This window comes from Pelagibius sp. (genome assembly GCF_028289705.1).
Lineage (GTDB): Bacteria > Pseudomonadota > Alphaproteobacteria > Kiloniellales > Kiloniellaceae > Pelagibius.
Genome location: NZ_JANQOI010000170.1, coordinates 1 through 56034 on the forward strand (window position 1 = coordinate 1; position 56034 = coordinate 56034).

53 protein-coding genes (1 of these 53 only partly in view) are annotated in these 56034 nt (G+C 66.9%); 11 read left to right on the forward strand and 42 right to left on the reverse strand.

Going from position 1 to position 56034, the window contains the following annotated elements:
* From Q0996_RS21080 to Q0996_RS21090, 3 genes are all read right to left on the reverse strand, one after another.
* Positions 1 to 569, reverse strand: a 569-nt coding sequence (locus tag Q0996_RS21080; RefSeq protein ID WP_299624493.1) for an SDR family NAD(P)-dependent oxidoreductase, incomplete at its 3' end; no start/stop codon positions are given.
* A gap of 260 nt (positions 570 to 829) precedes the next feature.
* Entirely contained in the window at positions 830 to 2005 is a 1176-nt protein-coding gene (locus Q0996_RS21085; RefSeq protein WP_299624496.1) for an acetyl-CoA C-acetyltransferase, read from the reverse strand.
* A gap of 162 nt (positions 2006 to 2167) precedes the next feature.
* On the reverse strand, positions 2168 to 3481 hold the full coding sequence (locus Q0996_RS21090; protein WP_299624499.1) for an alpha/beta fold hydrolase: 1314 nt from the start codon (positions 3479 to 3481) through the stop codon (positions 2168 to 2170).
* Between the two features lie 545 nt (positions 3482 to 4026).
* Between Q0996_RS21090 and phaR the strand changes: the two genes are divergently transcribed.
* On the forward strand, positions 4027 to 4659 hold the full coding sequence (phaR, locus tag Q0996_RS21095) for a polyhydroxyalkanoate synthesis repressor PhaR (protein ID WP_299624502.1): 633 nt from the start codon (positions 4027 to 4029) through the stop codon (positions 4657 to 4659).
* Positions 4660 to 5009: 350 nt separating this feature from the next.
* Here the strand turns inward: phaR and Q0996_RS21100 are convergent, their stop codons facing one another.
* Positions 5010 to 6737 (reverse strand): bifunctional diguanylate cyclase/phosphodiesterase, encoded by a 1728-nt coding sequence (locus Q0996_RS21100; protein WP_299624505.1) that lies wholly within the window; start codon positions 6735 to 6737, stop codon positions 5010 to 5012.
* A gap of 329 nt (positions 6738 to 7066) precedes the next feature.
* On the opposite strand from Q0996_RS21100, the gene Q0996_RS21105 reads away from it, so the two are divergent.
* Positions 7067 to 7531 (forward strand): hypothetical protein, encoded by a 465-nt coding sequence (locus tag Q0996_RS21105; protein ID WP_299624508.1) that lies wholly within the window; start codon positions 7067 to 7069, stop codon positions 7529 to 7531.
* Between the two features lie 68 nt (positions 7532 to 7599).
* Here Q0996_RS21105 and Q0996_RS21110 read toward each other — a convergent pair whose 3' ends face one another.
* The gene (locus Q0996_RS21110; protein ID WP_299624511.1) at positions 7600 to 8628 is read right to left on the reverse strand and encodes a GlxA family transcriptional regulator; all 1029 of its coding nucleotides are present in this window, start codon (positions 8626 to 8628) and stop codon (positions 7600 to 7602) included.
* Between the two features lie 635 nt (positions 8629 to 9263).
* Between Q0996_RS21110 and Q0996_RS21115 the strand changes: the two genes are divergently transcribed.
* Positions 9264 to 9635 (forward strand): helix-turn-helix domain-containing protein, encoded by a 372-nt coding sequence (locus Q0996_RS21115; protein WP_299624514.1) that lies wholly within the window; start codon positions 9264 to 9266, stop codon positions 9633 to 9635.
* A 236-nt stretch (positions 9636 to 9871) separates the two neighbouring features.
* On the forward strand, positions 9872 to 10090 hold the full coding sequence (locus tag Q0996_RS21120) for a hypothetical protein (RefSeq protein WP_299624517.1): 219 nt from the start codon (positions 9872 to 9874) through the stop codon (positions 10088 to 10090).
* A 93-nt stretch (positions 10091 to 10183) separates the two neighbouring features.
* On the opposite strand, the gene Q0996_RS21125 is transcribed toward Q0996_RS21120, so the two are convergent.
* On the reverse strand, positions 10184 to 10399 hold the full coding sequence (locus Q0996_RS21125; protein WP_299624520.1) for a hypothetical protein: 216 nt from the start codon (positions 10397 to 10399) through the stop codon (positions 10184 to 10186).
* Positions 10400 to 10451: 52 nt separating this feature from the next.
* Between Q0996_RS21125 and Q0996_RS21130 the strand changes: the two genes are divergently transcribed.
* Positions 10452 to 11405: a GNAT family N-acetyltransferase gene (locus tag Q0996_RS21130; RefSeq protein WP_299624523.1), complete on the forward strand. Its 954-nt coding sequence runs from the start codon at positions 10452 to 10454 to the stop codon at positions 11403 to 11405.
* A gap of 40 nt (positions 11406 to 11445) precedes the next feature.
* Here Q0996_RS21130 and Q0996_RS21135 read toward each other — a convergent pair whose 3' ends face one another.
* The 12 genes from Q0996_RS21135 to Q0996_RS21190 form a co-directional block, all read right to left on the reverse strand.
* Positions 11446 to 12231: a 2OG-Fe(II) oxygenase gene (locus tag Q0996_RS21135; RefSeq protein ID WP_299624526.1), complete on the reverse strand. Its 786-nt coding sequence runs from the start codon at positions 12229 to 12231 to the stop codon at positions 11446 to 11448.
* Between the two features lie 277 nt (positions 12232 to 12508).
* Positions 12509 to 13408, reverse strand: a complete 900-nt coding sequence (locus tag Q0996_RS21140) for an SDR family NAD(P)-dependent oxidoreductase (RefSeq protein ID WP_299624529.1) — start codon at positions 13406 to 13408, stop codon at positions 12509 to 12511.
* 47 nt (positions 13409 to 13455) lie between these two features.
* Complete coding sequence (locus Q0996_RS21145) at positions 13456 to 14022, reverse strand: nuclear transport factor 2 family protein (RefSeq protein ID WP_299624532.1); 567 nt, start codon at positions 14020 to 14022, stop codon at positions 13456 to 13458.
* A 100-nt stretch (positions 14023 to 14122) separates the two neighbouring features.
* Positions 14123 to 15004, reverse strand: a complete 882-nt coding sequence (locus Q0996_RS21150; RefSeq protein WP_299624535.1) for a LysR family transcriptional regulator — start codon at positions 15002 to 15004, stop codon at positions 14123 to 14125.
* A gap of 65 nt (positions 15005 to 15069) precedes the next feature.
* A complete protein-coding gene (locus Q0996_RS21155) occupies positions 15070 to 16251 on the reverse strand; it encodes a phytanoyl-CoA dioxygenase family protein (RefSeq protein WP_299624538.1) in 1182 nt (393 codons plus the stop codon).
* Between the two features lie 92 nt (positions 16252 to 16343).
* Entirely contained in the window at positions 16344 to 17840 is a 1497-nt protein-coding gene (locus tag Q0996_RS21160) for a pyridoxal-dependent decarboxylase (RefSeq protein ID WP_299624541.1), read from the reverse strand.
* 166 nt (positions 17841 to 18006) lie between these two features.
* The gene (locus tag Q0996_RS21165; RefSeq protein ID WP_299624544.1) at positions 18007 to 18633 is read right to left on the reverse strand and encodes a hypothetical protein; all 627 of its coding nucleotides are present in this window, start codon (positions 18631 to 18633) and stop codon (positions 18007 to 18009) included.
* Between the two features lie 271 nt (positions 18634 to 18904).
* Complete coding sequence (locus Q0996_RS21170; protein WP_299624547.1) at positions 18905 to 20476, reverse strand: GMC family oxidoreductase; 1572 nt, start codon at positions 20474 to 20476, stop codon at positions 18905 to 18907.
* 15 nt (positions 20477 to 20491) lie between these two features.
* Positions 20492 to 21043 (reverse strand): hypothetical protein, encoded by a 552-nt coding sequence (locus Q0996_RS21175; RefSeq protein ID WP_299624550.1) that lies wholly within the window; start codon positions 21041 to 21043, stop codon positions 20492 to 20494.
* A 70-nt stretch (positions 21044 to 21113) separates the two neighbouring features.
* The gene (locus Q0996_RS21180) at positions 21114 to 21509 is read right to left on the reverse strand and encodes a VOC family protein (RefSeq protein ID WP_299624553.1); all 396 of its coding nucleotides are present in this window, start codon (positions 21507 to 21509) and stop codon (positions 21114 to 21116) included.
* Positions 21510 to 21526: 17 nt separating this feature from the next.
* Positions 21527 to 21916: a cytochrome c family protein gene (locus Q0996_RS21185; protein ID WP_299624556.1), complete on the reverse strand. Its 390-nt coding sequence runs from the start codon at positions 21914 to 21916 to the stop codon at positions 21527 to 21529.
* A 250-nt stretch (positions 21917 to 22166) separates the two neighbouring features.
* Positions 22167 to 22487: a ribbon-helix-helix domain-containing protein gene (locus tag Q0996_RS21190; protein ID WP_299624559.1), complete on the reverse strand. Its 321-nt coding sequence runs from the start codon at positions 22485 to 22487 to the stop codon at positions 22167 to 22169.
* Positions 22488 to 22743: 256 nt separating this feature from the next.
* On the opposite strand from Q0996_RS21190, the gene Q0996_RS21195 reads away from it, so the two are divergent.
* Positions 22744 to 23622, forward strand: a complete 879-nt coding sequence (locus Q0996_RS21195) for a phytanoyl-CoA dioxygenase family protein (protein WP_299624562.1) — start codon at positions 22744 to 22746, stop codon at positions 23620 to 23622.
* Positions 23623 to 23640: 18 nt separating this feature from the next.
* On the opposite strand, the gene Q0996_RS21200 is transcribed toward Q0996_RS21195, so the two are convergent.
* Positions 23641 to 24981, reverse strand: a complete 1341-nt coding sequence (locus tag Q0996_RS21200; RefSeq protein ID WP_299624564.1) for an FAD-binding oxidoreductase — start codon at positions 24979 to 24981, stop codon at positions 23641 to 23643.
* A 134-nt stretch (positions 24982 to 25115) separates the two neighbouring features.
* Here Q0996_RS21200 and Q0996_RS21205 point away from each other — a divergent pair, with 134 nt between their 5' ends.
* Positions 25116 to 25406: an HlyU family transcriptional regulator gene (locus Q0996_RS21205; protein ID WP_299624567.1), complete on the forward strand. Its 291-nt coding sequence runs from the start codon at positions 25116 to 25118 to the stop codon at positions 25404 to 25406.
* 10 nt (positions 25407 to 25416) lie between these two features.
* Entirely contained in the window at positions 25417 to 25701 is a 285-nt protein-coding gene (locus Q0996_RS21210; protein WP_299624570.1) for a hypothetical protein, read from the forward strand.
* On the opposite strand, the gene Q0996_RS21215 is transcribed toward Q0996_RS21210, so the two are convergent.
* The 21 genes from Q0996_RS21215 to Q0996_RS21315 form a co-directional block, all read right to left on the reverse strand.
* Positions 25685 to 26524: an ATP-binding cassette domain-containing protein gene (locus tag Q0996_RS21215; protein WP_322096774.1), complete on the reverse strand. Its 840-nt coding sequence runs from the start codon at positions 26522 to 26524 to the stop codon at positions 25685 to 25687. The two genes, Q0996_RS21210 and Q0996_RS21215, sit on opposite strands and share 17 nt — an antisense overlap.
* On the reverse strand, positions 26521 to 27507 hold the full coding sequence (locus Q0996_RS21220; RefSeq protein WP_299624573.1) for an ABC transporter ATP-binding protein: 987 nt from the start codon (positions 27505 to 27507) through the stop codon (positions 26521 to 26523). Before Q0996_RS21220 ends, Q0996_RS21215 begins: the two co-directional genes overlap by 4 nt.
* A 12-nt stretch (positions 27508 to 27519) precedes the next feature.
* Positions 27520 to 28383, reverse strand: coding sequence for an ABC transporter permease (locus tag Q0996_RS21225; protein WP_322096775.1), 864 nt, complete (start codon positions 28381 to 28383; stop codon positions 27520 to 27522).
* Entirely contained in the window at positions 28373 to 29329 is a 957-nt protein-coding gene (locus Q0996_RS21230; protein ID WP_299624576.1) for an ABC transporter permease, read from the reverse strand. Before Q0996_RS21230 ends, Q0996_RS21225 begins: the two co-directional genes overlap by 11 nt.
* 170 nt (positions 29330 to 29499) lie before the next feature.
* Positions 29500 to 30990, reverse strand: coding sequence for an ABC transporter substrate-binding protein (locus Q0996_RS21235; protein ID WP_299624578.1), 1491 nt, complete (start codon positions 30988 to 30990; stop codon positions 29500 to 29502).
* 87 nt (positions 30991 to 31077) lie between these two features.
* On the reverse strand, positions 31078 to 32355 hold the full coding sequence (locus Q0996_RS21240; RefSeq protein WP_299624581.1) for an acetylornithine deacetylase/succinyl-diaminopimelate desuccinylase family protein: 1278 nt from the start codon (positions 32353 to 32355) through the stop codon (positions 31078 to 31080).
* Positions 32356 to 32611: 256 nt separating this feature from the next.
* Positions 32612 to 34195 (reverse strand): MBL fold metallo-hydrolase, encoded by a 1584-nt coding sequence (locus tag Q0996_RS21245; RefSeq protein WP_299624584.1) that lies wholly within the window; start codon positions 34193 to 34195, stop codon positions 32612 to 32614.
* A 111-nt stretch (positions 34196 to 34306) separates the two neighbouring features.
* Entirely contained in the window at positions 34307 to 35299 is a 993-nt protein-coding gene (locus tag Q0996_RS21250; RefSeq protein ID WP_299624587.1) for a hypothetical protein, read from the reverse strand.
* A gap of 126 nt (positions 35300 to 35425) precedes the next feature.
* Complete coding sequence (locus Q0996_RS21255; protein WP_299624589.1) at positions 35426 to 35695, reverse strand: hypothetical protein; 270 nt, start codon at positions 35693 to 35695, stop codon at positions 35426 to 35428.
* A 3-nt stretch (positions 35696 to 35698) separates the two neighbouring features.
* A complete protein-coding gene (locus Q0996_RS21260; protein WP_299624592.1) occupies positions 35699 to 36412 on the reverse strand; it encodes a DUF2589 domain-containing protein in 714 nt (237 codons plus the stop codon).
* Between the two features lie 33 nt (positions 36413 to 36445).
* On the reverse strand, positions 36446 to 37264 hold the full coding sequence (locus Q0996_RS21265) for a hypothetical protein (protein ID WP_299624595.1): 819 nt from the start codon (positions 37262 to 37264) through the stop codon (positions 36446 to 36448).
* A gap of 207 nt (positions 37265 to 37471) precedes the next feature.
* Complete coding sequence (locus Q0996_RS21270; protein WP_299624597.1) at positions 37472 to 38077, reverse strand: DUF2589 domain-containing protein; 606 nt, start codon at positions 38075 to 38077, stop codon at positions 37472 to 37474.
* A 288-nt stretch (positions 38078 to 38365) separates the two neighbouring features.
* Complete coding sequence (locus Q0996_RS21275; RefSeq protein WP_299624600.1) at positions 38366 to 39037, reverse strand: isoprenylcysteine carboxylmethyltransferase family protein; 672 nt, start codon at positions 39035 to 39037, stop codon at positions 38366 to 38368.
* Between the two features lie 112 nt (positions 39038 to 39149).
* Positions 39150 to 41603, reverse strand: a complete 2454-nt coding sequence (locus Q0996_RS21280) for an FAD-dependent oxidoreductase (RefSeq protein ID WP_299624603.1) — start codon at positions 41601 to 41603, stop codon at positions 39150 to 39152.
* Positions 41604 to 41612: 9 nt separating this feature from the next.
* Positions 41613 to 42515 (reverse strand): phosphotransferase, encoded by a 903-nt coding sequence (locus Q0996_RS21285; RefSeq protein WP_299624605.1) that lies wholly within the window; start codon positions 42513 to 42515, stop codon positions 41613 to 41615.
* A gap of 93 nt (positions 42516 to 42608) precedes the next feature.
* On the reverse strand, positions 42609 to 43331 hold the full coding sequence (locus tag Q0996_RS21290; protein WP_299624608.1) for a hypothetical protein: 723 nt from the start codon (positions 43329 to 43331) through the stop codon (positions 42609 to 42611).
* 249 nt (positions 43332 to 43580) lie between these two features.
* On the reverse strand, positions 43581 to 46181 hold the full coding sequence (locus Q0996_RS21295; RefSeq protein WP_299624611.1) for a polynucleotide kinase-phosphatase: 2601 nt from the start codon (positions 46179 to 46181) through the stop codon (positions 43581 to 43583).
* Positions 46178 to 47578, reverse strand: a complete 1401-nt coding sequence (locus Q0996_RS21300) for a 3' terminal RNA ribose 2'-O-methyltransferase Hen1 (RefSeq protein WP_299624614.1) — start codon at positions 47576 to 47578, stop codon at positions 46178 to 46180. Before Q0996_RS21300 ends, Q0996_RS21295 begins: the two co-directional genes overlap by 4 nt.
* Positions 47578 to 48381 (reverse strand): nucleotidyltransferase domain-containing protein, encoded by an 804-nt coding sequence (locus tag Q0996_RS21305; protein ID WP_299624617.1) that lies wholly within the window; start codon positions 48379 to 48381, stop codon positions 47578 to 47580. The genes Q0996_RS21300 and Q0996_RS21305 overlap by 1 nt, the downstream gene beginning before the upstream one ends.
* The gene (locus Q0996_RS21310) at positions 48378 to 48695 is read right to left on the reverse strand and encodes a hypothetical protein (RefSeq protein ID WP_299624620.1); all 318 of its coding nucleotides are present in this window, start codon (positions 48693 to 48695) and stop codon (positions 48378 to 48380) included. Before Q0996_RS21310 ends, Q0996_RS21305 begins: the two co-directional genes overlap by 4 nt.
* Positions 48696 to 48794: 99 nt before the next feature.
* Positions 48795 to 50009 carry an RtcB family protein gene (locus Q0996_RS21315; protein ID WP_299624623.1) on the reverse strand — a complete coding sequence of 405 codons (1215 nt, stop codon included), beginning with the start codon at positions 50007 to 50009 and terminating at the stop codon, positions 48795 to 48797.
* Between the two features lie 506 nt (positions 50010 to 50515).
* Between Q0996_RS21315 and Q0996_RS21320 the strand changes: the two genes are divergently transcribed.
* A complete protein-coding gene (locus Q0996_RS21320; protein WP_299624626.1) occupies positions 50516 to 51136 on the forward strand; it encodes a TetR/AcrR family transcriptional regulator in 621 nt (206 codons plus the stop codon).
* A gap of 31 nt (positions 51137 to 51167) precedes the next feature.
* Here the strand turns inward: Q0996_RS21320 and Q0996_RS21325 are convergent, their stop codons facing one another.
* Positions 51168 to 51980, reverse strand: a complete 813-nt coding sequence (locus Q0996_RS21325; protein ID WP_299624629.1) for a lysophospholipid acyltransferase family protein — start codon at positions 51978 to 51980, stop codon at positions 51168 to 51170.
* A 352-nt stretch (positions 51981 to 52332) separates the two neighbouring features.
* On the opposite strand from Q0996_RS21325, the gene Q0996_RS21330 reads away from it, so the two are divergent.
* A complete protein-coding gene (locus Q0996_RS21330) occupies positions 52333 to 53931 on the forward strand; it encodes a PAS domain-containing sensor histidine kinase (protein ID WP_299624632.1) in 1599 nt (532 codons plus the stop codon).
* 19 nt (positions 53932 to 53950) lie between these two features.
* On the opposite strand, the gene Q0996_RS21335 is transcribed toward Q0996_RS21330, so the two are convergent.
* Positions 53951 to 54535 carry a hypothetical protein gene (locus tag Q0996_RS21335; protein ID WP_299624635.1) on the reverse strand — a complete coding sequence of 195 codons (585 nt, stop codon included), beginning with the start codon at positions 54533 to 54535 and terminating at the stop codon, positions 53951 to 53953.
* Positions 54536 to 54739: 204 nt separating this feature from the next.
* Here Q0996_RS21335 and creD point away from each other — a divergent pair, with 204 nt between their 5' ends.
* Positions 54740 to 56034: the 5' portion of a cell envelope integrity protein CreD gene (gene creD / locus Q0996_RS21340; protein ID WP_299624638.1), read on the forward strand. Its footprint extends 64 nt past the window's final position; 1295 of the gene's 1359 nt are visible here — the first part of the coding sequence; its start codon is at positions 54740 to 54742; its stop codon lies off the right edge, out of view.

Consider the following 56034-nt stretch of genomic DNA (forward strand, 5'->3'; position numbering starts at 1 on the left):
TCGGGCACCGCGCGCACCATCTCGGTGCCGATGTAGCCCGGCGCAATGGCGTTGACGGTGATGCCCTTGGCGGCGTTTTCCTGGGCCACCGCCTTGGTGAAGCCGAACACGCCGGCCTTGGCGGTGGAATAGTTGGCCTGGCCGAACTGGCCCTTCTGGCCGTTGATCGAGGAGATCGAGATGATCCGCCCGTAGCCACGCCCGCGCATGCCGTCGATGACGTTGCGGGTCATGTTGAACAGGGAGTCGAGGTTGGTGGAAATCACCGCCTGCCAGTTCTCCAGGCTCATGCGGTGCAGGGTGCCGTCGCGGGTGATCCCGGCATTGTTGACCAGCACATCGACGGGCCCGAGATCGCCTTCGACCTGGGCGATGCCCGCCTTGCAGGCCTCGAAATCGCCGACGTCCCACTTGTAGACGGCGATGCCGGTATCGTCCTTGAACTTGTTCGCGGCCTCGTCGTTGCCGCCGTAGCTGGCCGCCACTGTGAAGCCGGCCTCTTTCAGGGCGACCGAAATCGCCGCACCGATTCCACGGGTCCCCCCCGTCACCAAAGCCACTCGCGCCATTACAAACCTCCCCGTTCGCAGTTCCACCCCGTGCCGCAGGCCCGGTTCCGGCTATTCCGGTGAGCCGGCCTTCGCGGACCTTGCAACGCTGCCGCCTTTGCGGCGGTCGATCTCATGAAACCACGGATCGGAAGTGCCGCCAACCACCGCGCGCAATTTGCCGCGCCCATTTGCCTCAATTGACACGCGGCCCACAAGAAAACCGGCCCGCACTGAGGCGGGCCGGTCCGAAGAGAGATGCTGTGCTCTCTAGGCGGCGATCAATCGCGTTCGATGCACATGGCGATGCCCATGCCGCCGCCGATGCAGAGGGTGGCGAGACCCTTCTTGGCGTCGCGCTTGCCCATCTCGTGCAGCAGGGTGACGAGCACGCGGGCACCCGAAGCGCCCACCGGATGACCGATGGCGATGGCTCCGCCGTTCACGTTCACCATGTCGGTGTTCCAGCCCATGTCCTTGTTGACCGCCAGGGCCTGGGCGGCGAAGGCCTCGTTGGCCTCGACGAGGTCGAGATCGCCCACCGACCAGCCGGCCTTTTCCAGCGCCTTGCGGCTGGAGGGAATGGGCCCGGTGCCCATGATGGCGGGATCGACGCCGCAGGTGGCCCAGGAAACGATGCGGCCGAGCGGCTTGACGCCACGGGCTTCGGCATCCTCGGCCGACATCAGCACCACGGCGGCGGCGCCGTCATTGATGCCGCTGGCGTTGCCTGCGGTCACCGAGCCTTCCCGGTCGAAGGCCGGACGAAGGCCGGCGAGGGATTCGGCGGTCACGCCGTGGCGCGGATATTCGTCGGCATCGACGACGGTTTCGCCCTTGCGGGTCTTGATGGTGACGGGAACGATCTCCTCGGTGAAGCGCCCGGCCTTCTGGGCGGCCTCGGCCTTGTTCTGCGAGGCGGCGGCGAAGGCGTCCTGCTCCTCGCGGGTGATCTGCCACTGCTTGGCGACGTTCTCGGCGGTGTTGCCCATGTGGTAGCCGTTGAAGGCATCCCAGAGGCCGTCCTTGATCATCGAGTCGACGAACTTCAGGTCGCCCATCTTCTGGCCGTTGCGCAGGTGGGCGACGTGGGGCGCCTGGCTCATGCTCTCCTGGCCGCCGGCGACGACGATGCGGGAATCGCCGACCTTCACCGCCTGGGAGCCGATGGCGACCGCGCGCAGGCCGGAACCGCAGAGCTGATTGATTTGATAGGCCGTCTTCTCCACGGGGATGCCGGCTTCCACGGCGGCCTGGCGCGCCGGGTTCTGGCCGGCACCGGCGGTGAGGATCTGGCCGAGGATCGCCTCGTCCACCTCTTCCGCCTCGACCTTGGCGCGCTTCATGGCTTCGCGCACGGCGACCGCGCCCAGGTGGGACGCCGCGACGCTGGACAAGGCGCCGTTGAAAGAGCCGACCGGGGTTCGGACGGCACCGGCAATTACGACATCGGTCATCTTCGGAATTCTCCCTCTCTTGGGCGGAGCGCTCCTCCGGTGACTGAAGCTGCGTCCCGCAATCGATGCGCCCGCTTTGCGGCCGGGGCGCCTTGCCTTGTTTAAGCTCTCCCCTGATATAAGGACAGACGAGCGGGCGGTGCAAGCTGTGCGGGTGCCTGACTACGATTTGTCCACGGACTGCGCTCTGATCCAGCGCAACAGGGGTTGCCAGACCGCGGTCTTGGCCTGAGCGCTGACCACCATGCCGATGTGGCCGGCGGCCGGAGAGATCTGCTCGGCAGCCGGCAGCGCGGCGGCGAGGGCCAGCGCCGAAGCCGGCGGGACGATGCGGTCCTGGGCCGGGATGACGCAGAGCGACGGCACGGCGATCTCCGCCGGCTCGACGGGTCGGCCCGCCAGAAGCCATTCGCCCTTCGCCGTGGCGTTGTCGCCGTACCAGCGGCCCAGGCACTCGCGGGCCACCGCGGCCGCCAGGGGAACCCCGTCGTTCAGCCAGTCTTCCAGCGCCACGAACTCTTCGGCTCTGGGGCTGGCCGGATCGAGGCGCGCGAAGGCCAGGAACTTGCGCACCACCAGATGAGGATCGAGGCTGGCGAAGAGCGCCTGCAGAAGATCGACGGGCATTTCCCCCAGCACCTCCAGCAGGGGTGCGGCGAGGGGCAGGCTGGAGGCCGCCAGGCGGCCGTGGGGCGCGTTCTCCGCATGGAAGTCCCAGGGCGTCGCCAGCAACACCAGGGCGCGGAGCTCGCTCTGGCGGCGCGCCGCCAGGCCCAGCGCCAGGTTCCCGCCCATGCAGTAGCCCAGACCAAGCGGAGGCTGCCCGATCTCCTCCAGAACGAAGTCCAGCGCCCGTTCCAGACGGCCGGCGACGTAGTCGGTGAGGGTGAAGCTGCGCTCCCGCGCGCCGGGCCGGCCCCAGTCGACCAGAAGAGGCCGCAGGCCCTGGCTGGCCAACCAGCGCAGGAAGGAGCGCTCGGCGGTGAGGTCCAGCACGTAAGCGCGGTTGATCAGCGAGGGCACCACCAGCAGCGGCAGGGCCTTCGCCGCTGCTTCGTCCAGCGCGCCATAATCCAGCAGGCGGGTCGAGCCCTCCTGCCAGATCACCGGTGGATCCGGGAGCGTTCTTTCGTAGGGATGCCGGCGATAGGCCTCAATGCCCTCGGCCAGCGTTGCCATGCGCCGGGCGATCTCGGTCTCCACCGCAGCGGAGAAGTCCTCGAGGCTCGCGCCGTTACCGAGACTTTGCCTTAGCTTTGCGGCGCGCTTTGCCAGGTCCCCCTTCCAGGGCAAGGACCCTTTGCTCCAAAGCGGCAAGGCGCTGCGCGAGGAGGTCCAGGTCAGCCCCGCCGCCATCAGATGCAGTGGCAGCGGGCGCGGCCCCAGCCGCCCGCGTCCCGGCTTCGGCTGAGCCTGAGGCGGCTTGTCGCAGTGGCTCGTCGTTCGTTCCTGTCCCACCCTGATCCGGCCCGACATCCTTTCCCTGCCTCTCGGCAGGCATCCCTCCCCTGGCCGACGCCGGCTGTGCCGCCGCCATCATGCTGGCCATCGCCGCCGGCCAGGCGGTCCAGACCGCCGGCAGTCCGGCGGCGGAAACGCCCAGGGAAGCCATAACCCGCTGCATCGCCTCGGCAAAGTCCGGATCCGCCGCCAGGGCGGTCATTTGGTCCTGCCAGAGGTCCACGTAGCGGCGCGCCAGCTCCTCGAGTTCGTCCGATTGAGTCATCTCGCGCGCAGTATAGCCACCGCAATCGCCCCCTGCCAGACGGGCGCCGGCAAGCCTCACGCGGGCTTTTTCCATCTTTCGGCGTGGATGGCAGCCTGCGCAGCGGCCGGGACAGGAGCGTTGACAGGCCGTGATGCGGCGCAGCAATATCCTTTAGCGGATGCGGAAGTGAAGGCTGGAACAGCGGCTCCGCGGCCCCAAAGGGCCGAGTTCCGCAGACCCGGAGAGAGGTCGGTGCGCCGGCCCGGGGCCAGAAGCGGCCCAGGGCCGACAAGGCGGGAAAGGCATGGCGTCAGTGGCAGGTACGAGCAAGGAAGGCAAATCAAAGGGTGGGGCCGATGGTCCCATCACGATCAAGAAGTACGCCAACCGCCGTCTCTACAACACCGCCACCAGCAGCTATGTGACCCTGGACCATCTCTGCCAGATGGTGCAGGACGACGTCGACTTCGTCGTCTACGACGCCAAGAGCGGCGAGGACATCACCCGCGCGGTGCTGACCCAGATCATCGTCGAGGAAGAGGCCAAGGGCCAGAACCTGCTGCCCATCAACTTCCTGCGCCAGCTCATCTCCTTCTACGGCGATTCCATGCAGTGGATGGTGCCGCGCTATCTCGAGCACATGATGGAGTCCTTCGCGCAGAATCAGGACCGCATGCGCCAGTCCATGCAGGAGACCTTCGGGGGCATGTTCCCCTTCGGCAATCTGGAGGAAGTCGGCAAGCAGAACATGGCCCTCTTCGAGAGCGCCATGCGCATGTTCTCCCCCTTCCCGCCGGGCCAAGCCGAGGACGCGAATGCCGTCGACAGCGCGGAGACCAGGGACGAAGCCAGACCGGAATCGGCCGCCGAATCCCTGGAGGCCCTGAAGGCGCAGATCGATCAGCTGCAGCGCCAGATCAACACGCTCACCAAAGACAAAGACTGATCGGCGGCACCGGCCGATAGGGCGGACGACTGGCCGGTTTCGCGTGTCGTCGATTGCTGAAGAGGCTTGTCTTACAAGACCTTGGAGCCAGGCCCTTCGGCGCATGACACGAAAGCGAAGGCTCTACGGCGAACGGCTTTCGGCGGACGGGTTGTCACCCCCACCCCAACCCTCCCCCGTCAAAGGGGGAGGGGGAAGTTATTGAAGCGGCTTAGAAAATCTCCTCCCACCTTGACGGGGGGAGGTTGGGTGGGGGGTGAGCTTCACGCTCGATGAGCACCCATTTGCGTGCTGGCGCACCTAACCGGGCAAGCGAGGATGGAGCAGCGGAGCCCTCCGACCGCGAGGCTTCAGTCGCCGCCTGCGGAGGAGCGCATCGGCAGCGGGCTCTGCAGTTGCAGGGTCACCAGGTGGTGGTCGACCTCGGGCCGGCCGAAGTAGTAGCCCTGCAGCAGGTCCACCCCTTCGGCGGAGAGATAGTCGGCGTCTTCTTCGGTCTCAACGCACTCGGCGACCGTCGACACGCCGAGGGTGCCGGCCAGCGACAGCAGGTTGCGGATAAAGATCTGGTTCTGCTTGTCCACCGTGATGGCGCGGATGAAGGAGCCGTCGATCTTCACCACGTCAACGGTCAGGGCCCGCAGATGGTGGAAGGTGGTGAAGCCGGCGCCGAAATCGTCCAGGGCCACCCGGCAGCCGAGGGCCCGCAGGGAGGAGACGAAGCGGGAGATCTCGTCGATGTCCATCAGCGCCGTGGTCTCGGTGATCTCGACGATGAGGCGCGAGGCCAGTTCCGGGTTGCCTTTCAGGCGCGCCACCAGGCCGCGCTGCCAGGAGCGCTCAGTGGCGGTCAGGCCCGAGATGTTGATCGCCAAGTCGATCTTGGGGTTGTGCTCCAGGGCGGTGATCGCCAGGTCGCGGACCCGGTTGTCGATCCAGCGCATGAGGCCCAGACGCTCGATGGCGGGAATGAAGTGGGCCGCCGGCACGAGTGTTCCCTGGTTGTCGTACATGCGCACCAGGCATTCGAAGTATTTCACCGCGTGGGTCTGGGCGTCGACAACGGGCTGGTAGGCGAGCACGATGCGGTCGTCCTTCAGGGCTTCCTGCACCTCCTCGCCGATGTCCATGGAGGTGCGGTAATCGCGCCGCTGCGCCTCGGTCAGTTCGAAGAAGCGCAGGCAGTCCCGGCCCGCCAACTTGGCCTGCTGCATCGCGCTTTCGGCCTTGGTCATGGCATCGACCGCCGTGCGGCTCTGGTCGGAAAAGGCGACGGCGCCGATAGAGACAGTCACATGGATCTTCTCGGCCCCGACGAAGATCGGTTCGGTGCGCAGGGTGGTGAGAATGCGGTCCGCCGCGGCGCGGGCGGTCTCCTCACTGCAGGCGGCGAGCAGGGCGCCGAAACAGTCGCCGCTCGGCCGCCCGACGACGTCGGCGGCGCGCAGGCAGCGGTCCAGACGGCGGCCGATCTCCACCAGCACGGCATCGCCAATCTCATAACCGTAGACCGTGTTGATGCGGTCGAGGTGATCGACACCGATCACCATGAAGACTCCCGGCTGACCGAAACGCTGGGACTGCGCCAGGGCATGGTCCAGCGCTTCGCGCAGCCGGTGCTTGTTGTAGTGGCCGGTCAGGTCGTCGAAGTTGGCGAGGTACTGGAGCCGCTCCTCGCGGCGCTTGCGCAGGGTGACCAGCCGGATGACGCCGGTCATCCGCGCCGGCGTGCCGGCCGCCGAGAACTCGACGCGACCCCGGTCATGCAGCCACAGGAACTCGCCGTCGCCGGTGCGCACGCGATACTCGCAGTCGTACTCCCCCGCGCCGGCAAAGTGATCCGCCAGGGCCCGCCGGCGGCGGGGAATGTCTTCGGGGCTGATGCGCTGCTGCAGCTCTTCGCCGCTTCCGGGAACCCTCAGGGCCTGGGTTTCGAACAGCGCCTCGACATCGCCAGTGAAGAAGATCTGGTCGGTGGCAAGATCCCATTCGTAGACGACATCGCCCGACGCCTGGATCGCCGCGCGCAAGCGTGCGAGTTCCAAGAAGCCGTCGTCTCGTTCCATGGCATCGATCACACCGCCGCACTCCTACCTGAAGCTGAACTCCTGCATTGAGAAATTGCGCAGGGGTTCCCGGCCGATAAAGGCACCCTCTGGTACCTAAGTCGAACGAATCTGACAGCGATGACTTAAGGAAAGATAAAACTCCTAGGCGAATTTATTGTGATAATGTTCTTTCTCATGGTATATCATAAGTAAAAATACAAGGATAAAGAATATTAATGATATATATAGTTAAAAATAAAGTAATTATGTTAACCATAATTGATTCAATGCTTGATAAATTTTTCACAAGATGCATCTATTATGGACGAGGATAAGAAGGGACCCTTGAACGCAAGCCCATGACCGCGGTGGCCAAAATTCATCTTCTGCCCGCGCCCGGCACCAAGTTGCCGGTGCCCGCCGGCACGGCTGCGCAGTCCCGGGGGGTCCCACAGGAGGTCGAGGCGGTCGTCCGCAGTCCGGCGCTCAAGGCCCGCGACGAGCAGGCCGCCCAACAGCGCGGTCCCCTGCGCCAGCGCCGCGGAGACGAGCCGGAGGCCCAGGCGGGCGGCAGCCGCGCCACCCAGCAGGAGGCCTCGGCCAAGGGGCGCCTGATCAGCTTTTCCCGGCTGTCCTCCATGCCCTTCATGGTTCAGGTGCTGGGCCAGGAGGGCCAGGCCGCGAAGGGCGCCACGCCGGCGGCTCCGGGCGGTCTGTCGCAGCATCGCGACGGCGCCCTGATGGGCAGCGATCTCTACCGCAAGGCCGGCGGCGAACCCGAAATGCTGCCGGAAACGGCGACCCTGGTCCGCTTCGCCGTATAGGCGGACCGCTCTCTCTCCCTAGGGGCTTTCATATCTAGACAGCGCCGGCCCACTCCCCCGGCCGGGCCTCAGGCCTTGTGGCGCTCGCCTGATTCGCGGGGGCGCTCCTGCGCCTGGCGTTCCTCGCGCGGCATCTTGTTGAAGAACTCGCGGTAGCACTTTGAGAAGTGCGAGGCGGAGACGAAGCCGCAGGCCAGGGCCACGTTGAGGATCGACATGGCGGTCTGGGTCAGCAGGCCGCGGGCCCGGAGCAGGCGCAGTTCCAGGTAGTAGCGCGTCGGCGTGCGGCCGAGGTACTTGCGGAACAGCCGCTCGAGCTGGCGGTTGGAGAGCCCCGCCCGGCGGGCCAGCTCGGCGCGCGGCAGCGGCTCCTCCAGATTGTCCTCCATCAGCGCGATCACCTGCAGCAGTTTCGGATGGCTGATGCCCAGCCGGCCCTGCAGGCTCATCCGCTGGTGGTCGTGGGTCTCGCGGATCCGCTCGTGGATGAACTGTTCGGCGACCTGGGTGGCCAGGTCGCGACCATGGTCCGCGGCGATGAGGCTGAGCATCATGTCGAGGGAGGCGATCCCGCCGGAACAGGTCAGCCGGGCGCCGTCCACCTCGAACAGCTCGCCGGTGACATCGAGCTCGGGGAAGTCCTCCCGAAAGGCATCCAGGTTCTCCCAATGGACGGTGCAGCGATAGCCCTTGAGCAGGCCGGCCCAGGCGAGCAGGTAGCTGCCGGTGGAAAGCGCGCCGATGCGCACACCGCTGCGTTCCAACCGGCGCATGGTGCTGATCGCCGGCGAGTCCTTCAAGCGCTGGACGTCCATGCCGGCCACCACGATCAGATAGTCCGGCAGATTGCCCGGCTGGCCACAGGCTTCGATGGCACAGTCGGGCAGCACGCGGGTGCCACCGGAGGAGGCCGCGGGCTGCCCGTCTGGGGTGACGATCTGCCAGGCATAGAGCGGCCGCCCCGCGATCCGGTTGGCCACGCGCAAGGGCTCGACGGCGGAGCTGAAGGCGAGCATGGCGAAGTCCGGCATCAGCAGGAAGCTGAAGCGCTGTTCCCCGTCTTGATCCGCGTTGCCGTTCAGCCGGCTTTCAGCCACCCGATCACCCCCTTTTCCTGCCCGAGCCGCCAGCCCCTCAGGACCCACGTTTGCATTAGCATACCCGGAAGCGGGAGCGGAACACTCGGCAGCCACAGGGCAGGAACAGCCGCTCGCCGAGACCGGACGCCGCCGCTGCGCGCAGGTAGCGGGTCGTCCCTAATTTGTCCCTGGCACTCAGGCGGATGAGGCTGCACAACATTCAGCCTTGGCGGGAGGTTGACGCAGCCCGACCGCGTGCCGCGGTCCGCCGGCAATGGCAGGTGAGCGCGGCCCCGACAAAAACACGTGAAAAGGGGTTGCAGACCCAGGTCACTGCCTTAAGTTGATTGAAAAGAGCTAAATCAGCCCTAAGATTGATCGGCTCGAAACCACGGGCGCGCCCTCGGCTCCCGATTCGGAGGCTTCGATCGAGGATCGACTGACAGCCTCCAGGCAGCCGCCAAAGCACGCTTTGCGCCCGGAAACTCAAGCGAGGCAATCTTCAGGTGAACGAATTGCACGATCGCTGTTCGCCCTCCGCGAGAAAAAGCTTGTCATAGCCACTCAATGAAGTGACTATGTTTTCTTGTCAGATCGATTAGATTTTCCATTGCTAGTCGAGAAGGACTCTCAAACAATGATGGTGGGATCGAGTGGACACAGTATCGGCTAACATTCAGAGCGTTGAGAAGTTCGTCGGTCAGCGTATTCGCGAGCGGCGTACCATGCTGGGACTGACCCAGCAGCAGCTTGCCGAGATGATCGGCGTCACCTATCAGCAGGCCCACAAGTACGAGCGCGGCATTAACCGTGTCTCCGCCGGCCGCCTGTTCGAAATTGCGAAGGTCCTCGGGGTCGACATCGGGTTCTTCTACGAAGGCCTGGACAGCGAGAACAGTCGTCTGACCGAGCGTCAGAGGATGTGTCTCGACCTGGCCCGGAACTTCACCCGGATTTCGAACGACCGGCACCAGGAGGCTGTGAGCCAGCTCTGCCGCGTTTTGGCAGACGGCACGCACCACTGACGGCGGGCTGACGCGCAGAAAGGGCGGGCCGCCGGCGCCGGCTGGCGCGGCGGGCCGTCTTTCTGCGGTCGTCCCCGACTTTCTCTGGCGGTCCCTCTCCCTGTGCCATGGCGCTCGCTCCCTTGGGGCCGAGGCGATAGAATAGCGGCGCCGGCGATTCGCCGATTCGGCGATGCCGGCCGAGGGGCGAAAGGCGGCGCCAGACCTGACCCACCTTCCGGATGTCCTTGGCCACCTTGCTTCCCCAACAGCAACTCGTTCTTGAACTGCTGCGCATGTCCGGTGAAATCGCCGTCACGGGGCAGAGCGAAAGCACCATCCTCTGGCGAACCCTGCAGGAGTGCCGGGACAAGGGATGGGTCACCCTGACCGAAGTGAGCCCCGGCGTGCACTCCGTCGCGCTGACCCTGCAAGGCCGCCGCACGGTCGAATCCGTCTCGCCGGGCACGGGCTGAAACGCGCCGCACCCGCGGTCCCTTCTCCTGCATTGGGTCGACTGGAGGCACTCCGGCACTGAGTGCCGGTCAAGAAGCCGGTCAGAAACCTCTTCAGCTCAGCAGGCAGAAAATCGCGTAGCAGCGGCCGAAGAGCCCGGTGAAGACCAGATAGAGCAGGCCGTCGAACAGAGCCCCAAGCAGCAGCACCGGCAGACAGACGTAGAGCAGGAAGTAATAGAGCGCCCAGCGCGTGAAGCGCCGCTTGGGAATGCGGTGGCCGCGCACGCTGGCGGCGGCACCTGGAGTCTCGGATTCATCCTGCACCATCGCTATAGACTAAGGATTGCCGGACTCCAAGAAAACCCGGAGACTGGCGCCCATGGTTGCGGTGCTGGAGTCCGAGCTCGAGCTGTCCTGGGTGGACGGCCCCCGGCCGCGGTGGGATGCCCTGATGGGACTGGCGGGGCAGAGCGGCCTGGAGCAGGCCTGGGCCTACGGCCAGGCGGTGGAAAGCGAGCATGGCCTGCGCGTCGAACGCGGTCTGATCGCCCAGGGCGGGGAGCCCCTGGCCCTGGTCCAGGCCTTCTGCAGAGACCGCCTCGGCGTTCGTTTCACCCGGGTGATGCGCGGGCCGGTCTGGCTGATCGATCCCCTGCGCGACCCACGCGTTCCAGCCGTCTGCCGGGCGATCGCGGAGCACTTTCTGCGCCGCCGCTTCGGCGACTTCCTGCTGTGGCTGCCGGAGCTGCCCCAGGGACCCGGGAGCGCGGCCCTGATGCGCGCCCAGGGCCTCCGCCAAGTCGTCACGGGCTACAGCTCCATCTGGTTGGATCTCGGCCCCTCCCCGGATGATCTGCGGGCTGGGCTGCACGGCAAGTGGCGCAATGCTTTGCGCACGGCGGAGAAGGCCGGCTTCACCATCGACAGGATCGACCACCCGCGCCGCCTCAACCAAAACCTGCTGCTCTACGACCGCTTCCGCCGCAAGAAGCGCTTCGTCGGACCCGGGGGCGACTTCATCGCCGCCCTTGCGCGCCATGACCGCCAGGCGGTCCTTTGCCTGACGGCCCGGCTGGACGACGATCTGGTGGCCGGCGTGATCCTGATCCGCCACGGCGCCAGCGCCACCTACCTCGCCTCCTGGACCAGCGACGCCGGGCGTGTCGGCCAGGCCCACAACCTGCTGCTCTGGCGCGGCATCGAGGCGCTGCAAGAGAACGGCTGCCGCTGGCTCGACCTCGGTGGCGTCAACACCGAAAGCCAGCCGGGCATCGCCCGCTTCAAGCTCGGCCTCGGCGGCGAGGTCTTCACCCTGGCAGGGACCTACCTTTGATCGCCACAGCTCGGCCACGCCAGCCGCTCGCGGCCCAAGCTCACCCAAGCCTGCCGAAAAAGGTCATGCGCGCCGACTCAGAAAGCGCGATACCGGGCTCGGTATTGTAGGCAAGCACCACCAGCATGCGTGTCCGCGCCCCTTTCACAGGCGTCACCCGGTGCATGGAGTTACGTCCGCGAAACAAGACGAGCGCACCGGCGCCCATCGCCAGGGACTGGGGTGAAACGGCACCGTCGAGAACCTTCCCGGAGAGCGCGTAATTCATCTCTCCGACCTCGGCATCGCGCACGTTCTTCACGTACTCGAAGACGCCACCGGCTTCGGGTTCTTGGATCATTAAGGTGATGGCGAAGGAGGAGTTGTCGAAGTGCCAGCCCAGCTCCTGTCCCTCGCCGGCGTAGTGGAGATTGATCGACGACAGGGGGTCGGCGTACTCGTAGAGTGCCGCTTCGCCAAGCACAGCGCAGAGGAAGTCCCGAAACTCCGGCGCGTCATACAGGGTTCGCAGCGCGGACCCGCCCGGGATCTGATCGGTCGTGATACAGCCTTTCGAGGAGGCGACCTTCCGGTTGCGCGGGTGGTCGGCCGGGTAGTCCGGATCCGGCGGCGAGAGATAGATGTTGTGGTCGGTGACCGTATAGTAAGCCAGATGCCGGTTCGCCTCGCCCTCGCGTCGAACAGCCGTGATCGCCGCAGGCTTCAGAAAGCCGCTCAACACCAGCACACCGTTCCGGTCCAGGTCGCGCCTGCAGACGGTCCGGAAGGCGTCTTGATCCAGGGGGCGCCGCCCCAGGTCGACAATATCCGCGAGCGAACCCGCCATCTCACATCAATCTCAGTCTCGATTCTGATTGGCAGATAGCGGCAAGGGTCCGAAAGCCATCACCCTTCACAGACTGCTTCGAGGTAATGCAGGTCGGGCGCGCCAAACCGCCCTTCTCACTCTCCCGAATGATGCCGCCTGAGGCAAGTTCCTTTGGTTGCGCCCCTTCAGCAGCGCCGCATCGAGGCGATGAAGGAGAAGGACTGCCGCTGGCTCGACCTTCGCGCGGTCTTCACCCGCGCCGGGACGTATCTATCAGCGGCCACGCTAGCGCGACTCAGGCGAGCTGCCCGCCGGTTGCGTCGAAGTCCATGCCGTTGAAGGCCGTCGCCGCGTCGGAGGCGAGGAACATGACTCCCTCGGCCATTTCATGCGGATCCATGATGCGGGGCGTCACGAAGTTCGGCGCGACCGCCTCGTAAGTGAAGCCCTGGTAGTCGAAGCTTTCGCGCAGCATCGGCGTATCGACCGCGAGGGGAGAGATCGACACCACGCGGATGTTGTCCTTGGCCAGTTGGGCGCCGGCCTTGGTCATGCCGGCCACGGCGTGTTTCGAGGCATTGTAGTGCGCGGTGTTGGGAAAGCCGCGATGGGCCGCGACGGAGGCCATGTTGACGATGACGCCACCGCCCTGCGCCTTCATCACCGGGATGGCGTACTTCATCCCGTAGAAGACGCCGTAGGTATTGGTGCGCAGCATGTCGTCGAAGTTCTCCAGCGAGATGTCCTCGATCAGACCCGGGGTCATGAAGATGCCGGCGTTGTTGAACAGCACATCGAGCCGCCCGTAGGTGGAGACCGTCGCGGCGACGAAGGCCTCGACCTGCGCGGGCGCGCGCACGTCGGTCACCATCCAGGTCGCCTCGCCCCCCTTGGCGCGGATTTCGGCTTCGACCTGCCTGCCGAGGGCATCGCGCCGCGCGGTGATGACAACCTTGGCCCCCGCCATGGCAAAGGCATGGGCGGTCGCCGCGCCGATGCCGGAGTTGCCGCCGGTAATCGCCACCACCTTGCCGGCAAAGGCGCCGTCAGGGTCGGCGCGGCCGGGCGCCGCTGCCGGGTTCAGCGCATTCGCCTGCGCCGAGGAGGCGGCGGCCGCCGTGGCTGCCGTCGCGGCCAGGCCAAGCGCCCCGCGGGTGAGGAAGGAGCGGCGGGTGGGATCGGTGTCCGAAGTCATGGCGGGAATCCTTTTCAAGCGGGCGGTCGGAACGGCCGGACTGTGGCTTAGCTGCCGGGGGTGTTGCGCACGAAACTGCTGCCGCGCTCGGCGGTCGCGGTGAAGGTCATGGCGTTGATCTTCCAGGCGCCGCCAACCCGCTGGAAGCCGTGGACATAGGTGCCCCAGACCTCCCACAGAGGATTGCCGCCGTTCTCCGGCAGGGCGCCGCGCTCCATACGGTTCCAGGCATAGCCGTGGCTGAGCATCACGGCGCTATCGGCACCGGTGAAGGTGATGCGATGGTTGCCGCGCAGGTGGAAGCTTTGCTTCTCCGCCGTCAGGTTGGCGGACCAGCCGGCGATCAGCCCGTCGGCGGGAATAGTCGCCGGCTCGCCGCCCACCAGCGAGGTGAAGTCGACATCGATCTCGTCGGTGAACAGGCTGCGGGCCAGGGCCCAGTCCTTGGCGTCGACGGCGGCATCCAGAGTATCGGCAATGCGGATCATCTCCGCCTGGTCGACCAGCGTCTCGGCGGTGACGGGACTGCCCTGAAGCGCCGGCAGCGCCGTCTGCGCGTTGGCGCCGAGGGGCAGCGCCACCGCAAGGGCGGCTGCAAGGGCAAGGCGTCTCATCGGCCATCTCCATCGCGGCGTGATTGGATAGGCCGAAGATGGGCGCGGCAATCAATAACGACAAATACCGTTATTGTCTAAAACCGATGCCCTATAGATATCATTTCTGCAGGACCGTCTCGATGAGGCACTGCGTCAGGCTGCCCGGATTGGCCCGATGGATGAAGACGAACGCGAGCGGCACCGAAAGCCCCCTCACCTCGCGGAACTGAACGCCCCGCGGCGGCCGCTGCCTGTTGGCCGAATTCACCAGGGCGCAGCCGACACCGGCCGAAACGAGGCTTAGAATCGTCGTCTCGGTGGCGGCCCGCTGCACGATCCGTGGCTCGAGGCCGAGCGCCGCCAGTGCGGCATTCAGCCGGTCGAAATAGGCCGGCGCGGCCTCGCGCGGGAAGGCAACCATCGGCAGCCCGTCGATGTCCTCCGGTTCGAGCGGACCCTCGCGGTCAAAGGCCGTGTCGATGGAGGCGGCAAGAACCACGTCGTCGGTGGCCAGCGGGTGCGCCACCAACGCGCCTTCGACGAGATTGTCCTGGCGGTAGACGAAGCCGGCATCGAGCAGGCCGTCGCGGACGGCGTCGATCTGCGCAACCGATCCCAGCGGCACCACGTCGAGCTGAATGTCCGGATAGGCCCGCGCGAAGCGGTTCAGCGCGCTCGGCAGAGGCCCCGACCAGGAGGCGTTTTCCAGCAGGCCGATCCTGAGCGTTCCGCCCCGGCCCCGCGCGACGCGCTGTGCCTTGTCCACGGCGGCGGCGGTCCGTTCCAGGACGGCACGCGCCTCTTCGGCGAAGACCTTGCCGGCATCCGTCAGCACGACCCCCCGCCCCTCGCGGCGCAGCAGCGCGATGCCAAGCTCGGCTTCCAGGTCCTTGATCTGCCGCGAGACGGCGGGCTGGGCAACGTTCAGCCGGTCCGCGGCCGGGCGTACGCCGCCATGGTCGGCGATGGCGACGAAGTAGCGAAGATGTCTGAGTTCCATGCCCAACGATACCCTGGAGGCATCGTTAGAGGAATGATCCGATGGTCCGGAGTATCGGGCGACGGCTATGCCCTGCGCCGCTCCCGCAGGGCGTCAAGGGCGCGGTTGAAGTCCTCCGCGGACCAGCCTTCGGCGACGGCGCGGTGAAACAGCGCCTGCTGGCTTTCCGGGGCGAGGCCGTCGTCCGGCGGGTCGGAGTCCAGGTTGGTCGGGAAGGAGTAACCCTCGGCAGAGGCGGCCAGCACGGCCTTCAGGTCCAGCGGCGACAGCCTTCCCTGTTGGTGGGCGGCCAGAACAGGAGGATAGAGCAGCCGGCAGATGGCGTCGCGGTCGATGGTCTCCATGGCGCGGCCGAAGGCCGAGGAGATCTGCAGCAGGTTGGCCATGCGTTCGACGTCCGCGCTGACGTTCGCCCCGGCGGCGTGGAACAAAGCGGGATTGAAGAACAGCGCATCGCCCTTGCGAAGCGGGACCTGCACCGCCTGCGCTTCGAAATGGGCGCTGAAGTCGTCGCGGCGCCAAGCGGCGTAGCCGGGCCGGTAAAGCTGGGAAAAGGGCAGCAGCTTGGTGGGGCCGCTTTCCACCGGCATGTCGCAGTGGGCGATGGCACCCTGGAGCGTCAGGGCCGCCGAAAGCTCGTGCACATGGGCCGGATAGCCGGCGCAGACCTCGGCCGTCTGGAAGCCGAGATGGTAGTCGCGGTGCGCCTTTTGGGCCGCGCCCCCGGGATAGACCACATTGACCTGGGCGGTCATCTGATAGTTGGGGCCGAGCCAGGCTTCGCAGACCGCATCGACCGCCGGGTTCGCAAAGTAATCCACGAAGGTTTCAGGCGCCTGCTCGCAGAGCTTCTGCAGGGAGTTCCAGATCCGGTCGTTCTTGCCCGCCGCCGCGAAGTGGTCCGCGCCGCTGGCCCTGGTCTGCTTCTCGCGGACAATGATCGCGCGGTAGACCGCGGTGGCCGCATCGATCGCAGACACCTCCCCATAGGCCCGCTGCAGGATCAAAACGCCGGCGTTGTCCCGCAAGACACGGGCCCACTCTGCCATCAGCGCGTGCCGGGCGCCGGGGTCCTCCAACGCCGGGCGCAGCCGCGCCATGTCGTAGACCGGAATGTTCCGCTCGATGGCGCCGGCTTGCGGCACCTCCGCAGCCGCGAGCCGGCGGCCGGTCAGATCGGCAAAATCCTTCAGCCTGCAGTCCTCGGCACGGTAATAGCCGGGCCCGTGGCGGACGCTTTGGGTCACAGGGGCCATCCTTTTTCACTTCCTCGGCACCACAGGATAGCCCAAGATCCCCTCGCCGGCCGCAGGGATTCCTGCCGATGAACCGGCGGCTTCTAGCTTTGGTTCACCGCCGCCGGGACCGCGCCCGCCAGGCTGTCGCCGAGCCGCTGCACCTCCGAAACCAGCAGATCCAGGTCTTCGGGCCGGGTCCGGTGATTGTTGAGCGCGGCCCGCAGGCAGTGCCGGCCCTGAACGGTGGTATCGGATATCGTGGCGGTACCGCTCTCCTGCAGCCGCAGCATGATCTCGATATTGAGCGCCTTAAGCGGCGCTTCGTCGCACCCGCCGGGATCGTAGCGAAAGCAGACGATGTTGATGGGCGCCGGTGCGGTGAGTTCCAGCCGCTCGGTCGCCTCGATCCGCGCCGCGAGGCGCCGGGCCAGATGGATGTCCCGGTCGATCAACCGCCCGAACTTGGCCACGCCATGTTCCTTCAGGGCCATCCAGACCTTCAGCGCGCGGAACCCGCGGGAGGTCTGAAGGCCGTAGTCGTAGAGCATCTCGGCCGCGGCGACCCCGCGCTCCTGGGTCTGCAGGTAATCCGGCGAGAGGGCGAAGGTGTTGCGGTGGGTGGTTCGGTCGCGCACCAGGGCGCAACCCACCTCAAAGGGGGCGTGCAGCCACTTGTGGGGATCGAGGGCCACGGAGTCGGCCCGCTCGATCCCGGCGACCAGGTGGGCGTGCTGCGGCGCGATGGCCAGCAACGCGCCGATGCAGCCGTCGACATGGAACCACAGCCCCTCGCGTGCGCAGAGATCGGCGATGGCCGGCAGGTCGTCGATCGCCCCGGTGTTGACGGTTCCCGCGGTGGCGATGACGCAGGCCGGGGTGAAGCCGGCTTCGCGGTCGCGGACAATCGCTTCGGCCAGGGCATCGAGGTCCAGGCGCAGGGCATCGTCTGTGGGCAGCAGGGTGAGCGCGCGGCGCCCGAGGCCCAGGACTTCCACCGCCTTGTGGTGGCAGCTATGCGCCTGGTCCGAGGCGTAGAAGCGCAAGGGCCGTTCGATCGCCGCCACGCCCTCTTCGCGGACATCCACCCCCGCTTCCGCCGCCTTGACGCCGCGGGCCACCGTAAGCCCGACGATATTGGCCATGGTGCCGCCGCTGACCAGGGTGGCGCCGGACCCTTCGGGCAGGCCGATCATCTGGCGCAGCCAGTCGGCGACCTGGCCGTCCATCAGGGCCGCGGCGTGGTTGCCGCCGCCGAGATTGGAGCCGAGCACCGCGGCCAGGAAGTCGCCGAGGGCGCCGGTGTAGTTGCTGGAGCCCATGTACCAGGCCCAGAAGCGCGGGTGGATGTTGCCCATTGGATAGGGCATCAGGGTTTCCGTCAGTTCGCCATAGACGGCCTGCAGATCGCTCGGACCCTCGGGCGGGCCTTCGCGGTAGCGCGCACGGACCTCGGCGGGCATCTCCCGCCAGACCGGCTGGTCGCGCACGCCGCGCAGATAGTCGACGGCCTCGTCGACGATGCTGTGGGAGAGCGCACGCACCGGCTCCCAGTCCGCCGGGTCCAGGGTTTCGCAAAGCGCGTCAGATTCGGGCTGCATGAACGCCTCCAAACAAATGCCGATCGAGCGGACCACCGCTCCGGCGACTGTGGTTTGCGGCGTTGGCCGGGATACTACGTCGACGGCACGGCTTCTGTCGCGTCCGAAGAGGTTTCAGCCGTGTTTCCGTAGCATCGGCCAGGCACAGTCGAGGCGCACAGTCTCGCTACTCACACCCCCGGTCCAGGTCGTTTTCCTGGGCGTCGTGGAAGCGCAGGAGGATGCGGCGGGGGAAGAAGCGCCGGAGGTTCCGGCGCACCTCGCGCTCAGGGCGCAGCGGGTCGTGGCCGGCCTGGGGGTCGCGGCCGAATGCGGCGGTGGTGGAGAAGTCGAGGAACTTCAGGTGCACCGTGGTGGTGGGGAAGCGCCAGATCAGCCGGTAGTCGAGGGGCGTCCCGCCGCGCTTGGCCTGGGCGCATTCCAGGGTGGGCGGGCCATAGGTCTCCTCGAGAAACTCCACCAGCCGTTCGAAGGCCGCCGGCGTCGCGCCCACCCGGCGCCGCTCCATCAGCACTTGACGCAGGCGGTCGGTCTCCGCGTCCATCTGCAGATAGGCGGTGAACGTCAGCTCGGCCATGACCACGTCGACCACCGCGAGGTCGGCATAGGCGCCGCCGTAGAGCCAGCGCCCCGGCAGAGGGCTGGCCAGCGTTCCCAGGGCGGCCTCCAACGCGGACCTCTCCATGCCCCAGCGCGCCGCGCCCCAGCCGGGCAGGTCGCTGGGCGCGGCCTGCGCCTTGGCGGCGGATACCAGCAGCAGCAGCGCCGGGACGAGCCCCAAAAGCCTACTCATCTGTCGCGGCCTGGCCATGGCGGTGGAAACCCCGCTGCCGGTTCGGTCATCGGCACCGTCGATGGGTGCCTCCACCTATGTGGGGGCGCCAGGCCGTTCGCGCAAAAAAATGCGGCGGCCCGGCAGGATGGGGCCGCCGCCAGTGGGAACCTGGAGACCGCCCGGCAGCAGTGACGAAAACGGGCGGTCCCCGACAGACTGCCCCCGCGGGTTAGGCGGGGGCGACAAGACAGGAGCGGTCAGAGCGCAAATGCGTGGTCAGACCGCATGCTCAGATCGCGCCCTGCCCCAACTGCTCGGCGATATAGTCGGCCTGCCGCAGGGCCAGGGCGACGATGGTCAGCGTCGGGTTCTCCGCCGCGCCGGTGGTGAACTGGCTGCCGTCGGAGATGAAGAGGTTGGCGATGTCGTGGGTCTGGCCCCACTTGTTGACCACGCCATCGCGCGGCTTCTCGCTCATGCGGTTGGTGCCCAGATTGTGGGTCGAGGGATAGGGCGGCGTCGGGAAGGTCCTGACCGCCCCCACCGCGTCGTAGACCGCCGCACCCTGCTGAAAGGCATGGTTGCGCATGGCGATGTCGTTGGCGTGGTCGTCGAAGTGCACATCGGGCACCGGCAGGCCGTGCTGATCCTTCATGGTCGCATGCAGACTCACACGGTTGGTCTCCTGCGGCATGTCCTCGCCCACCAGCCACATGCCGGCCATGTGGTCGTACATGTCCATGGCGGTGGTGAAACTGCGGCCCCAGGCGCCGGGGTTGAGGAAGGCCGCCATGAAGGGCAGGCCCAGCGACAGGGTTTCCATCTCATAGCCGCCGACGAAACCGCGCGACGGATCATTCACGGACTCGTCGGTGATGATCCCCGCCATGGTGGTCCCGCGGTACATATGCACCGGCCGGTCGAAGATGGCGTAGACGCTGCCGGTCATGTGGCGCATGTAGTTGCGCCCCACCTGGCCGGAGGAATTCGCCAGGCCATCGGGGAACATCGACGAAGCGGAGTTCAGCAGCAGGCGCGGCGATTCGATTGAGTTACCGGCCACCGCCACCGCCCGGGCCTTCTGGCGGTGCTGCTTGCCCTCGGCGTCGGCGTAGAGCACGCCGGTCACCTTGCCGGAGGCGTCGTGTTCGATCTGCAGCACCTGGCTGTTGGGCCGCACCTCCAACTTGCCGGTGGCCTCGCCCTTGGGGATCTCCGAATAGAGCGTCGACCACTTGGCGCCGGACTTGCAGCCCTGGAAGCAGAAACCGATCTGCTGGCAGGGCCCGCGCCCGTCGCGCGGGGCGGAGTTGATGGCCATGCGCCCGGTGTGGCAGTGCTTGTAGCCCAGCTTGTCGGCGCCGGCCTTCATGACCTTGAAGTTGTTGTTGCCAGGCAGGCCCTCGATGCCGTTGGTGCGGGTCACGCCCATGCGGTCTTCGGCCTTGGCGTAATAGGGCTCCAGGTCGGAAAGGCCGATGGGCCAGTCCAACAGGCTGGCGCCGGGAATGTCGCCGTAGGCGCTGCGCACCTTGAACTCGTGCTCCTGGAAACGCAGGGAGGCGCCGGCCCAGTGTACGGTGGAACCGCCCACCGCCTTGACGATCCAGGCCGGCAGGCCGGGGAAGTCCCTGGCCACCCGCCAGTCGCCGGAGGTGGTGCGCGCGTCGAGCCAGGAGATCTTGACGAACATCCCCCACTCGTCGTTGTCGAAGTCCTGGATCTCGTGGCGCCCGCCCGCCTCCAGGATCACGGTGTCGACCCCCTTGAGGGCCAATTCGGTGCCCAGCGTGCCGCCGCCGGCGCCGGATCCGATGACGACGACCACGGAGTCGTCGTTCAGGTCGTATGTCTTTGCCATGGTCGTGCCTCCCGCTCAGGCTTCCAGCCAGTCGATGTCGTCGAAGCCGCGGCTGATGTAGCCGCCCTGTTCGGCCGAGGGTCCCTCGTAGCCGAACTTCCCCCAGACTTCGGGCTGGTTGTAGAGGCCGGTGACCAGGCCGCCGCGGATCTTCTGGAAGAAGCCGCTACCCTCCAGGGAGGTGAGGATCGCCACCCGCTCCTCCTCCCAGGCCACCGAGAGATAGCCGCCGCCGTGGCGGGCCTGGGCGGTGGCGTCCAGCAGCTTCACGCCGTCCTCCAGCATGGCCTTCAGCTCGGCATCCTCGCCGGCCGAGGCGTCGTAGCCGATCATCGCCTGGGCGTAGTACTTGTCGGCCAGATGGTCGTGCGGATAGATGTCGCGGGCCATCTGCACCAGGGTCGCCATGGTCTCCGGGCTCAGGGTCTTCACCTCCATGGCCCAGGCCCCGCCGGCGCCCATGACGACGCCGCCGTTGACCACCGCGATCACGCCGGCCGTGCCGGCCCCGGCGGTCTTCAGGAACCGCCGGCGGGTGACTTTCGCCCGCTTGTCCAAGGTCCTCATGGCTTTCCTCCTCGATCCTTCGTGTTGTTCTGCCGTTGCCGGTCTTCTCTTCTTCTCTCTGCCGTGATCCTCAGCGATAGCGCCCATGGCATTGCAGGACCTCGATCTTGTAGCCGTCGGGGTCCTGGACGAAAAAGAACGCCGCCATCAGCGCGCCGTCGCGGTGAAATTCCTTGATGGGATTGGGCTGCAGCCCCAGTTCCTCGAAGCGCGCGTGCTCCGCCTCCAGATCTTCGACGGCGACCGCCAGGTGCCCATAGCCGGTGCCGTGGGTGTAGGGCTCGGCCTGGCTCTTGTTCACCGTCAGCTCGACCTCGAAGTCGTTTTCCGGATTGCGCAGATAGATCAGCGTGAAGTCGTCGAAATCGAAGCGGTCGGCGATCCCCAGGCCGAAGGCCTTATGGTAGAAGTCGGTGGAGCGCTCTTCGTTCATCACGCGGATCATGGTGTGGATGGCTTTGGCCATGGTTCGTGCTTCCCTGGTCAGTTGCCCGCGCCGCCCACGGCGGCCTGCAGATAGTCGATGATGTCCCGGCGGATTCCCGGGTCGGCCTGGCGGTAGAGCATGTAGGTGCCCGGCAGGAAGGCCTGGGGATTGGTCAGCCAGCCGTCCAGCCGGTCGGCGTCCCAGGCAAAGGTGGCGTCCTTCAGGGCCTCGGAGTAGGCGAAGCCGTCCAGAATGCCCACCTGCCGGCCGATGACGCCGGCGAGATGGGGGCCGGCCCGGCGAACGCCGTCGTCGGTGAGGCTGTGGCAGGTCTTGCAGTTCTTGCGAAAGAGCTCTTCGCCCCTGGTGCCCTCACCCTCGGCGCCCAATGCGGGCGCGGCCAGGGACGGCAACAGGGCGCAGGCGCAGAGCAGCTGGCGCAGCACCCGGCGATCCTCCCGAAGCGTTTGTCGTTGTTCTTTTGACGCTGCGGAAAGTCTAGCCGTAGCAGCCGCTTGGGTGGTGTTATGCCGCTACTACAGCGGCTCGAGGCACCGATCTGGGGACGGGGCTATAGCGTTTTCGACTTAAGCCGAAGCGGTTCCAGACCGCTCCCCCGCCCGGCCACCCATAGGATACTGGTGCTGGGTGGCCGGGCGGGGGAGCGGGCCGGCGCCGCCAAAACAAGAGAGCCTGCTAGACCGCGACGCCTTCCTCGACCGCCAGCTTGGCCGGCACCCGCGGCGCGGCGGCGAAACGCTTGTCGGTCAGATAGACCAGGCAGGCGCAACGCAGCAGCGAGGCGAAGTTGTGGATCTCGCCCTGCAGTTCCAGAACCTCTTCATAGAGCTCGGAAACGAACTGCGGCACGGTCATGCCTTGCGTGTCGGCGATGGTCTCCAGGATGTCCCAAAACCGCGCTTCCAGGCGCACCGAGGTGCTGTGACCGTTGATCCGAATGGAGCGGGTGACGAAGCGATAGGTTTCGGGATCCTGTCCGGCAAAGATGTGGCACATGGGTCTGACCTCCCCAGAGGCAGCGTGGCGGCCGACGGCGCCTGATCTTGCGGCTGGTCCTGCGGCCCGCGCGTCGGAACCCCACTGGATGAACATTTGTCGTTCTTGCTTGCAATAAGTATGAGAAGGGCAATCCCCCCTGTCCAGCCTCTCCTCACCCGGATGTCCGCGCGCCCATGGCATTCCGCCACCGCCAGGCGCTATGGTTGGACCCGACCCTGGACTCTCCCGATCCTTTCAAACAAGAGGGCCGCTAATGTCTGCCATGCCCGACACCCCGGAAGTGCCCGCGCCGGTTTCCCCGCCGCCCGAGATCGGCGCCAAGGACCTTGCCGCCTTCCGCCGCGACGGCGTGGTCTGCCTGCGCCAGGTCTTCGACCGGGCCTGGCTGGACGTCCTGACCCGCGGTATCGATGAGAACCTGGAACGGCCCAGCCCCAGGCAGGAGGTCCGCCGGCCCTCCGGGCAAGACGACGGGCCACGCTATATCGAGGACTTCTGGGTCTGGTCCGACTTTAAGCCCTTTGAGCGTTTCGTCCGGCACTCCCCCGCCGCCGCTCTGGCGGCGCAACTGCTGGACGCGCGGCGAATCAACCTGGTGATGGACAACTGGTTCCTGCGCGAAGCCGGCGCCACCGCCCGGCCGCCCTGGCACCACGACATCTCCTACTTCGACTTCGAAGGCAGCATGTGCGTGCTCTGGCTGCCGCTGGACGAAACCTCCAAGGAGGACGGCATCGCCTTCGTGCGCGGATCGCATCTCTGGAACCGGCTGTTCCTGCGCACCTACTTCGCCGATCACCGCACCGCCGGCGAACCGGGCCTGGTCAAAGGCCTGCGCTACGAGGCGCCGCCGGACATCGACGCCCGCCCCGAGGATTACGATCTCGTCTCCTTCGCCTGCAAGCCGGGGGACTGCGTCTTCTTCGACATGCGCACCCTGCACGGCGCCCTCTCCAGCACCACCCCCGCCAAGACCGTGCGGCGCTACACCCTGCGCATGACCAAGGAGGACGGACGCATCCGCTATCGCGGCGATTGGGCGCAGCAGGAGCGTGCAATCATGGAAGCCGCCGGCCACCGCGAAGGCGATGCCATCGACAGCGATTTCTTTCCGCGGCTCTGGGAAGGCTAAGCCACGAGCGGGATGTCACTAAAGGGCGTCCTGCAGGCTGTAGACGCCATAGGCGCCGGCCAGATAGGCCTTGCGCAAAAACGGCAGGGGAAAGGGCGGCAACGGCGCCCGCAACACGGCGGGCAGGGCCGCACCGCCCTGACGCCCGGCGACCAGGGCGGCCAGCGCGCGGCCGGCATAAGCGGTGAAGGAAACGCCGTTGCCGTGATAGGCCAGGGCGGCGTAGAGCCCCTCTTCGTTCAGCGCCCCAATGAAGGGCACCCAGGGCCGCGTCAGACACACCAGACCGCGCCAGAAACAGTCCGTCTCGACAGCCCGCCAGGCCGGGAAGTGACGCTCGAAGGCACGGCGCAGACGGTGTTGTCCCTGGACCGCCGCCACGGGAGAGCCGGAAACGCCGCCGCGCCCGCCGAACAGGAAGCGCCCGTCCGGCAGCAGGCGGAAATAGTGCAGCAGGCGGCGGCTGTCGGCGCACATGGTGGTCTCGGTCCAGCCCTGCTGGGTGCGCTCTTGCTCCGTGAGGGGCCGCGTCACCAGGATGTTGGAGAGCACCGGCAGCAGGCGCCCGGCAAGCGCTGGAAAGCGCGCCTCCTCGCTGTAGCCATTGGTGGCGACGATCACCTTGCGGGCGGAAAGGCTGCCCTGCGGCGTTTCCAGGCGGAAGCCGCCCGCCTCCCGCCGGAGCGCCGTCACCGGCGAGCGGCCGTGGACCGTGACTCCCGCATCGATGGCCGCCCGGGCGAGGCCGCGCAGATACTTCAGGGGATGCAGGCCGCAGCCGACCGGGACCAGCAGGCCGCCGTGGAAGCCCGCCGCCGCCAGGCCGCGCTCGGCAAGCGCGTCGTTGTCCAGCAGCGGACAGTTGAGGCCGAAGAGATCGCGGAACTGCGCCTGCTCTTCCCGGAGCCCAGCCATGCGGTTTGCCTTGTGGGCCAGGATGATCTCGCCGCTGCCGGTGAGGTCCGCCTCGATGCCGCGTTCGGCGCAGAAGGCGGTGACCAACTCCACGGCCTCCACCTGCACGCGGAAGAAGCGCCGCGTCTCCTCCAGGCCGTAGCGCCGGACCATGGTGGTGTAGTCCAGCTTCGCACCACCCAGGCAGCAGAAGCCGCCGTTGCGGCCGGAGGCGCCCCAGCCGGGATCGCCGGCCTCCAGCACCGTCACTTCGGCGCCGTCCTCCTCGGCAAGGGCGAGGGCTGCCGTCAGCCCGGTGTAGCCCGCCCCGATCACCGCGATCTCGCAGCGGGCCTCGCCCGCCAGCGGTGGCGTGGCGCGGCCCAGCGGCGCTGCCGAGGCCTCCCAGTAGCTGCCGATGGCGGCCTGGTGGTCGTAGAGCGCGGGGTGGTAGAGGCGGGTCAAGAACACTCCCGGGTCATCGCGGGTTCGGCACGAGCATAGAGCAGATCGCGCCCTAGGAAGAATGCCCTTGGCGGAGTAATCTGTTCCCAGAACAGGCCCGAACCGAAGGGCGGCATAGAACAGGGATCAGCACCATGGGCTTCTTCAGCAAGCTATTCGGCGGTGGCGGCGACGGCGGCGGGGAACCCGCGCCGACAGCCGAGGCGGAAGACTACAAGGGCTTCCAGATCCAACCGGCGGCGCGCCGGCAGGGCAGCCAGTGGCTCACCGCAGGGATCATCCGCAAGGAGATCGACGGCGAGATGAAGGAACACACCTTCCTGCGCGCCGACACCCACGGCTCCCAGAAAGACGCCAACGACTTCTCCCTGGTGAAGGGCCGCCAGATCATCGACGAACAGGGCGAGCGGATCTTCCGGGATTAAGGGGCCGGAAATGGATCTGAACGCCTTTCGCAGCAGCTTGGAAGCGGCGGAACCGCCGGCGGACCTGAGCGCGCCCCTGGCCGCCCTCTGGCAGGCGGCCAGGGGCGACTGGCACGCCGCCCACCGCCTCGCCCAGTCCGACAAGTCGGACGACGGTGCCTGGGTCCATGCCTATCTGCACCGCGTCGAGGGCGACGAGAGCAACGCCGGCTACTGGTACCGCCGCGCCGGCAAACCCCACGCGCAAAGCAGCCACGACGAAGAGTGGACCGCCATCGTCACGGCGCTGCTGTAGCCGCCGGCTCCCCGCGCCGCGCGCCGCCGATGCGCGGCACGGCGGCGAGGAGCTTGCGGGTGTAGGGATGTTGAGGCCGGCGAAAGACCTCCTCCACCATACCCTCTTCGACGATTTCCCCCTGGCACATCACGGCGACCCGCTCGGCGACATGGCGGACCACGGCCAAGTCGTGGGAGATGAAGAGGTAGCTGAGACCGAGACGTTCGCGCAGGTCCATGAAGAGGTTCAGCACCTGGGCCTGCACCGAAACGTCGAGGGCGGAGACCGGCTCGTCGGCGACGATCAGATCGGGATGGGTGATCAGCGCCCGGGCGATGGCGATGCGCTGGCGCTGGCCGCCGGAGAACTCATGGGGGAACTTCTCGGCGTCGCGGGCCTTGAGGCCGACGGATTCGAGCACTTCGGCGATGCGCGCTCTTCGCTCGTCGCCGGCAACGCCTTGCTCCAGGGCGTCCAGCGGCTCGGCGACGATCCAGCCCACCTTGCGCCGCGGATCGAGGGAGCCGTAGGGGTCCTGGAACACCATCTGGGCGTGGCGGCGTAACGCCCGCAGCGGGCCCAGCGCCAGGGCGTAGACATCCCGGCCCAGCAGTTCCACCCGCCCGGCGGTGGGCCGCTCCAGGGCGAGGACGGCGCGGGCGAGGCTCGACTTGCCGCTGCCGGACTCGCCCACCACCGCCAGGCTTTCCCCCTTGGCGAGCTGCAGGCTGACGGCGTTCAGCGCGCGGAAGCGCGGCGCCGCTTCGAAGAGGCGGCGGCGCGGCAGCGTGTAGTCGAGGGTCAGGTCCTCGACCCGCAACAGGGGGGCGGTCACCGTCATGCCGGCGCCTCGTCATCATGCGGGAAGAGACAGGCCACCCCGTGGCCGGGCACCAGGGTGCGTTCGGCCGGCGGGCGCGGCAGGCAGGCGTCGGCCGCACGCCGGCAGCGCCCGGCGAAGATACAGCCCGGCGGGCGTTGGTGCGGATCGGGCACTTGGCCGGGAATGGTCGCGAGGCGGTGCCCGGAGGGCAGATCGGCATCCAGGCCGTGGGGCGAGGCGGCCAGTAGGCCGCGGGTATAGGGATGGGCCATGCGGGCGAAGACCTCCGCCGTCGCCCCGCGCTCCACCACGCAGCCGGCGTACATCACCAGCATGGCGGCGGTGTTCTGCCAGACCACGGCGAGGTCGTGGGTGATCAGCATCAGCGCCATGCCGAGTTCCGCCGTCACCTCGGCGATGAGGTCCAGGATCTCCGCCTGGCTGGTGACGTCCAGCGCGGTGGTCGGTTCGTCGGCGATGAGCAGCGCCGGCTCGCAGGCCAGGGCCATGGCGATCACCACCCGCTGGCGCTGGCCGCCGGAAAGCTGGTGGGGATAGAGCTGGGGCGAGAAGCGCGGCGCCGGCAGGCCGACCCGCTGGAGCAGCGTCAGGGCGCGGGCCTCGGCCGCGCCACGCCCGAGCCCGAGGTGCCAGCGCAGACCCTCGGCCACCTGGTCGCCGATGGTCTTCACCGGGTTCAAGGCCGTCATGGGCTCCTGAAAGACCATGGCGATGCGCCGCCCCCGCACCCGGCAGAGCGCGTCTTCGTCGAGGGCCAGCAGGTCCCGGCCTTCGAACAGGATCTGCCCTTGGGCACGCGCCGCCGCCGGCAGCAGGCCCATCACCGCCAGCGCCGTCATCGACTTGCCGCAGCCGGACTCGCCGACGACGCCAAGGCTCTGCCCCGCGGCGAGTTCGAAGCTGACGCCGTCCAGCAGGGTGGCCGGGCCATCGGGCGTGTCGATGGTGACGCGCAGGTCCTGCAGGCTGAGCAGCGTCATGGCACTTCCATCTCAGCGCAGCCGCCGCAGGCGCGGGTCGAGAAGATCGCGCAGGCCGTCGCCCAGCAGGTTGAGCCCCAGCACGGTGATCATGATGGCGAGGCCCGGGAAGACCGCCAGCTGCGGGGCCAGGAACATCAGGGTCTGGGCCTCGTTCAGCATCTTGCCCCAGCTCGGGTTGGGCGGCTGGGTGCCGAGCCCCAGGTAACTGAGCCCCGCCTCGGCGAGGATCGCCAGGGCGAACTGGATGGTCATCTGCACGATCAGTAGGCTGGCGATGTTGGGGAGGATGTGGTCGAGGGTGATGCGGGTACGCCCACGCCCGGCGACCCGCGCGGCCAGCACGAAGTCGCGCTGCCAGAGGCTGAGCGCAGCGCCGCGGGTCAGCCGCGCGAAGACCGGGATGTTGAAGATGCCGATGGCGACGATGGCGTTGACCGCCCCCGGTCCGAAGAGGGCGGTGATCATCACCGCCGACAGCAGCGCGGGAAAGGCGAAGGTGAAGTCGTTGAAGCGCATCACCACCTCTTCGACCAGGCCGCGCCGGGCGGCGGCGAGGGCGCCCAGCGGCACCCCGATGCCGGCGCCGATGCCGACGGCGACCAGGGAGACGGCGATGGAATTCACCGCCCCGGCCATGATGCGCGAGAGCACGTCGCGGCCGAACTGATCGGTGCCCAGCCAGTGCTCCGCCGAAGGCGGCTGCAGCTTGCCCGGCACGTCGATGACGGCGATGGGATAGGGAGTCCAGACCAGGGAGAGCAGCGCCACCGCCACCAGTACCAGGGTGACGGCGAGGCCGATCATCAGGTTGGCCTGGCCGCGGCCGCGCTGCCAGAACTCACGCCAAGACCCTGCTTGCGGTTCAGAGGCCATGGCGCGCACCGCGCAGCCGCGGGTCCAGCACCGCGTAGAGCAGGTCGACCAGGAAGTTCACCACCACCACGCTGGCCGCCAGCAGGATCACCAGGTCCTTCACCACGATGAGGTCGCGCTGGGCGATGGCCTGGAAGATCAGCCGCCCGAGGCCCGGCAGGTAGAAGACGTTCTCGATGATGATGGTGCCGGCCAGGAGGAAGGAGAACTGCAGGCCCATGATGGTGACCACGGGGATGAGGGCGTTGCGCACGGCATGGCGCCAGAGCGCGGCGCGCCGGCTCAACCCCTTGGCGCGGGCGGTGCGCACATAATCCTCCCCCAGGGTCTCCAGCACCGAGGACCGGGTGACCCGCGCCAGGATCGCCGCCTGGGGCAGGGCCAGCGCCACCGCCGGCAGCAGCAGGGTCTGCAGCGCCGGCCAGAAACCGGCATCCCAGCCAGCGAAGCCGCCCGCCGGCAGCACCCGCCAATAGACCGCGAAGAGCAGGATCAGCAGCATGGCGAACCAGAAGTTGGGAATGGCGATCCCCAACTGGGTGAAGCCCATGACGCCGACGTCGGCGGCCTTGTTGCGCTTGGCCGCCGCCAGCACGCCCAGGGGAATGGCCAGCGCCGTCGAAAGCACGATGGCGATCAGCGCCAGCGGCAGGGAGAGGCCGATGCGTTCGCCCACCAGTTCCCAGACCGTCACGCCGTAGGTGTAGCTGCGCCCGAGATCGCCGGTGAGCAGCCCGCCGACCCAGATGAGGTAGCGTTCGAGGGCCGGCTTATCGAGCCCCATCTCCGCGCGCAGGGCCGCCAGGGTGTCTTCGCGCGCATTGACCCCCAGCATGATCGCCGCCGGGTCGCCCGGCAGCACCTCCATCACCAGGAAGACGACGAGGCTGGCAACCAGAAGCGTGACGACCAGGGCGGCCAGCCGCTGCAGGACGAAGAGGGCCATGACGCGCTAGCCGGTGGCCGAATAACCGCCCCCTCCCCCCTGGTGGGGGAGGGTTGGGGTGGGGGGGACGAGGCAGATCCGCATGCTCATGCGTTACCGGCTTGCGCCGACCCCCCTCCTCATTCCTCCCCCGCAAGGGGGGAGGACTCCTTCGCGCGCCGCTCGACGCGTTACTGCCAATAGACCGCGGTGAGGTCGTTGGCCTGCACCGGGCTGTTCTCCCAGAGGCCGATCACGTCCTTGTTCCAGACGCCGTGCTTGGCGAGCTGGAACAGGAAGACGTTCACCGCGTCGTCGGAGAGCTTCTTCTGGGCATCGGCCAGCAGGCCGTAGCGGGCGCCCTCGTCCACCGTGGCGTTCAGCTTGGCCATCAGCGCCTTGAAGTCGGCGTCCTGGTAGTTGAAGTAGTAGGTCTCGCGGCCGTAGATGCCGATGTCCATGGGCTCGGTGTGGGAGACGATGGTGAGGTCGTAGTCGGTGCCCCGGAAGACTTGCTCCAACCACTGGGCCCACTCGACCTGGCTGATCTCGGTTTCCACGCCGACGGCGGCGAGCTGGGCGGCGATGATCTCGCCGCCGCGCCGGGCATAGCTGGGCGGCGGCAGCTTCAGGCTGAGCTTCAGGCCCTCGGCATAGCCGGCTTCGGCCAGCAGCGCCTTGGCCTTCGCCGGATCGTAGGCATAGCTGGCGGTCAGGTCGACATAGGCCGGGTGGTGCGGGGCGAAGTGGGTGCCGATGGGCGTGCCGTAGCCGAACATGGCCCCGTCGATCACCGCCTGGCGGTCGACGGCGTGGGAGAGGGCGCGGCGCACCCGCAGATCGCTCAAGGGGCCGCGGGCGTTGTTGATGGCGAGGATGGTCTCGCCTTCGGTGCTGCCGATGACCACCTTGAAGCGGGGGTCGGCCTCGAACTGCGCCAGCGCCTCGGGCGCCGGGAAGTTGGCATAGGCGTCGATGTCGCCGGCAAGCATGGCCGCCGTGGCCGCTGCCGGATCGGGGATGATCTTGATGGTCGCCTTGGCCAGCTTGGCGGGTCTGCCCCAGTAGCTGTCGTTGCGCACCATCTCCACGCGGTCACCCTTGACCCAGCGCTCGAAGGCGAAGGGCCCGGTGCCGACGGGCTGGCTCTTGTTGGTCCCGGCGCTTTCCGGCGCCACGATCACCGCGTCGCCCCAGCCGAGATTGAACAGCAGGTTGCCGGCCGGCTGCTTCAGGGTGATGACCACGGTGCCCGCATCCGGCGCCGCCACCTCGGCGATGGCGCCGAAGAGCCCTTTCTGGGCGTTGGTGCTGTCCTCGGCCATGGCGCGGTCGAGGGAGAACTTCACGTCCCCGGAGTCCAAGCCCGTCCCGTCGTGGAAGGTGACGCCGGAGCGCAGGGCGAAGGTGTAGGTGAGGCCGTCGCCGGAAACACTCCAGCTCTCGGCCAGGGCCGGCTGCACCGTGCCGCTGCTGTCGATGCGGGTGAGCCCCTCGAAGATGTTGGCGTAGACCACCTCGTCGATGGCCGCGGCCGCCCCGGCGGTGGGGTCGAGGTGCGGCGGCTCGAGCGGCATGGCGAGGGTGAGGCTGTCCTTAGCGGCGGCCTGCACCGCGCCAAAGCCAAGCAGCCCACAGGCGATGGCCCCGGCAAGGATGCCGCGTGCGAGAGATCGTGTCATGGTTGTCCTCTGCCTCCTTCGGTCAGCCGCGCGCAGGGCGGCCCGCCAGGGGCGCGGCGCGGTCCCATTCGATATGCCGCCGGGAGTTTAGCGGCCCCCGGCGCCGCCCAAAAGCGCCAAAGTCGCCGCCGCCATGACCTTGGCCGAGGCAATCATATCGTCGATCCCGACATACTCATCCGGTTGATGGGCCAGATCGAGGATGCCGGGGCCGTAGGCAATGCAGTCCTTCAGGTGACCGACCCGCACCACGTGCTTCTGGTCGTAGGTCCCGGGCGAGACCACCTGCTCCGCCGGCTTGCCCAGCACCTGTTCGATTGCCGCGGAGACCGCGCGGACCACCGGCGCGTCGGCATCGGTCAGGGTCGGCTGGAAGGCCAGCACCTCCCGCAGGGCATAGTCGAAGCCGGCGCGGTCGCGCTTCAGGCCTTCGAGAAGGGAGACGATCTCGTCTTTCACCGCCTCGGGATCTTCCTCGATGAGGTAGCGCCGGTCGAGCACCAGACGGCAGGAGTCCGGCACCATGGGCGCCGGCAGACCGTCATAGTCCTCCTGCAGGCCACCGTGGATGGAGTTGATGTTGAGGGTCGACTGGCGCGCGCCTTCCGGCACCACGGGCATCGCCGTGCGCTTGGCCGCCAGGGCCGGGTAGAGGTCGCTTTCGAGCTTCTGCAGGAAGGCCGCCATGTGGCGCACCGCGCAGTCGCCGAGGAAGGGCATGGAGCCATGGGCGATGCGCCCGCGGGTCTCTACCTCGGCCCACCAGACACCGCGGTGGCCGATGCAGACGCGATCGACGTTCAGCGGCTCGGGGATGATCACGTGGCTGACCCGGGGCCGCGAGAAGAAGCCCTGCTTGGCCAGATAGCCGACCCCGGCGTAGCCGCCGGACTCCTCGTCGACGGTGCCCGAGACCTCGATGGCGCCGACGAAGTCGCGGTATTCTTCCAGCAGAGCCTCGGCGGCGATCACCGCGGCGGCGAGGCCGCCCTTCATGTCGCAGGCGCCGCGCCCGTAAACCTTGCCATCACGCACCGTTGGCGCGAAGGGATCGACGCTCCAGCCCAGCCCCGCCGCCACCACGTCGATGTGGCCGTTGAAGTGGATGCAGGGACCCGGCGCCCGGCCGTTGAAGCGCGCCAGCACGTTGGTGCGCGGATAGCGGGCGGAATCCCCCACCTCCCCCTCGGCGCGGTGATAGGAGACCTCGAAGCCGCGGGCACGCAACCTCTCCCCCAGGAACTCGGCGCAGGGCGTATAGGCCTCCCCCGGCGGGTTCACCGTGGGAAAGCGAATGAGATCGCAGGTCAGCGCGACCAGATCCTCGCGTTTGCTCTCGATGCGCTGAAAGAGGGAGTCGTGCATGTCCTGACCAGCTAGCCGCAGGCGGGCGTAGGAAACCAACCGCGCAAGGATATCACGGCTGCGGGGCTTCCGGCTTCAAGACTTGGTTTTCGCGCCTGCGGGACCGGAAGAGCAGCCAGCGGCGCGGATCGCACAGCGATGAGACGATGCATCGGAAGCACCTGCGAGCAAGGTCGGAAGGCATTGCGTCGAAAAAATCCGGTCGGTCAACTATTTTCGACTCGTCACCTGGATTGGGCGGTGCAAATGCCGTGCGTCAGTGGACAACGGCCTTCTTGGCAAACTTGACCTTCGTCGTCCCGTCGACAGTTCGAACCGTGAAGACGTAGGCTTCGTTCATGCCCTTCTTGCCGCTATGGGTGAAGACCAGGACTTTCTCACCGTCGCTTCGGATGTGAATGATCCCGAAGTTCGTCCGCTCAAAGGCATAGAATGCCGACTCCGGGTCGCCCTCTTCGAGCTTGCCGGTGAACATGTCCGCAAGCTCGCTGCCGGTAAAGACCTCGTTCTTTCTTGCGGAGAAGAACTTCTTCAGATCTTCCCGCTTGTGCGCAAAGTCGCGCTTGTGAAAAAATGCCGCCAACTCCGTATTGAAGATGATGCCGGTGTTTTCGCGCATCACCTTTCCGAGCGCCGCCATCAGTGTAGCGCGTGGATGGATATGTTCCTTGTTGGAACTCTCATCGCCTGACGAGATGATGGCGACCACAGGGCGCATCGCTGCAAGAGCTTCGAAGTCGAAATCCGCGGATCCGTGGTGCGGAGCCTTGATGATCTCAGATTCCAGAAACTCCTTCGGAACCTGTTCCTGCAGCAACTGCATTGCAGGGCGGTTCAGATCTCCGGTCAGATAGAGCCGCAGACCGCCAAACCGGATTCGCATTGCGATGGAATGGCCATTGACCGTGTGTGATGCTGAGACCGAGCCCGATTCTGCTTCCCTCAGATGCATATCAGGTGACTTCTTCGGAGCACGGAAGAAGCGCAAGGCAGGCACATCCTCTCCGCTTTGTGGATCGCGTACACTCTCCACGACCGGGCCGTGGAGATCGATTTCGATGCCTTCCTCCTCAAGAAAGTCAAAGACCTCCGCGGTATCGTCGCCAAGGGCGATGCGCCGAAACTCTATTGGGCCCCGGTCCGACCAATGCTGCAGGGACTTTTTCCAACGCTTGAACGGTAGGTTCATTCTTGCGTCGGGAACCTCTAACAAATTTTCATGCAGGTCGATCGCGTAGGTTTCACCATTCTGTTCCAGCGTGGCGCCGAACATCTCAACGTCCTTCCGGCGGCCCCCGCCCGGCTTGGAACTTGACTGCTTCACCAAACCGTTGTGAAAGACCCGCTGCGGATGAATAAAAATCCGTTTGCGCGCGGCGATACCGCTTTCTTCCTCTGATCGTTTGATGTCATTCAAACCGTCGAAGTGATCGGCATCGCCGTGAGTCACGATCATTGCGTCGATTGGCAGAGGACTCTGTGGGCTGGAAGCCCGATGACGAAACCGGGCGGCAAGATGCCTGGCAAAGAGCTTGTTGTCGCCCCCGTCAAACAAAACGATCTTGCCGGACGGGGTCTCCATGATGAGACCGTCGCCCTGCTGTACATCGACCATGGAGAACTTAAGAACGCCGGTATCCCTTAGCTGGAGCTTTTGGTTGTTCTTGGTCCAGCCCGTCGCGCTTCCGTCGAAATGGGTCAGTGCCCGAAGCTTCACAAAGCCGTCCTGGTGATCGACGACTTCAACCGCATCACCAAAAGCCAGCGTAAGAAAGACCTTGGATCTTGACTGTGGCTCGCGGCGTAGGCGGACGAAATCATTCCCGATGAATTTTGTCATCGAACCGCTCTCCCCTTGACCTCATGGACCAATCAAAGTTGGGGAAGCTGCAGAGCAGCTCTCTTCCAAAGATTGCATAATTGACAATAAAATTCTCTCATTAATTGCTCTCTAGTGCCCCTTTTCGCCTTTTTTGCGGGACCGGAAGACCTGCCAGCGGCGCTTCAGATACCAGAAGAGGCCCCAGGGCAGGACCCAGCGCAGCCAACGGCGCAGGCCGAACAGCGGGGGTGCCGCCGTCGCATAGGTGACCGCGCGCAGGGCCTTGACGGCCGGGCCGGCCTCTTCGGTCGAGGGCTCGCGCACGGTCAGTGCGTCGTCCTCCAGCCGCAGTCGCAAGCTGAGGGGCGCGGCTCCCAATGCCGGATCGTAGCAGGCCAGCGTGGTCCAGCCGTCCGCCGCCGTCTCCATCCGGTAGACCACGACCCATTGGGCGGCGGCGGGCGATACCAGAGGATCGCGCAGCAGTTCCACCAGGACCGGCTGGCGGCGGGCGAGGCTCGCCTTGACCGTTTCCAGGGTCTTGGCGGTTTCGCCGCGAAGCCAGACGCGGCCCCCCGGCACCGGCGGGCGCAGGTCCAGATCCACCGCGACGCTGGTGAAGAGGCCGCTCTCCATCAGATGGCGTTCCAGCCGGCGGCCGATCAGCGCGGTGGGCACCCAGTTGTCCGCCACCCGGCCGAGGATGGCGCGCCACAGCAGCGAGTCGGCGGCATTGGATTGGAGGCCGTGCTGGACTCTTCCTATGAGGTAAGGCCGGAGCACGGCCCAGCGATCCCGGTTCGCCGGGTTGGTGCTGCCGCCGGGCTCGGCCCGCGGGACGGCGACCCGTGCGCGGTAGTGATCCAACGCGGCGATGGCTAGGGCGGCGCGGAACAGCGGTTCGGCCTCGGCTGGCTGGTGTGCGAGGTGCTGGACCAAGGCGCGCCCGCCGAAGACATCGGCCTGATCGCCGAACAGCCCGTGAAGCGTCGCTTCGGCGGGCCCGGCGGCATCCTGCAGCGCAGCCGCTACTGCGGTCTCTTCCTCTGTCTCCAGCCGCCAGGCCTCCCAGGGCCCGGGGTCGTCGAGCCAGGGGCGGAACCAGCTTTTGTATGTCGGCAAGGCTAGGCTTTGCTTGGTGATTGCGGTTCCAGCCCGCTCCCCCTCCCGGCCACCCATAGGATACTGGCGCTGGGTGGCCGGGAGGGGGAGCGGGCCGGCGCCGAAACCGCGTTAAGCGGAAGCATCTTAACGGCGCGGCCGCCTGGCGCGGCGTGAGGGCCTTGGCGCCTGCTCCGGTGGCTGGCCGGAGACCGCCGCCGTTCGCGCCGCCGCGGTGTCCCGGTGCCAGCGGTCCAGAGCGGCCAGGGCCTCGCGGGAGGCTTCGCGCTGGGTGGTGAGTTCCAGCCCGCAGCCGGCACAGACGATGGGCTCCCCCCTTAGCACCGCCGTGACCGGCAGCGCCAGCGGGCGGCTGCAGGAGGGGCAGGGAATCTGGCCGGGCTGTGGTGCATTCATGAACTACTCGTCGGCCTTCGTTTCAGACTCATCCTCCGCGCGCTCCTCCGGCGGCGGCAGGGAGGCCTGGCCGGCGGACTCCGAGGCCAGGGCCAGGAGCTGCGCCAAACCGTCGGGCATATCCGCCTGCTCGATACGCAGCTTCATCTTCACCAGCATGTCGACGGAGCGGCGGTCGCCGGGGCGCTGTTCGCGCGCGAAGGCGGCGCGCAGGGTTGCCGGCGGCTCGCCCAGAGGCCCCTGGCGCTTGGTGGTCATGAGCTGGTTGATCTCCGCCTGGCGCTGCGGCAGGGCTTCGGTCTGAACGATCTTCACGGTGTAGTCCAGTTCCGCGTCCTTGATCTGCAGGGCCGGGATGGGAAGCATGGAGAGCAGCGGGATCTGCACCTCGACATCTTCCTCGCCGCCATCGGCGCTACGCCGCCGCCGTTTGAACCGGGCCATCTGCAGCTCGCCCAGTTCCCCCATGCCGTCGCCGTCGCCGGTGAAGCCCACCGCGCGGATGAAGCGGGCCGTGGCCATGGCCGACTGGGCCTCGGCATCGACGAGCGCATGGATCGGCGCGCCGATGAGCTGGGCCAGGGAGAGCACAGAGCCCTGCGGCGTCGGCTGCTCTTGCGGCGCGGCGGCGGCCCCGCCGGCACCACCAGCCCCACCGCTGCCACCGGCCCCACCGGCTGCCGCAACCGCCCCAGCTTCGGAAGTCTTGTCCGACATCGCCGCCGTCCTCCTTGCCGTCCGTTCCGCTGCCTACTCTGAAGTCAGGGCGTGGCGCGTGGTCCGGTCGCCCACCTTCACCTCGGTCCAGACCATGTTGCGCACCACCGCCTTGATCTTCACGCTGGAGATCGCCGCCTCGCTCAACTGGGCGAGCTGGCCGCCCTCCACCATGATTTCCAGCCGCGCGTCACTGTTGCCCTGCCAGATCGTCTTGATCGGCCCCTCCATGGCGGCCACCGCGTCCTTGATCGGCTTGTCCTCGATGATCGGCAGGATCAAGTCGCGCAGCGCGCGCTTCATGGCCACGGTGCTGTCCTCGGTCTGGGTATGCTCCTCCTTGGCGAACTGCTCCAGCGCCCAGCGGAAGGGGCGCTCCAGCTCGCCCAGCACCGTCGCGGTGTCGAACTTGCCGTCGTCGTCGATCACGTGGGTGTAGGATTCGATGAAGTAGCGCAGAACCTTCTGGCGCATCTCGATGCGCAGCACCGTGGAATTGAAACCCTTGGTCAGGTAGGTCCACCAGGTGTCGCTGAAGCTGCCGTCGCTGTTGTTGCGGGCCCGCGCTTCGTCGAGGAAGGTGGCAACCAGGCGCTCCACCGAGCGCTCGAAGAGCACCGCGGCATTGGCCTCCTGGCTTTCGTTGTTGACCTCGCTGCCCAGGACTTCGGCGATGGAGAATTTCAGGTCGATCTCCACCTCGTCGACATCGGCCCGCGGTACCGGGAACTTGCGCAGCAGATAGTCGTTCTCGTAGTAGCGGGAGATCGAACGCGAGTAGAGATCGGCGCCGAAGCGCGCCTTGGCCAGATCCCGCAGGATCGCACCGACGATCTGTTGAAGATCGGCCATTGTGTGTTGTTTTGCCTCCCCCTCGGGCCACACCCCTTATTGGGCGTTTCTACCAGTCGCTAGATTAAGCCGCCGCCCCGCTGGTGCGCCAGCCCGACAACCAGAGTCTCACGCGGCGCCAGACCGGCGACTGGGCGCCGCGGAAGCGGGCGATGATCCTGAGCGCGCCCCTGTACCGCTCGATGTACCGCTCGACCTGGGCCGGCTCTAGCCCGGTCCAGGCTTCTGCTTTTTTGGGTCGGGTTTTTCCTCCTCCGGCGCCGGCAGGTTGGCCGCCGGCGGCGGCGCCTCGATGGTGTCGGCCAGGATGTTCAGCATCTTGGCCAGGCCCGCCGGCAGTTCGTCCTGCACCGCGTGCACATGAACGTCGATGGTGGTCTCGACCGAGTACTTGGAATTCTTGGTCGATTCCGAGTCCTTCTTGGAGGAGATGGAGGCTTCGAGGTTCGCCTTGAAGAAGAGATAGCGCGCGCTGGCGCTGACCTTGGCGGACTTGGTGGTCGACTGGACCGTCTTGTCCTCGCTCTCCGTGCTGGAGGAGACGTTGGCCTTGAAGTCGATGGTCATCTCGTCGATGCGGATGAAGGGGATCGGCACGATGGTCAGCAGGGGCACGGTGATCTCGGTCTCCGTGCCGGCCTTCTTGGCGGTAAAGGTCACGTTCTGGACCTCGCCGTTCTCGCCGAAGCCGACCGAGCGGATGAAGTTCACCGACGACATGGCCGCGCGGCCCTGCGCCTCGATGGCGGCGTCGAGAGGACCGCCAATCAACGATCCGAACGGTAGTGCCTGAAGTTCGCCTGCTACGGCCATCTGCTCCCCTCCGTTGCTGGTCCGGCCCTAGACCGCATCCCCCTTCGCTCACGGAGTGAACAAAACCCCAGACGATGATGCTTTGGCCGCGATTATCGTAATCACTTTATCTAATAGAAATTCTCGTGGCAATTTTATTGGAAGCGCCAATAAATCTTCCAATTCAGCGCCAAATCAACCCCATTTCGTGACAAAAAAGAGGCAGAACGGCGAATATTAGTTATTCGTTAACCACGATCTACCGGACGCCAATTGGATTTCCGAGCAGGGAATAAGGTCTTCTCCGGGCTACAGAGTCGGCCGCGCGGAGGCCCTAGCTGCGGCGGAGGAAAAAGGGGTGAGGGGAATCCAACGCGCCGTACGCTTGCAGTAGTCCCGATAGGCCTGACCGTGGGCAGCCAGAAGATGCCCTTCTTCCAGGCGCACCTGGAAGTGCAGAACGGTCATCCCCACCACCAGGCACAACAGGGTGAACCCGCTGGGGAAGGCCAGGAAGAACCCGAACTGAGCCATCTGAATGGCGAGGAACATCGGGTTGCGTGTCCAGGCGAAGGGCCCGGTGGTGATCAGCGGCGGCGTGGCCCCCTGCCCCGGCAACCCGGAACGCCACACCGTCCCCATGGTGAAGTTCACGGCCACGACCGCCGAGAACCCCAGGATCAGAAGGGCAAGACCGCTGTAGACGACAGCGGGGGTCATGAGCGGCGGGCAGGCCAGCAGATAGCGGTCCAGGCCGGGCCAGAGGGCCCGGGCGACCATCGCCAACGTGATGGCGCTACGAAAGAAAACGAAGGTCTTCGCATACCACCAGTGCTGGCTGCCCGGGGCACCGTGCCAGACGGCGGAGTGGCCCAGGACGCGGCGGCGCGCCGTTAACCGCAGGATATAGAAAAGAGCGACCCCCGGGAAAAACAGCGCGAGGAACCACCGCGCTACCTCCAGGGCCTGCTGCTCTGCCATTCGTCAACGCCCATTCGATTGTATGCAAGCCAGTACCTCAACTCACCATTAAAACATTAGAACATGGTTAACTAGCGATCCACCGCCATCTTCGGCCGGCTCTTCCGGCGGATCAGCCTTTGACCCGGGCCTGTTCGGGGTCGATCAGGGGGCCGAGGTGGATCCGGCAGGCCAGGCGCTGGCCCGCAACCTCCAGTGCGTAGTCCCCGCCTTCGAGAAAGGCGCGGTCGATGGGCGCCTCAGCCCGGACGTAGCCGTAGCCGATGGGCTTTCCCAGGCTGTGGCCGAAGCCGCCACTGGTGAGCCAGCCGACCCGCGCGCCGTCGCAGTAGAGGGTCTCGCGGCCCAGCAGGACGACCTCCGGGTCGTCCAGGGTGAAGCCGGCGAAGCGCTTTTTCAGGCCCTGGGCTTTTTGGGCCTCGAGAGCCGCCCGCCCCTTGAAATCCTGTCCGCCGCTCAGCTTCACCGCCCAGCCGAGCCCGGCCTCCAGGGGCGTGTGGTCGGGGCCGATGTCCGAGCCCCAGGCGCGATAGCCCTTTTCCAGCCGCAGGGATTCGATGGCGCGGTAGCCGGCATTGCGAATGCCGTGATCGCGGCCGGCTTCCATCAGCGCCTCGTAGACCGTTACCAGGGACTCGCTGGGGACATGGAGTTCCCAGCCGAGCTCACCGACATAGGTCAGGCGCAGCGCCCGCACCACTGTCCCGCAGAGCGGCAGGGGCTGGGCCGTGGCGAAGGGAAAGGCCTCGTTGGAGAGGTCCACCGCGGTGAGCGCCTGCAGGACGTCACGGGCCCGGGGGCCCATGAGGGTGAGCACGCCAAAGGCCGAGGTGACATCCATCAGCTCGGCCCTGAGGCCTTGCGGGATGGTGCGGCGGATCCAGTCGAAATCGTGGGTCGCAAAGCCGGTACCGGTGACGATGTAATAGCGCTCGGCGGCCAGGCGGGTGACGGTGAGGTCGCATTCGATGCCGCCGCGGTCGTTCAGCATCTGGGTGTAGACCACGCTGCCAACAGGCCGGGCCACGTCGTTGGCGCAGATCCAGGTGAGCGCCGCCTCGGCATCCGGGCCCTGCAGCAGGAACTTGGCGAAGGAGCTCTGGTCGAAAACCGTGACCGCCTGGCGGGTCGCCCGGTGCTCGCGCGCCACCGCCCCGAACCAGTTCTGCCGGCCGTAGCTGTAAACGTCTTCCGCCACCTCCCCGGCGGCGAGATCGGCGAACCAGTTGGGCCGCTCCCAGCCGAGCTTCTCGCCGAAGCAGGCGCCCTGAGCCTTCAGAAGCGGATAGAGCGGCGAGCGCCGGCAGGGCCGCGCCGAGGCGTGCTCCTCATGCGGCCAGGCCATGGTGTAGTGCTTGCCGTAGGCCTCCAGCGTGCGGGTGCGCACCCAGTCCGGGTCGGCATGGGGCCGCCCGAAGCGGCGGATGTCCACCGGCCAGAGATCGAAAGGCTGCTCGCCCTTGGCGACCCACTCGGCCAGCGCCATACCGGCCCCACCGCCGGAGGCAATGCCGAAGGCGTTGAAACCGGCACCGACGAAGAAGTTCCGCAGCTCCGGCGCCTCGCCGAGAATGAAGTTGCCGTCGGGCGTGAAGGACTCGGGCCCGTTGATGAGCTGCTTCACCCCGGCAGTCTCCAGGGCCGGGACCCGGCCGAGAGCCAGGGTCATGAGCTGCTCGAAATGATCGAAGTCGGAGTCCAGGAGGCTGTAGTGGAAGTCGGCGGGAATGCCGTCGACCGCCCAGGCCAGCGGGTCGGGCTCGTAGCCGCCCATGACGAGGCCGCCGACCTCCTCCTTGTAGTAGGTCAGGCGGTCGGGATCGCGCAGGGTCGGCAGGTCGCGGGCCACGCCCTCAATGGGCTCGGTCACCATGTACTGATGCTGCACCGAAACCAGCGGCACCGTGATCCCGACCGTCGCCGCCAGTGCGCGCGACCACTGCCCGGCGCAGCAGACGAGCTTTTCGCAGGCCACGGTCCCTTCCGGCGTTTCCACGCCGGTGAGCCGCCCGGCTTCGTCCAGCAGGATGCGCGTGACCGGCATGTCCTCCACCAGGGTCACCCCCGCCTGCCGTGCCCCCTTGGCCAGGGCCAGGGTGATGTCGGAGGGATTGACCTGCCCGTCGCTGGGCAGGAAAGCGGCGCCGACCACATCGTCCACGGTCATCAGCGGCCACAGCGCCTGTGCCTCCTTCGGCGTCAGCAGGTCCATCTCCAGGCCGAAGGAATGGGCGGTGGTGGCCTGGCGTTTGACCTCGGTCCAGCGCTCGGCGTTGCAGGCCAGGCGCAGCCCGCCGTTGCGCTTCCAGCCCGTGGCCTGGCCGGTCTCCTCTTCCAGGCGGTCGTAGAGCGCGACCGAATAGCCGAGAAGCTGGGTGATGTTGGCCGAGCTGCGCAGTTGCCCCACCAGCCCCGCGGCGTGAAAGGTGCTGCCGGAGGTCAACTTCCTGCGTTCCAGCAGCAGGCAGTCGGTGATGCCCAACCTGCCAAGGTGATAGGCGGTGGAACAGCCGATGATGCCGCCGCCGACGATCACGACCTTCGCGGAGCCAGGCAGGCCGCTCATGGCGTTGCCTCAGAGCCGCAGGAAATCCGCATGCGTCCGTTCGAACCGCGCCCGGTTCTCCGCGGTGTATGCGGCATAGTCGAAATCCAGCGTGGAGTGGATCTCGGAGACCATGGACCAGAGGGTCTCCCGCAGCAAGGAGGCGCACTTCATGGCGGCGAAGCGCCGGTAGAGCGCGTCGTCCGCCGGCACCTCGAAGTAGCGCTCCAGAAGGTGACGTTCCAGGGCCTCGTCGAGCCCGCAGTTGGTCGCCAGGTTCGCCAGATCGAACAGCGGCGAGCCGAAGCCGGCGTAGTCCCAATCGATCAGCCAGAGCCGTCGGCCGTCATCCAGGATGTTGCCGGGCAAGAGGTCGTTGTGGGCGAAGACCAGGTCGATGCGCCCGACCGCCGTCTCAAGATCCCCGGCAATCTTCAGCAGGTCCGGCAGGTCGGCGCGATGCCGGCTTTCGCCCTCCTCCAGGCTGCGGCCATAGTCCCGCAGGACGTGAAAGGGCCAGAAGGTCAGGGCCGGGCCGCGCAGAGCCCGGGCGACGTCGTGGTGGACCCGGCGCAGCAGGGGCAGGAAGCGGTCCAGCATGGCGGGCGAGCGCAGGTCCGCTTCGGCCAGGGTCCGGCCCTCGATGAACCGCACCACCAGCACACCGCGTTCGCTGTGGACCACCGCCGGGGAGACGCCTGCCGCGGCGGCCGCACGGCTGGCCGCCGCCTCGTTGAAGCGCATGACGTGATGCACCGGAATGTCGTCGCCCAAACGCACGACATAGCCCGCCGCCGCCTCGCCGGCGCCGTCGACCACGTGGAAGTTGACGTTGGTGATACCGCCTTCAAGCGGCCGGGGATCGACCGGACCGGACCAGAGCGGCAGGGCCCGCACCTTGGCCTTCAGGGCCTCCAGTTCCCCCGCTGTCATCGCCGCCGTTTCCGAATCGCTGGATTGCAGGGGCGAGTGTGCCGCCTGGGCGAAGGGGCCGCAACCGCCGGATGGGGCGGTGCGGCAGCGGAATCAGAGCCTGCGCCGCCGCAGTACGCCGGAGCCGGCGCCGCTCATCACCAGCAGGCCCACGAGCCCGAAGCCAAGCAGGGCCAGAGTCCCGGGTTCCGGCAGCACCTGGGCAGAGGCGGCCGAAGCGAAGATGAGATTGTCGCCGGTGAACTGGTCGTTGCGGAAGTCGTTGTTGTCGATGAAAAAGTGCACTTGGGTGAAGGACGCCATGGTGTCGACCAGGCCGAAGAAACCGGAGCGCCCGCCGGCAACGGTGCCGACGTCGAAGCTCTGTGACGACCCCTCGATCCTTGCATCGAGGCGGTTGAGTTCGGCCACGTCGAGGCCGAAGCCGATGATCGGGACGGGAAAGGTCCATGTGAGGGTCATCGGAGCGTTGGCGCCGTCGCCGTCGACCTCGCCCACGAACTGGCCGCCGATTACCTGATTGTCCTGGGCGGCGTCGGTCAGCAGCCCGCCGGACAGGGTGGAGACCACCCCGCTCTCGAAGGTGATGGAAAGGCCGCCGGGGATGTCGGTACCGAAGAGGTCAACGCTGGTCGGTGCAGCGCCGATGGCGGCATTGAAGTCCGTCAGAGAGCCGACCGAAATCAGCGCCGCCTGCGCAGAGCTGAAGGACAAGGCCAGCGCGCCGAGGACCGCGAGTCCCAGGCCGGCCAAACCGCGGCGGGCGTTGCCCCGGCGCGAACCCCTTTGGCGGCTTCCTGCAAATCTCGAAAGCATGGATTCTCCCTCTTACGCCCCTAATCCGGGCGGCTTTCGCACCGCCCTGTTATCCCCATGGCGAATCCCCGGGCATCACTCCGGGCCACCATACCTTTTCGCCCGCAAATGCTTTCAATTTTCTTTAAATTTTGCGGAGTCCAGGCACCGGGCCGGCCAAATAAGAGGCATCACAGCCGCAGGCTGCAATGCACCAGAAAACTCAAGACATGCGATCAGAATCAGCCCCCGGCGGGCCCCTTCCCGGCCTTACAGACGCGGGTCCACCGGCTCGCTCTCCAGGGCCAGCACGCCGAAGACGCATTCGTGTACCCGGCGCAGCGGCTCACGCGCCACAAAACGGTGCAGCGCCTCGTGGCCCAAGGCGAACTCCCGCGCCGCAAGGGAACGTTTGCGGCCCAGCCCGCGCCGGCGCAAACGGGCGATGTTCTCCGGCGCGTCGTAATCAGGTCCGTAGATAATCCGGAGATACTCCTTGCCGCGGCATTTCACTGCCGGCTGTACAAATCCGCGCGGACCGCGGGCGATGAAGTCCAGAGGCTTCACCACCATGCCCTCGCCGCCGGCCTCAGTCAGCTCTCGCCACCACTCGGTGGCGGCTGCCACGCCGGCATCATCGGCAGGTTCAACCACCCGAAACTGGGTTGCCATGAGCAGCGGGTCACTTCCCACCGTCAGCGACGCAATCCGATCCATGTGCCAGCGATGGCCCTTGTCCATGTGGACCGCACCCTCGCTGGCCAGCAGGTGAAAGGGGGCGATGCGGTAATCGTCCAGGCTTTCCACCGGCCAGCAGTAGCGCCGATAGGCCGCGGCATAGTCCGCCGCCTGTAGGACACGTTCACCCGCAACCGCGTCGCGGCCATCCAGGTCGACACCGCGCAGGGCCGCGGCCCGGTAGGCCTCTTCTCGTGCGGCCAGTGCCAAGCGGGCGGCGGTGCCGACGGGGGCGTACTGCTGGCGCAAAAGCGCCTGCGCCTTGGCCGACCAGGGCATGATCTCGGCATCCAGGGCCAGCCAGTCGGTTTCCAGGGCATCCCAGAGTCCGGCGCCGTCCGCGGCGCTGCGCAAGCGTGCAAGCACCGCTTCGCTCTTGTCGGCATCGAAGAAGAAGTCGCGCCCGGTGCGGGAGTAGACGACACCGCTCTCCTCGCCCGTTGTCCCGAACCGCCGCCGCGCCGCATCAACGGAGCGGCAGAGCAGGATCACGGCGCGGGAGCCCATGTGCTTTTCCTGGCAGATCACCGACGCGACGTCCTGTTTGCGGAAGTAGGCGAAGGCTTCGGTCGGATGTTCCAGCAGCCCTTCGCGCTCCGAGGTTTCAGAGGGCGACATGGTCGGCGGCAAATAGACCAGCCACTTCGGATTGATGGCAAAGCGCGTCATCGCTTCCAGGGCCGCGGCGGAGTTGGCCTCGTTCACCGTGACCGCGCGGTGCAGGCGCGTCTGGATCATGCGCTTGCCGCGCACATCGTCCAGATCCAGCATGTCGTCGGCAATGGCCTGGGCACTGCGCGGCTCGGCAGGCTGTTCCAGGGGCCGCACCGGTTCGAAGTAGGTCCGCGCCGCCGGCACCGAGACCAGCTCCAGTTCGGGATAGCGCAGCGCCGTTAGCTTGCCGCCGAAGACGCAGCCGGTGTCCAGGCAGATGGTGCGGTTGAGCCACTCGGCTTCGGGCACCGGCGTGTGGCCATAGACGATCATCGCGTCGCCGCGGTAGTCGGCGGCCCAGTTGTAGCGCACCGGCAGGCCGAATTCGTCGGTCTCCCCGGTGGTCTCGCCGTACATGCAAAAGGAGCGCACGGCACCGGAGGCCCGTCCGATCATGTCTTCGCGCAATCCCGCATGGGCAACCACCAGCCGCCCGCCGTCCAGCCAGTGGTGGCTCAGCAGGCCGTTTAGGAAACCGCGGACTTCGTCGCGGAAGGCCTCCGGCTCGCCTTCCATCTGGGCAATGGTCTCGGCCAGACCGTGGGTAGGTTTCACGTTGCGTCCGTGCAGCCAGCGCAGAAACTTGTTCTCGTGGTTGCCGATGACGCAGAAGCCGCTGCCCGCCGCCATCATGGACATGACCAGGCGCAGCACGTCCGGCGAGCGGGGACCGCGGTCCACCAGGTCGCCGACGAAGACGGCCCGGCGTCCCGGGGGCGGCACGACCTCGCAGCGGCGCGCTTCGCCCTCACCGCCGAATCGCACCTGATAGCCGAGCTCGGCCAGCAGCGCCTCCAGCTCGTCGCAGCAGCCGTGCACGTCGCCGATGATGTCGAAAGGCCCGCTTTCGTGGCGCTTGTCCGTCCACAGCGGCTGGCGCTCCATTACCACCGTCTCCATCTCGGCGACGCTGCGCAGCTCATGGATCTGCCGAAAGCCCTCCTTAGGCAGCTTGCGAATGCCGCGCTTCAGGGCACGAATATGATTGCGTACCACGTGAGGGCCGAACTGCCTGTCGGGCCGCTCGGCGTTGCGCGCCTGGCAGACCTCTTCCCCGGGATTGAGCACGATAGCAACCGGCAGGGCATGGCAGCGGCGGGCAATGCGGACATACTCCGCCCGGTCCTCGCCGCGTACGTTGGTGGCGTCGATCACGGCAAGGCGCCGGCCCTGCAGCCGCTTCTCGGCGATGAAGTGCACCAGATCGAAGGCCGGGCCGGTGGCCGACTGATCGTTCTCATCGTCAGCCACCATGCCGCGGCAGGCATCGGAAGAGATCACCTCGGTCGGCAGAAAGTGCTTGCGCGCGAAGGTCGACTTGCCGGCACCGCTGGGGCCGATCAAGACCACCAGGCAGAACTCGGGCAGCGCGATTGTCTTCACGGCAGCCTTCGGGGCGCTGTCTTCGGGGGTGTTCATGGAACCGCCCGCTTGAAGACGGCCATCTGGGTCGGTGCCCCCAGGTCCGGGTGTGCTTCGCCGATCCCCTCGAAGCCGATGCCGTAGCCGAAGCGTTCCGCCACGTCGCGCCCCCAGGTTTGAAACTCGGCGCGCGTCCACTCAAAGCGGTGGTCGCCGTGGCGCAGGCTGCCCGGCGCCATCCCTTCGAAGAGGGCGTTGTATTCGCGGTTCGGCGTGGTCACCACCACCAGCGGCGGCGCCATGATGGCAAAGACCGCGCGCTCCAGCGCCGGATGGCGGTCGAGATCGATGTGCTCGATCACCTCGACCAGCGCCGCGGCGTCGTAACCCTCCAGCCGCCGGTCGCGATAGGTGAGCGCTCCGTGCAGCAGCTTAAGGCGCGCCACCTGGCGAGCGGGCATGCGATCGAGCTTGAGGCGCTGTTCGGCGCGTTCCAGGGCGCGCAGTGCGGTGTCCACGCCGACGATTTCTTCGAACTGCTTGACGGCGAGCAGTTCGCGCAGCAAACGGCCTTCGCCGCAGCCGAGATCGACGACGCGACGTGCGCCGGCGGCAGCAAGGGTATCCACGACCTTGCGCAGGCGCAGGTCGTTGAGCCGGATCGGCCGTTCCAGCAGAGCCTCGGCCTCCGCCTGGCGCTCGGAGAGGCCGGCCTCCTCCTCGGGCTCGCTCTCCGAGAGCCTGGCCAGAGCCTCCCGCACCAGACGGCGCCGGCGCTTGAGGGCGCGATTGACGATGAAGTCCCGCTCAGGATGTTGGTCCAGCCAGCCCTCGCCCTTGGCCACCAGCTTTTCCACTTCGTCGTCATCTACGTAGTAGTGCTTCGAGTTGTCCAGCACCGGCACCAGCACATAGAGGTGGGTCAGCAAGTCGCGCAGCTTAAGCGTTGCGGTGAGTTGCAGGGTGATGTAGGGGCTGGCGCCCCAATCCGGCAGCTCAGGGTCGAGCAGATGGGTTTCCGTCGATACGGCATAGCCCAGGGGCCCGAACAGCCGCTCCGCCAGATCCTCCTGACCCCGCGCCGCCAGCGGCACCACCGTCGCCTGCAGAGGGATCGGTGTTTCCGCCAGGGCCTGCCGATGCTTGGAACGGCCGGCGAAGGCCGTGTTCAGCGCCCGCGCGATGGCCACCGAAAGAAAGGAAGAGGCCGCATAAGGCCGGTCGTTCACATAGTGATCGTGGAGCGAGACGCCCGAACCTTTGGACCGCACGAGAGCGATGGGATCGACCTCCACGGCGAGGGCAAAGCGGCAGCGATCATCGTCGGCCTGCGGAAAACACATCACCGCCCGGCCGAACGCCAGGCTCTTCTCGTGCAGGCGATCCGGGTTCTTGTGCAGCAGGAACCCCAGGTCCGTGGCGGGCCGATGCGTCGTCTCGATGGTCAGAAGCATCAGGCCCGCCCGCAGACCAATTCCCGGAACAACGCGTCGGCTTCCCGGCGCAGCTCCGCCGGCGGCGTTCCCGGCTCCGGCAGGGACCGTTCGGCACGCGCGATCTCTGCCTCGATGAGGGCGTCGAGCACCACCAGCCGCGGCCCCTCCCCCAGCTCCCGGCTGCGTGCCTTGCGGGTCAGCATCTCGTCGAGAAAGGACGAGAGGCCCACAGGCAGGCCGAGGCCGTCGCGCAGCTCGCCGAAGTTCATGGGCAGCGGGCGGTCGGGATGTGTGCGCAGCCACATCAGGGCCAGGGCCGGACGCAGGGCGTAGAAGTACTTCTTCAGCTTTACCCGGTCCTGCCCCTCGATGAAGCGGCGGTACTGGCCGCGGCAGAGGTGCAGGTAGTGGTAGGCCGAGGGCCGCTGGTGGGCCGTCTTCTCCGCCAGATCCAGCAGCTTCACCATGGCCTCCCCATCGGCGCGATAGACGATGGGCGAGCGCAGCCATTCCAGCAGCACCGGATTGGGCTTGATGAGCAGGTTCAGCGCCTTCCTCAGGTCCCAGCCGTTGATGTCCAGCTCGCCCTCGAGGGGCAGCTCGATGACGTCGCGCCGCGTTTCGATGGAGAGATACCACTCCGGCCGATGCACATAGACGAAGCGCACATCGTAGTCGCTGTCCGGCGAAGGGAAGCCCCAGGCGCGGCTGCCGGACTCGATGGCGAAGAGCAGGCGCACGTCGTGATCGCGCGCGACGGCGTCGAGCCGCTCGGCGATCAGCGCCCGGGGTTCGGATGCAATGCAGGCCAGCGCGCTCATGATCTTGTCCTCTTTCTCTTCTGCCTCTTGTGCCTCTGCGGCGGCGGGCCGCCGCCATTTCGGTTGTCGTTCTGCAGGCCGTGTTGCGCCAAGGCGCGCGCCGAAAACTGGCGCTTCGTGGGGGCGTCCGATTGGTCCGACGGCGCGACGTGTTTCTCGATCACGTCATAGACCTGGGCCGTCGCCGCTTCCTCCGCGCATTGGCGGTAGGGAGCGGCAAACCGGAGCCCGTCAAGACGATCCGGGGCTGAGTCATTGCCGAACCGAATCCAGCTTGACCGTTCGACGTTCGTCTTGATCCTGTCTTCGCGCATTGCTCGGTTCCCAATCTCTTTCCCTGTCCAGGGGCCGGCGGCGGTGGGAGTCCGCCGGCCCCGTTCCGGGCCGGCGATCCAGCGCCGCCAGTCCGGGTGTTAGCCCTTCACGCAAACCACCTGCTTCAGGGTGTGTTCCACCGCCACCAGGTCGCGCTGGGCGGCCATGACGGCGTCGATGTCCTTGTAGGCCGCGGGGGTCTCGTCGATGACCCCCTGGTCCTTGCGGCACTCGACGCCTTCGGTGGCGGCGGCGTGGTCGGCCAAAGTGAAACGGCGCTTGGCCTCCGAGCGGCTCATCGTCCGCCCCGCCCCGTGGGAGCAGGACTGGAAGGACTCGGCATTGCCGAGACCTCGGACGATGTAGGAGCGCGCGCCCATGGAGCCGGGGATGATCCCCAGCTCGTCCCGGCCGGCGCGCACCGCGCCCTTGCGGGTCACCCAGACCTCGGCGTCGAAGTGCCGCTCCCTGGCCACGTAGTTGTGGTGGCAGTTCACGGCTTCCTTCTCGACACGGAAGGCCGGCAGGTGATCGCGCAAGACCCGGAGGATCCGCGTCATCATCACCTCGCGGTTGGCCCGGGCGAAGTCCTGCGCCCAGAGCACCGCCTCGACATAGTCGTCGAAGAGCGCTTCGCCCTCCTCCAACCAGGCGAGGTCGCGGTCCGGCACCGAGGCCGCCCCGTCGCGCCGCGTCAGGGCCTCCCGCGCTTCGGCGATGAAGTAGGTGCCGATGCGGTTGCCCACGCCGCGGCTGCCGGAGTGGAGCATCACCCAGACCCGCTCCTCTTCATCGAGGCAGATCTCGATGAAGTGGTTGCCGGTGCCCAGCGTGCCGAGATGGACCACGTGATTGGCCCCCGCGATCTTCTCGTGTTTGGCCTCGATGGCCGTCAGCCGCGCGGCGAGGCCCGAGGCCTCGAAGCGCTTGCCCACGGCATCGGGGATGCCGTCCTTCCAGCCGCCCTTCACACCGATGCCGCCGTGGGGCACCGCCCGCTCGATGTCGGAACGCAGCGCCGCCAAAGAATCGGGAAGCTGCCCCGCGGTGAGCGAGGTCCGCATCGCCATCATGCCGCAGCCGATGTCGACCCCGACAGCCGCCGGAATGATCGCCTCCTTGGTGGCGATCACCGAGCCGACGGTGGCGCCGCGGCCGAGATGCACGTCCGGCATGGCGGCGACGTGGGAGTGGATGAACGGCATCCGCGCGATATTCTCGAGCTGACGCCGCGCCGCCTCTTCCACCGGCACGCCCTTGACCCAGGCCTTCACCGGGGCCCGGCCCGTCTGAAACTCTTCGTATCCAGCCATCTTGGCTCTCCTTCTTTCGGCCCTCTTTCCCGGGGTCCCCTCTTTCCCAGGGCCCTTCGTCTCCTCCCGACAGCCGCGCAAAAGAAAAACCCTCCCGAGGCTGCCGCCGCGGGAGGGTCCTTGGTGTCTTGAACCGGTGTTGCCGACGTTACGGCGTTTCCGGACGGCCCTCCCCCAGGCGCAACAGAGTGAACGCGCGCGCGCCATAGGCCATCCAGGCGCAGGCGCTCTGCACGTTCATCTGAGTAATGAGGTGGACCCGTTTCATCGGACTTGGTTTCGCAGTTCGTGGTTTCGGTGTCGGTCTGATATGTCGAGCGGCGCCGTTGGGCGCCGCGAATTCCGCCGCCGGTTATGATCGTTTGGGCTGCAAAAGTCAAGTTTCGGCAATGACTTCACCGCAAACTCATACTTAAGGCGATGGTTGTCGACGCATTGCGCAGAAGCAACAGCCGGTTTCTTGCAAGCTGTTTGAATGCGGTTTCGCCGCCGTGCTAACAGGGATGATGGGACGCCGTTCGGACCACTCACGCGACGAACTGATTGCCTTGGCGGTATCGGCCGCGCGGGCAATCATCCTGGAGCAGGGCGTCGCCAAGGTCTCCGCCCGCGCCATCGCCGGGCGCATGGGCTACTCCCCGGGCACCCTCTACAATCTCTTCGAAGGCGTCGACGAGATCCTCTACCGGGTCAACATCGAAACCCTGCAGGACCTCGGCGCCGCGGCCTTGGCCGAACAGGCAGCGCAGACCGACCCGCTGGCGCGCCTGATCGCCCTGGGTCGGGCCTATGTGACCTACGCGGAGGAGCACCCGCAGCTCTGGCTGGCGGTCTTCGATTTCCGTCCGGCGGCGGGGACCGTCACGCCCGTCTGGTTCGAAGACGCGGTCGCCCTGCTGTTCGCGATCATCACCGAGAGCCTGGCGCCCTTCTTCGGCGAGGACGAAGAGCGCCTGCGCGAAGCCTCGGCACGGGTGCTGTGGTCCGGCGTCCACGGCATCTCCCTCTTGAACGTCACCGGACGCCTCGGCCAGCCCGAAGGCATGACCGCCGCCGACATGGCAACGCTGCTGATCCGCACCTTCGTGCATGGGCTGGAAACGGAGCGGGACCGGAGCGCGGATTAGCCGAGCGTCCGCAGCCCGCTCAGATGCCGCGCTACTGCGGGGCGTAGGTCAGTGCGCGCAGGTAGTCGGTGAGCTGGCGGCGGTCCTGGAAGCGCGCCAGCTCGTCATAGGCGATGGGCGTGCCGATGCGCACCGGCACCTCGCTCTCCATTTTGTTCACCACCTCGCGGAACAACAGGGAAAGGCGCAGGGTCATGGAGATCAGACTGGCCCACTGGAACAGCCGGCTGTTCTGACCTTCGAAGAAGAAGGGCACGACGGTGGCCCGGCTCTCCTGAATGAGGCGCCCGACAAAGGGCTTCCATTCCGGATCGACGGCAACGCCGTTGGGCGGTTTGGCGGTGGAGACCGTGCCGCCGGGAAAGATGGCGATGCTCTTGCCCGCGTCCAGATCATTCAGGGCCTTGCGCCGGGTGTCGATGTTGGTGCGCAGCGCCTCGCGGGTCTCGGCGAAGTCGATGGGCAGCAGATAGGGGTGCAGCTCCGGCAGACGGTAGAGCACTGAGTTCACCAGGATGCGGAAGTCGCGCCGCACCTGGGCCACGAGATAGCCGAGGACGATCCCGTCCACCACCCCGAAGGGGTGATTGGCCACCACAACCAGGGGGCCTTCTCTGGGGATGCGGGCCAGGTCCCGCGCGTCGACCACGACATCGAGGGCGAGCCGGTTGACCGCCTCTTCGAAGAAGTTCTCGGCCGACGGCCCGCGGCAATAGTCGGCATAGAGCCGCCAGAGGCGCGGCTTGCCGGTGAGCTGCTCGATCATGTGAATCAGCGTGCGCCGCCAGGGCGCGTCTTCCGGCGCGGCGTAGGTGAAATCCGAGGTGGGGACCAGCAAGCTCATGGTTATAGCCGCGAAGTCTTACGCCCGATTCGTGACGGAGATGCTGCTTTTTCATGGCAGTTCCTTGACGGCGGAGCACCGGTCAACCCGGGGATCAACCCCGGCGCAATTGAGGCGGGAGTCCTTCCGCGCGCGCCCTTCCGGGGCAGCTTCACGAGCCCGAGACTCCGAATCCGGCAGGCCATTCCAGAAGCGATCACGCGCTGATTTATGGCGCCGGCCAAGCGCGCGCCGCGCGGTTGAAAAACGCGCAGAAAGGCGACTGTTCGCGCGCAATTGCCCCGAGATCTTGGTATTTCGTTAACCCGATTGGGCTTCGATTGCGCAAAGACAGGGAGTTCCGTAGATCTCAGTGACAAACGCGTCGGCGGGCGCGAACCCCAGGCCGAGCTTCGAGACCTGCGAAGCCCTGGCGGCGTTCGATCTTCTGCACAGCCCGGTTTGGATCTTCGATGTGGATCGCCACCGCATGTGGTGGGCGAACCGGCGCGCCGTCGCCTTCTGGGGCGCCGAGTCCCTCGCCGAGCTGTTGGCCCGGGACTACAGCTCCGACAGCGAGACCGTGCGCCAGCGCCTCGCCCAGGTGATCGAGAACACGCCGCCCGGCGAGGTCGCGCTGGAAGCCTGGACCCTCTATCCGGACGGCGATCCGGTCACCCTGCTGACCGCGATGACCCCGATCACCGTCGAGGGCCGCTACGACGCGGTCCTGATCGAGACCTCGGGACCGCTGGACGTCAAAGGCAACGACGAGGTCCTGCACCTGCTGGAGGCCTCGCGCTACACCTCCCTGATGGTCAGCATCTACTCCTCCCAAGGATGGCTGCTGTCGCGCAACCCGGCCGCGGTTGAGGCCTTTGGTCCCAAGCCGTCGGCGGCGGGACGCCACGACCTGGAGCGTCACTTCGCCGATCCCCGGCTCAGCGCCAGGCTGCGCAATCGCGCCCTCTCCGGCGCCGGCTTTCACGAAGACCTCCGCCTGCCCACGACAAGGGGTCCGCGTTGGCTTCAGGTCCACGCCCAGCGCGGGCGCGATCCGCGCAGCGGCGCCTGGGTCATCGTGGTGACCGAAACCGACATCACCGAGCGGGTCGAAGCCGAGGCCCGGCTCGCCGGCCTCAACAGCGAACTGGAACAGCGGGTGGCGGAGCGCACCGCCGAGCTGGAGCGCATCTCCTCAGAGGCGGTGGCCGCCCGCGACGCGGCGCAAAGAGCGAACCGCACCAAGTCCGAGTTCCTCGCCAACATGAGCCACGAGCTGCGCACGCCCCTGAACGCCATCCTCGGATTTTCCGAAACCATTCACCTCGGTGTGTTCGGCCCCATCGACAGCCGCTACCAGGGCTATGTGAAGGACATCAACCAGTCGGCACGCCACCTCTTGGACCTGATCGACGGCCTGCTCGACCTTGCCAAGATCGAAGCGGGCAAGCTGGTCCTGCAGGCCTGCGAGGTGGATCTGGTGCAGCTCTTCCAGGACGCTATCCAGATGGTCGCCGCCACCCGCCACGGCCGCGGCAAAACCTTTCGTCTGAGCGGCGGCGACGCGGGGGTTGTTGTCAACAGCGACCCGCGGCTGCTGAAGCAGGTGGCGATCAACCTTCTGACCAACGCCGCCAAGTTCAGTCCCGAGGACGGCGTCGTCACCGTCTCTATGGAGTTTAGGGGGGACTGCACGGCAGGGGATCTGGAGGTCCGCATTCGCGATGAAGGCCACGGCATCGAGCCCGCTAAGCTCGACCTGGTCTTTCATCCCTACGAACAGAGCGCGGCCAGGGCCGGCGCGCGGGAGGGCACGGGCCTGGGCCTGCCCATCGCCCGCTCCTTCGTCGAGCTGCACGGCGGATCGCTGCACCTGGAGAGCAAGGAAGGCGGCGGCACGACAGCGGTTCTGCGCCTGCCCGCCGAGCGCGTGCTACTGGAACGCAAACCCTCCTCCCCGGCCGCGTGACCCCGGGGCGCCTCGCTCCCTACCCCAGCATCAGAGTGAAATAGGCCGGCACCGCGACGTAGGTTGCGAAGGCCAGGAGCAGCACGGCCCGCACGAGGCGCGAGGCGAAGCGCCGCCAGAGAAAGACGATCAGCACGACCGCCAGGCCGATCTCCGCGAGAGAGACGAGCTGGCCGTGGTGATCGCGGTCCCAGTAGGACAGCGGCGCGTGAAAGCGCCAGTCGCTGAAGGGCCAGAAGTGCGGATGGGCGTCGTCGTGATGAAACGGCAGATCGAAGGCCAGGTGCAAGAGGGCCGCCGCGGCGAAGACGATGGCGATCTGGCTGCGCGCCACAAGGCCGAAGATCAGAAGCCCCAGATACAGCGGGATTGAGTTGCCGATGGCGACCAGGGTCTGCCAGGGCTCCTGCCAATAGACCTCACTCCATAGTCTGTGCTCCGAGATGCCCTGAAGGAGGCGCGCCCAGGCGAAGAGGATGAAGATCGCCGCGTCGCAGACCAGCGCACCGATCAGGATCGCCGCGTTGCGCCGGCGCGCCGCCGCATCCTCCGCCGGCCGCGCCAGCACGGCGGCGCCGATCAACAGATGGGTGGGTGTGTTCATCGACGCGCTTCTCTCTCCGGCTCCGCGAAGCAGTATCGCACAGTCTCAATCGGAGCAGACGACGGTCGAATCGGAACGGGGGAGCGCCGCGATCGCGCCACAGTTGATCGCATTTGCGCCCAAGAGCCGCCCTCTCAAACTCGCTTTTCCCTCCTAGACCGTTCCTTCGGGGCCCTTGGTCGGCCAGGGAGAGAAGAGAGAGCCATGGTGCCGGACTCCATCATCAGCCGCCAAGGCCGCATTGTCGGCTTGAAGGCCGCCCTCATCATCGGGCTTGGATTGCTGTTTCTGCTGCCGCTGGACATGGTCCGCGGCGTCATCGTCGAACGCAGCGAACGCGCGCAGCAGGTCGCGCGGGAGATCGCCGGTAAGTGGGCGCACGATCAGAGTATCCGGGGCCCCTTTTTGATCATGCCACTGGAGCGGCGCGACACCGACAGTGGGAGCAGGGCCATGCAGGGGCGCAGGGTGGTGCTGCTGCCGGATGAATTCTCCGCCGAAGCGACGGTGGATACGCAGCGCCGCGCGCGCGGCATCTTCGAAAGCGTGGTCTACACGACGCAAGTCAGCCTGCGGGGCGCGTTCACGACCACCGCCTTGGCGCGTGCCGGCTTCGACGAAGAGAGCTGGCGGCCGCGCCTGGACCAGGCGGTCTTGGCGCTGGGCATCAGCGACCTGCGCGGCCTGCAGGGCGATATCGCGCTGACATGGAATGAGGTGCCCGACTTCGCCGCCGAACCCGGCATGCCCGGCGGCAAGCTGGCGACCAGCGGTGTCCACTGGCCGTTGAAAGCCGTGACGGCACAGGGGTCGAACAGCTTCGATCTGACCCTGACCCTGCGCGGCAGTTCCCGCTTCTCCTTCGTGCCCGTCGGCAAGGACAGCGATCTTGTCTTGCGTGGCGACTGGCCCGACCCGTCCTTTGACGGCCGGACGCTACCGATCGAGCACGAGGTGGGGGACGAGGGGTTTTCAGCGCGTTGGGAGATTTCCCATCTCTCCCGCCCGTTGCCGCAAAGCTGGACGTCGGAAGACGCCGCGGGGATCGATTGGTCCCGGCTCTCGGTCGGCGCGTCCTTTCTGGAGCCTGTGAACTTCTATCTCCTGAGTGAGCGCAGCGTGAAGTACGGCTTGCTCTTCGTCGCCCTGCTGTTTCTCACCTTCTTCCTGTTCGAGCTGCTGGCCGGCATTGCCCTGCATCCCTTGCAGTATCTGATGGTCGGCGCCGGCCTGGTCCTGTTCTTCCTCAGCCTGGTCGCCTTTGCGGAAGTGCTGGGATTTGCGGCGGCCTATGGTCTGTCGAGTGCGCTGGTCGCGGCCATGGTCAGCCTCTATGCCGCGGCAATTCTGAAACGGCGCCTCTGGGCCATGCTGCTCTGCGCGATGATCGTCAGCCTCTACGCCCTGCTGTTCCTGATCCTGAACCTCGAGGAGGCGGCGCTGCTCGGCGGAACCCTGCTGCTCTTCGCGGCGCTGGGACTGACGATGTATGTGACGCG

Excerpts from the sequence above, each read along its gene's own strand:
- Q0996_RS21320 (WP_299624626.1), top strand. The coding sequence starts at position 50,516 with ATGGGACGCCGTTCGGACCACTCACGCGACGAACTGATTGCCTTGGCG.
- Q0996_RS21145 (WP_299624532.1), bottom strand. The coding sequence starts at position 14,022 with ATGAGACGCCTTGCCCTTGCAGCCGCCCTTGCGGTGGCGCTGCCCCTC.
- Q0996_RS21215 (WP_322096774.1), bottom strand. The coding sequence starts at position 26,524 with ATGACGGTGACCGCCCCCCTGTTGCGGGTCGAGGACCTGACCCTCGAC.
- Q0996_RS21150 (WP_299624535.1), bottom strand. The coding sequence starts at position 15,004 with ATGGAACTCAGACATCTTCGCTACTTCGTCGCCATCGCCGACCATGGC.
- Q0996_RS21085 (WP_299624496.1), bottom strand. The coding sequence starts at position 2,005 with ATGACCGATGTCGTAATTGCCGGTGCCGTCCGAACCCCGGTCGGCTCT.
- Q0996_RS21160 (WP_299624541.1), bottom strand. The coding sequence starts at position 17,840 with ATGCAGCCCGAATCTGACGCGCTTTGCGAAACCCTGGACCCGGCGGAC.
- Q0996_RS21225 (WP_322096775.1), bottom strand. The coding sequence starts at position 28,383 with ATGGCCTCTGAACCGCAAGCAGGGTCTTGGCGTGAGTTCTGGCAGCGC.
- Q0996_RS21140 (WP_299624529.1), bottom strand. The coding sequence starts at position 13,408 with ATGACTTCGGACACCGATCCCACCCGCCGCTCCTTCCTCACCCGCGGG.
- Q0996_RS21175 (WP_299624550.1), bottom strand. The coding sequence starts at position 21,043 with ATGAGGACCTTGGACAAGCGGGCGAAAGTCACCCGCCGGCGGTTCCTG.
- Q0996_RS21275 (WP_299624600.1), bottom strand. The coding sequence starts at position 39,037 with ATGGCAGAGCAGCAGGCCCTGGAGGTAGCGCGGTGGTTCCTCGCGCTG.
- Q0996_RS21210 (WP_299624570.1), top strand. The coding sequence starts at position 25,417 with ATGGATCTGAACGCCTTTCGCAGCAGCTTGGAAGCGGCGGAACCGCCG.
- Q0996_RS21230 (WP_299624576.1), bottom strand. The coding sequence starts at position 29,329 with ATGGCCCTCTTCGTCCTGCAGCGGCTGGCCGCCCTGGTCGTCACGCTT.
- Q0996_RS21255 (WP_299624589.1), bottom strand. The coding sequence starts at position 35,695 with ATGAATGCACCACAGCCCGGCCAGATTCCCTGCCCCTCCTGCAGCCGC.
- Q0996_RS21170 (WP_299624547.1), bottom strand. The coding sequence starts at position 20,476 with ATGGCAAAGACATACGACCTGAACGACGACTCCGTGGTCGTCGTCATC.
- Q0996_RS21315 (WP_299624623.1), bottom strand. The coding sequence starts at position 50,009 with ATGGCTGGATACGAAGAGTTTCAGACGGGCCGGGCCCCGGTGAAGGCC.
- Q0996_RS21240 (WP_299624581.1), bottom strand. The coding sequence starts at position 32,355 with ATGCACGACTCCCTCTTTCAGCGCATCGAGAGCAAACGCGAGGATCTG.
- Q0996_RS21305 (WP_299624617.1), bottom strand. The coding sequence starts at position 48,381 with ATGAGCGCGCTGGCCTGCATTGCATCCGAACCCCGGGCGCTGATCGCC.
- Q0996_RS21125 (WP_299624520.1), bottom strand. The coding sequence starts at position 10,399 with ATGGTGCAGGATGAATCCGAGACTCCAGGTGCCGCCGCCAGCGTGCGC.
- Q0996_RS21130 (WP_299624523.1), top strand. The coding sequence starts at position 10,452 with ATGGTTGCGGTGCTGGAGTCCGAGCTCGAGCTGTCCTGGGTGGACGGC.
- Q0996_RS21280 (WP_299624603.1), bottom strand. The coding sequence starts at position 41,603 with ATGAGCGGCCTGCCTGGCTCCGCGAAGGTCGTGATCGTCGGCGGCGGC.
- Q0996_RS21285 (WP_299624605.1), bottom strand. The coding sequence starts at position 42,515 with ATGACAGCGGGGGAACTGGAGGCCCTGAAGGCCAAGGTGCGGGCCCTG.
- Q0996_RS21220 (WP_299624573.1), bottom strand. The coding sequence starts at position 27,507 with ATGACGCTGCTCAGCCTGCAGGACCTGCGCGTCACCATCGACACGCCC.
- Q0996_RS21295 (WP_299624611.1), bottom strand. The coding sequence starts at position 46,181 with ATGAACACCCCCGAAGACAGCGCCCCGAAGGCTGCCGTGAAGACAATC.
- Q0996_RS21335 (WP_299624635.1), bottom strand. The coding sequence starts at position 54,535 with ATGAACACACCCACCCATCTGTTGATCGGCGCCGCCGTGCTGGCGCGG.
- Q0996_RS21205 (WP_299624567.1), top strand. The coding sequence starts at position 25,116 with ATGGGCTTCTTCAGCAAGCTATTCGGCGGTGGCGGCGACGGCGGCGGG.
- Q0996_RS21105 (WP_299624508.1), top strand. The coding sequence starts at position 7,067 with ATGACCGCGGTGGCCAAAATTCATCTTCTGCCCGCGCCCGGCACCAAG.
- Q0996_RS21180 (WP_299624553.1), bottom strand. The coding sequence starts at position 21,509 with ATGGCCAAAGCCATCCACACCATGATCCGCGTGATGAACGAAGAGCGC.
- Q0996_RS21135 (WP_299624526.1), bottom strand. The coding sequence starts at position 12,231 with ATGGCGGGTTCGCTCGCGGATATTGTCGACCTGGGGCGGCGCCCCCTG.
- Q0996_RS21235 (WP_299624578.1), bottom strand. The coding sequence starts at position 30,990 with ATGACACGATCTCTCGCACGCGGCATCCTTGCCGGGGCCATCGCCTGT.
- Q0996_RS21195 (WP_299624562.1), top strand. The coding sequence starts at position 22,744 with ATGTCTGCCATGCCCGACACCCCGGAAGTGCCCGCGCCGGTTTCCCCG.
- Q0996_RS21310 (WP_299624620.1), bottom strand. The coding sequence starts at position 48,695 with ATGCGCGAAGACAGGATCAAGACGAACGTCGAACGGTCAAGCTGGATT.
- Q0996_RS21090 (WP_299624499.1), bottom strand. The coding sequence starts at position 3,481 with ATGTCGGGCCGGATCAGGGTGGGACAGGAACGAACGACGAGCCACTGC.
- Q0996_RS21190 (WP_299624559.1), bottom strand. The coding sequence starts at position 22,487 with ATGTGCCACATCTTTGCCGGACAGGATCCCGAAACCTATCGCTTCGTC.
- Q0996_RS21265 (WP_299624595.1), bottom strand. The coding sequence starts at position 37,264 with ATGGCCGATCTTCAACAGATCGTCGGTGCGATCCTGCGGGATCTGGCC.
- Q0996_RS21325 (WP_299624629.1), bottom strand. The coding sequence starts at position 51,980 with ATGAGCTTGCTGGTCCCCACCTCGGATTTCACCTACGCCGCGCCGGAA.
- Q0996_RS21260 (WP_299624592.1), bottom strand. The coding sequence starts at position 36,412 with ATGTCGGACAAGACTTCCGAAGCTGGGGCGGTTGCGGCAGCCGGTGGG.
- Q0996_RS21270 (WP_299624597.1), bottom strand. The coding sequence starts at position 38,077 with ATGGCCGTAGCAGGCGAACTTCAGGCACTACCGTTCGGATCGTTGATT.
- Q0996_RS21290 (WP_299624608.1), bottom strand. The coding sequence starts at position 43,331 with ATGCTTTCGAGATTTGCAGGAAGCCGCCAAAGGGGTTCGCGCCGGGGC.
- Q0996_RS21300 (WP_299624614.1), bottom strand. The coding sequence starts at position 47,578 with ATGCTTCTGACCATCGAGACGACGCATCGGCCCGCCACGGACCTGGGG.
- Q0996_RS21245 (WP_299624584.1), bottom strand. The coding sequence starts at position 34,195 with ATGACAAAATTCATCGGGAATGATTTCGTCCGCCTACGCCGCGAGCCA.
- Q0996_RS21165 (WP_299624544.1), bottom strand. The coding sequence starts at position 18,633 with ATGAGTAGGCTTTTGGGGCTCGTCCCGGCGCTGCTGCTGCTGGTATCC.